Annotated in this window: 55 protein-coding genes, 1 pseudogene and 1 riboswitch (2 of these 57 cut by a window edge); of the genes and pseudogenes, 32 read left to right on the forward strand and 24 right to left on the reverse strand. The window is 72.2% G+C overall.

Annotated features, from left to right (window positions below; genetic code table 11):
* From macS to ACIP5K_RS08470, 4 genes are all read left to right on the forward strand, one after another.
* Positions 1-1,220: the 3' portion of a MacS family sensor histidine kinase gene (gene macS / locus ACIP5K_RS08455; protein WP_401406734.1), read on the forward strand. Its footprint begins 94 nt before the window's first position; the window shows 1,220 of its 1,314 coding nt (coding positions 95-1,314); its start codon lies off the left edge, out of view; the stop codon is at positions 1,218-1,220.
* Positions 1,221-1,263: 43 nt separating this feature from the next.
* Positions 1,264-1,965, forward strand: coding sequence for a response regulator (locus ACIP5K_RS08460; RefSeq protein WP_401406737.1), 702 nt, complete (start codon positions 1,264-1,266; stop codon positions 1,963-1,965).
* A gap of 52 nt (positions 1,966-2,017) precedes the next feature.
* A complete protein-coding gene (locus ACIP5K_RS08465) occupies positions 2,018-3,046 on the forward strand; it encodes a 6-phosphofructokinase (RefSeq protein WP_401406740.1) in 1,029 nt (342 codons plus the stop codon).
* Positions 3,047-3,119: 73 nt separating this feature from the next.
* A complete protein-coding gene (locus tag ACIP5K_RS08470; protein WP_401406743.1) occupies positions 3,120-4,118 on the forward strand; it encodes a 2-hydroxyacid dehydrogenase in 999 nt (332 codons plus the stop codon).
* Here the strand turns inward: ACIP5K_RS08470 and ACIP5K_RS08475 are convergent.
* Together ACIP5K_RS08475 and ACIP5K_RS08480 are read right to left on the reverse strand one after the other, a co-directional pair.
* Entirely contained in the window at positions 4,067-5,962 is a 1,896-nt protein-coding gene (locus ACIP5K_RS08475) for an anthranilate synthase family protein (RefSeq protein ID WP_401406746.1), read from the reverse strand. The genes ACIP5K_RS08470 and ACIP5K_RS08475 overlap by 52 nt on opposite strands.
* 120 nt (positions 5,963-6,082) lie before the next feature.
* On the reverse strand, positions 6,083-6,142 hold the full coding sequence (locus ACIP5K_RS08480) for a trp operon leader peptide (protein ID WP_353947020.1): 60 nt from the start codon (positions 6,140-6,142) through the stop codon (positions 6,083-6,085).
* Positions 6,143-6,242: 100 nt separating this feature from the next.
* Here ACIP5K_RS08480 and ACIP5K_RS08485 point away from each other — a divergent pair, with 100 nt between their 5' ends.
* Together ACIP5K_RS08485 and ACIP5K_RS08490 are read left to right on the forward strand one after the other, a co-directional pair.
* A complete protein-coding gene (locus ACIP5K_RS08485) occupies positions 6,243-7,595 on the forward strand; it encodes a class II 3-deoxy-7-phosphoheptulonate synthase (RefSeq protein WP_401406749.1) in 1,353 nt (450 codons plus the stop codon).
* Between the two features lie 184 nt (positions 7,596-7,779).
* The gene (locus tag ACIP5K_RS08490) at positions 7,780-8,019 is read left to right on the forward strand and encodes a bacterioferritin-associated ferredoxin (RefSeq protein ID WP_401406752.1); all 240 of its coding nucleotides are present in this window, start codon (positions 7,780-7,782) and stop codon (positions 8,017-8,019) included.
* A 23-nt stretch (positions 8,020-8,042) separates the two neighbouring features.
* Here ACIP5K_RS08490 and bfr read toward each other — a convergent pair whose 3' ends face one another.
* The gene (gene bfr / locus ACIP5K_RS08495) at positions 8,043-8,522 is read right to left on the reverse strand and encodes a bacterioferritin (RefSeq protein ID WP_401406755.1); all 480 of its coding nucleotides are present in this window, start codon (positions 8,520-8,522) and stop codon (positions 8,043-8,045) included.
* Positions 8,523-8,698: 176 nt separating this feature from the next.
* Here bfr and ACIP5K_RS08500 point away from each other — a divergent pair, with 176 nt between their 5' ends.
* Positions 8,699-9,331 (forward strand): sulfite oxidase-like oxidoreductase, encoded by a 633-nt coding sequence (locus ACIP5K_RS08500; RefSeq protein WP_401406758.1) that lies wholly within the window; start codon positions 8,699-8,701, stop codon positions 9,329-9,331.
* Positions 9,332-9,378: 47 nt separating this feature from the next.
* Here the strand turns inward: ACIP5K_RS08500 and ACIP5K_RS08505 are convergent, their stop codons facing one another.
* From ACIP5K_RS08505 to thiO, 6 genes are all read right to left on the reverse strand, one after another.
* On the reverse strand, positions 9,379-9,921 hold the full coding sequence (locus ACIP5K_RS08505; protein WP_401406761.1) for a DUF4396 domain-containing protein: 543 nt from the start codon (positions 9,919-9,921) through the stop codon (positions 9,379-9,381).
* A 71-nt stretch (positions 9,922-9,992) separates the two neighbouring features.
* Positions 9,993-10,883 (reverse strand): deoxyribonuclease IV, encoded by an 891-nt coding sequence (locus ACIP5K_RS08510; protein WP_401406764.1) that lies wholly within the window; start codon positions 10,881-10,883, stop codon positions 9,993-9,995.
* A gap of 65 nt (positions 10,884-10,948) precedes the next feature.
* The gene (gene pknB, locus ACIP5K_RS08515) at positions 10,949-12,889 is read right to left on the reverse strand and encodes a Stk1 family PASTA domain-containing Ser/Thr kinase (RefSeq protein WP_401406766.1); all 1,941 of its coding nucleotides are present in this window, start codon (positions 12,887-12,889) and stop codon (positions 10,949-10,951) included.
* A gap of 89 nt (positions 12,890-12,978) precedes the next feature.
* Positions 12,979-13,773 carry a thiazole synthase gene (locus ACIP5K_RS08520; protein WP_401406768.1) on the reverse strand — a complete coding sequence of 265 codons (795 nt, stop codon included), beginning with the start codon at positions 13,771-13,773 and terminating at the stop codon, positions 12,979-12,981.
* A 7-nt stretch (positions 13,774-13,780) separates the two neighbouring features.
* The gene (gene thiS / locus ACIP5K_RS08525) at positions 13,781-13,981 is read right to left on the reverse strand and encodes a sulfur carrier protein ThiS (RefSeq protein ID WP_401406770.1); all 201 of its coding nucleotides are present in this window, start codon (positions 13,979-13,981) and stop codon (positions 13,781-13,783) included.
* Complete coding sequence (thiO, locus tag ACIP5K_RS08530) at positions 13,978-15,165, reverse strand: glycine oxidase ThiO (protein WP_401406772.1); 1,188 nt, start codon at positions 15,163-15,165, stop codon at positions 13,978-13,980. The genes thiS and thiO overlap by 4 nt, the downstream gene beginning before the upstream one ends.
* A riboswitch (TPP riboswitch) is annotated at positions 15,163-15,276 on the reverse strand. It overlaps the preceding gene by 3 nt.
* Positions 15,277-15,329: 53 nt before the next feature.
* Here thiO and ACIP5K_RS08535 point away from each other — a divergent pair.
* The 6 genes and pseudogenes from ACIP5K_RS08535 to ACIP5K_RS08560 form a co-directional block, all read left to right on the forward strand.
* Positions 15,330-15,665 (forward strand): annotated as a pseudogene (locus ACIP5K_RS08535) (hypothetical protein); the annotation flags it as partial.
* 103 nt (positions 15,666-15,768) lie between these two features.
* On the forward strand, positions 15,769-16,998 hold the full coding sequence (locus ACIP5K_RS08540) for an NAD(P)/FAD-dependent oxidoreductase (protein ID WP_401406774.1): 1,230 nt from the start codon (positions 15,769-15,771) through the stop codon (positions 16,996-16,998).
* 83 nt (positions 16,999-17,081) lie between these two features.
* A complete protein-coding gene (locus tag ACIP5K_RS08545; protein WP_401406776.1) occupies positions 17,082-17,447 on the forward strand; it encodes an Rv2175c family DNA-binding protein in 366 nt (121 codons plus the stop codon).
* 83 nt (positions 17,448-17,530) lie between these two features.
* The gene (gene thiE, locus ACIP5K_RS08550; RefSeq protein WP_401406779.1) at positions 17,531-18,178 is read left to right on the forward strand and encodes a thiamine phosphate synthase; all 648 of its coding nucleotides are present in this window, start codon (positions 17,531-17,533) and stop codon (positions 18,176-18,178) included.
* Positions 18,179-18,262: 84 nt separating this feature from the next.
* Positions 18,263-19,183, forward strand: coding sequence for a methylenetetrahydrofolate reductase [NAD(P)H] (gene metF, locus ACIP5K_RS08555; protein WP_401406782.1), 921 nt, complete (start codon positions 18,263-18,265; stop codon positions 19,181-19,183).
* Positions 19,184-19,228: 45 nt separating this feature from the next.
* On the forward strand, positions 19,229-20,128 hold the full coding sequence (locus ACIP5K_RS08560) for a hypothetical protein (RefSeq protein WP_401406785.1): 900 nt from the start codon (positions 19,229-19,231) through the stop codon (positions 20,126-20,128).
* Between the two features lie 31 nt (positions 20,129-20,159).
* On the opposite strand, the gene ACIP5K_RS08565 is transcribed toward ACIP5K_RS08560, so the two are convergent.
* The 10 genes from ACIP5K_RS08565 to ACIP5K_RS08610 form a co-directional block, all read right to left on the reverse strand.
* Positions 20,160-21,656 (reverse strand): phytoene desaturase family protein, encoded by a 1,497-nt coding sequence (locus ACIP5K_RS08565; protein WP_401406788.1) that lies wholly within the window; start codon positions 21,654-21,656, stop codon positions 20,160-20,162.
* A gap of 43 nt (positions 21,657-21,699) precedes the next feature.
* Positions 21,700-22,314, reverse strand: coding sequence for a DUF4126 domain-containing protein (locus tag ACIP5K_RS08570; protein ID WP_401406791.1), 615 nt, complete (start codon positions 22,312-22,314; stop codon positions 21,700-21,702).
* Positions 22,315-22,516: 202 nt separating this feature from the next.
* On the reverse strand, positions 22,517-22,987 hold the full coding sequence (locus ACIP5K_RS08575; protein WP_401406794.1) for a hypothetical protein: 471 nt from the start codon (positions 22,985-22,987) through the stop codon (positions 22,517-22,519).
* A gap of 91 nt (positions 22,988-23,078) precedes the next feature.
* The gene (locus ACIP5K_RS08580) at positions 23,079-23,303 is read right to left on the reverse strand and encodes a DUF397 domain-containing protein (protein WP_401406797.1); all 225 of its coding nucleotides are present in this window, start codon (positions 23,301-23,303) and stop codon (positions 23,079-23,081) included.
* Positions 23,304-23,607: 304 nt separating this feature from the next.
* Positions 23,608-24,480 carry a helix-turn-helix domain-containing protein gene (locus ACIP5K_RS08585; RefSeq protein WP_401406800.1) on the reverse strand — a complete coding sequence of 291 codons (873 nt, stop codon included), beginning with the start codon at positions 24,478-24,480 and terminating at the stop codon, positions 23,608-23,610.
* Positions 24,449-24,961 (reverse strand): DUF6879 family protein, encoded by a 513-nt coding sequence (locus ACIP5K_RS08590; RefSeq protein ID WP_401406803.1) that lies wholly within the window; start codon positions 24,959-24,961, stop codon positions 24,449-24,451. Before ACIP5K_RS08590 ends, ACIP5K_RS08585 begins: the two co-directional genes overlap by 32 nt.
* Before the next feature lie 4 nt (positions 24,962-24,965).
* Positions 24,966-25,184, reverse strand: coding sequence for a hypothetical protein (locus ACIP5K_RS08595; protein WP_401406806.1), 219 nt, complete (start codon positions 25,182-25,184; stop codon positions 24,966-24,968).
* Between the two features lie 631 nt (positions 25,185-25,815).
* Positions 25,816-26,442, reverse strand: coding sequence for a TetR/AcrR family transcriptional regulator (locus tag ACIP5K_RS08600; RefSeq protein ID WP_401406808.1), 627 nt, complete (start codon positions 26,440-26,442; stop codon positions 25,816-25,818).
* Positions 26,443-26,477: 35 nt separating this feature from the next.
* Entirely contained in the window at positions 26,478-28,562 is a 2,085-nt protein-coding gene (locus ACIP5K_RS08605; protein ID WP_401406811.1) for a YhgE/Pip family protein, read from the reverse strand.
* Positions 28,534-29,301, reverse strand: a complete 768-nt coding sequence (locus ACIP5K_RS08610) for an ATP-binding cassette domain-containing protein (RefSeq protein ID WP_401406814.1) — start codon at positions 29,299-29,301, stop codon at positions 28,534-28,536. The genes ACIP5K_RS08605 and ACIP5K_RS08610 overlap by 29 nt, the downstream gene beginning before the upstream one ends.
* A gap of 155 nt (positions 29,302-29,456) precedes the next feature.
* Here ACIP5K_RS08610 and ACIP5K_RS08615 point away from each other — a divergent pair, with 155 nt between their 5' ends.
* From ACIP5K_RS08615 to ACIP5K_RS08625, 3 genes are all read left to right on the forward strand, one after another.
* Entirely contained in the window at positions 29,457-30,008 is a 552-nt protein-coding gene (locus ACIP5K_RS08615) for an SAV_6107 family HEPN domain-containing protein (RefSeq protein WP_401406817.1), read from the forward strand.
* A 100-nt stretch (positions 30,009-30,108) separates the two neighbouring features.
* On the forward strand, positions 30,109-30,936 hold the full coding sequence (locus tag ACIP5K_RS08620; protein WP_401406820.1) for a class I SAM-dependent methyltransferase: 828 nt from the start codon (positions 30,109-30,111) through the stop codon (positions 30,934-30,936).
* A 275-nt stretch (positions 30,937-31,211) separates the two neighbouring features.
* Complete coding sequence (locus ACIP5K_RS08625; RefSeq protein ID WP_401406823.1) at positions 31,212-31,619, forward strand: DUF3040 domain-containing protein; 408 nt, start codon at positions 31,212-31,214, stop codon at positions 31,617-31,619.
* A 193-nt stretch (positions 31,620-31,812) separates the two neighbouring features.
* Here the strand turns inward: ACIP5K_RS08625 and ACIP5K_RS08630 are convergent, their stop codons facing one another.
* From ACIP5K_RS08630 to ACIP5K_RS08645, 4 genes are all read right to left on the reverse strand, one after another.
* A complete protein-coding gene (locus tag ACIP5K_RS08630) occupies positions 31,813-34,218 on the reverse strand; it encodes a DUF3488 and DUF4129 domain-containing transglutaminase family protein (protein ID WP_401406826.1) in 2,406 nt (801 codons plus the stop codon).
* A complete protein-coding gene (locus tag ACIP5K_RS08635; RefSeq protein ID WP_401406829.1) occupies positions 34,215-35,609 on the reverse strand; it encodes a DUF58 domain-containing protein in 1,395 nt (464 codons plus the stop codon). The genes ACIP5K_RS08630 and ACIP5K_RS08635 overlap by 4 nt, the downstream gene beginning before the upstream one ends.
* Entirely contained in the window at positions 35,609-36,655 is a 1,047-nt protein-coding gene (locus tag ACIP5K_RS08640; protein ID WP_401407550.1) for an AAA family ATPase, read from the reverse strand. The genes ACIP5K_RS08635 and ACIP5K_RS08640 overlap by 1 nt, the downstream gene beginning before the upstream one ends.
* A 232-nt stretch (positions 36,656-36,887) precedes the next feature.
* Positions 36,888-37,493, reverse strand: a complete 606-nt coding sequence (locus ACIP5K_RS08645) for a beta-class carbonic anhydrase (RefSeq protein ID WP_401406832.1) — start codon at positions 37,491-37,493, stop codon at positions 36,888-36,890.
* Positions 37,494-37,851: 358 nt separating this feature from the next.
* Here ACIP5K_RS08645 and rsmH point away from each other — a divergent pair, with 358 nt between their 5' ends.
* The 16 genes from rsmH (at position 37,852) to ACIP5K_RS08725 (ending at position 55,767) form a co-directional block, all read left to right on the forward strand.
* Positions 37,852-38,808, forward strand: a complete 957-nt coding sequence (gene rsmH, locus ACIP5K_RS08650) for a 16S rRNA (cytosine(1402)-N(4))-methyltransferase RsmH (protein ID WP_401406835.1) — start codon at positions 37,852-37,854, stop codon at positions 38,806-38,808.
* Between the two features lie 36 nt (positions 38,809-38,844).
* Positions 38,845-39,462 (forward strand): septum formation initiator family protein, encoded by a 618-nt coding sequence (locus ACIP5K_RS08655; protein ID WP_401406837.1) that lies wholly within the window; start codon positions 38,845-38,847, stop codon positions 39,460-39,462.
* Between the two features lie 4 nt (positions 39,463-39,466).
* Positions 39,467-41,431, forward strand: a complete 1,965-nt coding sequence (locus ACIP5K_RS08660) for a peptidoglycan D,D-transpeptidase FtsI family protein (RefSeq protein WP_401406840.1) — start codon at positions 39,467-39,469, stop codon at positions 41,429-41,431.
* Positions 41,432-41,500: 69 nt separating this feature from the next.
* A complete protein-coding gene (locus tag ACIP5K_RS08665) occupies positions 41,501-43,156 on the forward strand; it encodes a UDP-N-acetylmuramoyl-L-alanyl-D-glutamate--2,6-diaminopimelate ligase (RefSeq protein WP_401406843.1) in 1,656 nt (551 codons plus the stop codon).
* 4 nt (positions 43,157-43,160) lie between these two features.
* The gene (gene murF, locus ACIP5K_RS08670; RefSeq protein WP_401406846.1) at positions 43,161-44,564 is read left to right on the forward strand and encodes a UDP-N-acetylmuramoyl-tripeptide--D-alanyl-D-alanine ligase; all 1,404 of its coding nucleotides are present in this window, start codon (positions 43,161-43,163) and stop codon (positions 44,562-44,564) included.
* Positions 44,561-45,634, forward strand: coding sequence for a phospho-N-acetylmuramoyl-pentapeptide-transferase (gene mraY / locus ACIP5K_RS08675; protein ID WP_401406849.1), 1,074 nt, complete (start codon positions 44,561-44,563; stop codon positions 45,632-45,634). The genes murF and mraY overlap by 4 nt, the downstream gene beginning before the upstream one ends.
* Positions 45,616-47,058 carry a UDP-N-acetylmuramoyl-L-alanine--D-glutamate ligase gene (murD, locus tag ACIP5K_RS08680; RefSeq protein ID WP_401406852.1) on the forward strand — a complete coding sequence of 481 codons (1,443 nt, stop codon included), beginning with the start codon at positions 45,616-45,618 and terminating at the stop codon, positions 47,056-47,058. The genes mraY and murD overlap by 19 nt, the downstream gene beginning before the upstream one ends.
* 85 nt (positions 47,059-47,143) lie before the next feature.
* A complete protein-coding gene (gene ftsW, locus ACIP5K_RS08685) occupies positions 47,144-48,460 on the forward strand; it encodes a putative lipid II flippase FtsW (protein WP_401407552.1) in 1,317 nt (438 codons plus the stop codon).
* A 6-nt stretch (positions 48,461-48,466) separates the two neighbouring features.
* Positions 48,467-49,558, forward strand: a complete 1,092-nt coding sequence (gene murG / locus ACIP5K_RS08690) for an undecaprenyldiphospho-muramoylpentapeptide beta-N-acetylglucosaminyltransferase (protein WP_401406855.1) — start codon at positions 48,467-48,469, stop codon at positions 49,556-49,558.
* A gap of 16 nt (positions 49,559-49,574) precedes the next feature.
* A complete protein-coding gene (locus ACIP5K_RS08695) occupies positions 49,575-50,372 on the forward strand; it encodes a cell division protein FtsQ/DivIB (protein ID WP_401406858.1) in 798 nt (265 codons plus the stop codon).
* 297 nt (positions 50,373-50,669) lie between these two features.
* Positions 50,670-51,896 carry a cell division protein FtsZ gene (gene ftsZ, locus ACIP5K_RS08700; RefSeq protein ID WP_401406861.1) on the forward strand — a complete coding sequence of 409 codons (1,227 nt, stop codon included), beginning with the start codon at positions 50,670-50,672 and terminating at the stop codon, positions 51,894-51,896.
* A gap of 24 nt (positions 51,897-51,920) precedes the next feature.
* On the forward strand, positions 51,921-52,670 hold the full coding sequence (gene pgeF / locus ACIP5K_RS08705; protein WP_401406864.1) for a peptidoglycan editing factor PgeF: 750 nt from the start codon (positions 51,921-51,923) through the stop codon (positions 52,668-52,670).
* A gap of 6 nt (positions 52,671-52,676) precedes the next feature.
* Complete coding sequence (locus ACIP5K_RS08710; RefSeq protein WP_401406867.1) at positions 52,677-53,414, forward strand: YggS family pyridoxal phosphate-dependent enzyme; 738 nt, start codon at positions 52,677-52,679, stop codon at positions 53,412-53,414.
* Positions 53,415-53,540: 126 nt separating this feature from the next.
* Positions 53,541-54,185, forward strand: a complete 645-nt coding sequence (locus ACIP5K_RS08715; protein ID WP_401406870.1) for a cell division protein SepF — start codon at positions 53,541-53,543, stop codon at positions 54,183-54,185.
* A gap of 75 nt (positions 54,186-54,260) precedes the next feature.
* Complete coding sequence (locus tag ACIP5K_RS08720) at positions 54,261-54,545, forward strand: YggT family protein (protein ID WP_353942048.1); 285 nt, start codon at positions 54,261-54,263, stop codon at positions 54,543-54,545.
* A 55-nt stretch (positions 54,546-54,600) separates the two neighbouring features.
* Positions 54,601-55,767, forward strand: a complete 1,167-nt coding sequence (locus tag ACIP5K_RS08725; protein ID WP_401406873.1) for a DivIVA domain-containing protein — start codon at positions 54,601-54,603, stop codon at positions 55,765-55,767.
* 189 nt (positions 55,768-55,956) lie between these two features.
* Here the strand turns inward: ACIP5K_RS08725 and ileS are convergent, their stop codons facing one another.
* Positions 55,957-56,494: the 3' end of an isoleucine--tRNA ligase gene (gene ileS, locus ACIP5K_RS08730; RefSeq protein WP_401406875.1), read on the reverse strand. It continues 2,600 nt past the right edge of the window; only the last 538 of its 3,138 coding nucleotides appear in the window; its start codon lies off the right edge, out of view; it ends in the stop codon at positions 55,957-55,959.

Raw genomic sequence — 56,494 nt, forward strand, 5'->3', positions numbered from 1 at the left:
TGTACGCGATCGGGCTCTTCGCCTCCGCGTACGAGGTGTACGAGCGTCCGTGGGTCGGCATCGCCTACTTCGTGGTGCTCGCGGTGTGGACGCTGTCGACGCTGCCGCAGGTGTCCGGCGCCCGCCGCTGCACCAAGCGGTTCCTCACCCTCGACCTGGCCGTCGCCGTCGGCGGCATCCTGCTCTCCCCGGTCGCGGGGCACGACCGGGCGGTCACCGGCGGTTCGACGCTGCCGTCGATCTGGACGGCGGGCGCGGTCCTCGCCTGGGCGCTCAAGGGCGGCTGGCGCTGGGCGGCCTTCGCGTCGGTGCTGATCGGGGTGGTCAACGTGGTGCAGCGCGGCGACATCAGTCGCAGCATCATCCACAACGTCCTGCTGGTCTGCATCGCCGGCACGGCGATCGGCTACGTGGTCGAGGTGGCCCGCGCCTCCGAGCGGACCCTCGCCCGCGCCCTGGAGATCGAGGCCACCACCCGGGAGCGGGAGCGGCTGGCCCGGGACATCCACGACAGCGTGCTCCAGGTCCTCGCCATGGTGCAGCGGCGCGGCACCGCCCTGGGCGGCGAGGCCGCCGAGCTGGGCCGGATGGCGGGCGAGCAGGAGATCGCGCTGCGCACGCTGGTCACCGAGGGACTGCGCAGGCCGTCGCACACCTCCGAGGATCTGTCCCGGGGCGCCGTCGTGCGCGCCGTCACCACCTACGCCGAGGCCGACCCGCCGCAGGGGCCGCGCGACCTGCGCCCCCTGCTCGCCCCGCACGCCGACGCCCGGACCACCTTCTCCGCCCCCGGCACCGCCGTCCTGATGCCGGCCGCCGCCGCGCGGGAGCTGGCCGCCGCCGTCGCCGCCGCCCTGGACAACGTGCGGCGGCACGCGGGCGGGGACGCGCGGGCCTGGATCCTGGTCGAGGACGAGCCGGACGCGGTGATCGTGACCGTGCGGGACGACGGACCCGGCATCCCGGAGGGCCGCCTGGCACAGGCCGAGGGCGAGGGGCGGCTCGGGGTGGCCCAGTCCATCCGGGGCAGGCTGCGCGACATCGGCGGCACCGCCGAACTGATCTCCGTACCGGGCCAGGGCACCGAGGTCGAACTGCACGTGCCGAAGAACAACGCGCCGAAGAACAACGCGCCGACGACGAGCGCACCGACGACGAACACGCCGACGAAGAACGCGCCGACGAAGAACGCTTCGATCAAGAACGCACCGAAGAAGTGAGCCGGTCCGCGAGGGCCGCACGGGGGAAGGCGGGACACCGACGATGAGCGAGCAGCGGACCGAGCGGGAGCCGGACGGGCAGCGGGCGATCCGGGTGATGGTGGTCGACGACCACCCGATGTGGCGCGACGCCGTCGCCCGCGACCTGGCCGCCGCCGGATTCGACGTCGTCGCCACCGCGGGCGACGGCGAGCAGGCGGTGCGCCGGGCGCGGGCCGCCGCCCCCGGCGTCCTCGTCCTGGACCTGAACCTGCCGGCCAAGCCCGGCGTCCAGGTCTGCAAGGAACTCGTCGCCGCCTTCCCCGCGCTGCGCGTCCTGGTGCTGTCCGCCAGCGGCGAGCACGCGGACGTCCTGGAGGCGGTGAAGTCCGGCGCGACCGGCTACCTCCTCAAGTCGGCCTCGACGGACGAGCTGATCGACGCGGTGCGCCGCACCGCCGACGGCGACCCGGTGTTCACCCCCGGCCTCGCGGGCCTCGTGCTCGGCGAGTACCGCCGCCTCGCCTCCGAGCCCGCCTCCGCCGCCGGCACCGACGAGCCGAAGGCGCCCGAGCTGACCGAGCGCGAGACCGAGGTGCTGCGCCTGGTCGCCAAGGGGCTGAGCTACAAGCAGATCGCCGAGCGCCTGGTCATCTCCCACCGCACGGTGCAGAACCACGTGCAGAACACCCTCGGCAAGCTCCAGCTGCACAATCGCGTCGAGCTCGTCCGGTACGCGATCGAGCGGGGTCTGGACGACGAGTGACCCCGCGCGGGACAGTTTCCTGAACTGCTCACCGTGACAAGGGAGTTACGCGATGAGAGTCGGAGTACTGACCGGCGGCGGCGACTGCCCCGGGCTCAACGCCGTGATCCGGGGCATCGTCCGCAAGGGCGTCCAGGAGTACGGCTATGACTTCGTCGGCTACCGGGACGGCTGGCGCGGTCCCCTGGAGAACGACACCGTCCGTCTCGACATCCCCGCGGTCCGCGGCATCCTGCCCCGCGGCGGCACCATCCTCGGCTCCTCGCGCACCAACCCCTTCCAGGCGGAGGACGGGGTCCGCCGGGTCAAGGAGAACCTGGCCGCGCAGGAGGTCGACGCGCTCATCGTGATCGGCGGCGAGGACACCCTGGGCGTCGCCGCGCGCCTCACCGACGACCACGGCATCCGCGCCGTCGGCGTCCCGAAGACCATCGACAACGACCTGTCCGCCACCGACTACACCTTCGGCTTCGACACGGCCGTGGGGATCGCGACCGAGGCGATCGACCGGCTGCACACCACGGCCGAATCACACATGCGCGTCCTCGTCTGCGAGGTCATGGGCCGGCACGCCGGCTGGATAGCCCTGCACTCCGGCCTGGCCGGCGGCGCCAACGTCATCCTCATCCCCGAGCAGCGCTTCGACGTCGACCAGGTCTGCGCCTGGGTGACCTCCCGCTTCCGGGCCTCGTACGCCCCTATCGTGGTCGTCGCCGAGGGCGCGATGCCGCGCGACGGCGACATGGTCCTCAAGGACGAGTCGCTGGACTCCTTCGGGCACGTCCGGCTGTCCGGCGTCGGCGAATGGCTGGCCAAGCAGATCGAGAAGCGCACCGGCAAGGAGGCCCGCACCACCGTCCTCGGCCATGTGCAGCGCGGCGGGACCCCGTCGGCCTTCGACCGGTGGCTGGCCACCCGGTTCGGGCTGCACGCCATCGACGCCGTGCGCGACGGCGACTGGGGGGCGATGGTCGCGCTGCGGGGGACCGACATCGTGCGGGTGCCCATCGCCGAGGCCACGGCCCGGCTGAAGACCGTCGATCCGGCTCTCTACGAGGAAGTGGGGGTCTTCTTCGGCTGAGGCGGCTCCGGGGCTCGGCCCCGGACCCCGCTCCTCGATCGCCGCGGGGGCGCGATCGCCCTAGACTCGCCCCATGGAGATCCTCGCATTTGGTGTGCAATCCGATGAAAAGCCCCTGATCGAGCAGGCCTTCGCGGGGCACCACGACGTCCGCTGCCTCGACGTGTTCCTCACCGAGGACACCGCCCCCATCGCGGCGGGCTACGAGGTCATCTCCACCAGCGTCAACGCCACCCTGAACCACCGCGTCCTCCAGACCCTCGCGGCCGGCGGCACCCAGATGATCGCCCAGCGCTCCACCGGCTTCAACAACATCGACCTGGAGGTCGCCGAGCGCCTGGGCCTGACCGTGTCCCGGGTGTCGTACTACTCGCCGTACTCGGTGGCGGAGTTCGCCTGGGCCCTCACGATGGCCGTCAACCGGCGCATCGTGCGGGCGAGCACCCGCACCCGCGACTTCGACTTCCGCCTCGACGGGCTCATGGGCCGCGACATGCGCGGGCGCACCGTCGGCGTGCTCGGCACCGGCAAGATCGGCGAGGCGTTCACCCGGATCGCGCACGGCTTCGGCATGAATCTGCTCGGCTGGGACGTCGCCGAGAACCCGCACTGCACCGCCCTCGGCATGAAGTACGTCGACAAGGAGCAGCTCTTCGCCGAGGCCGACGTGATCAGCCTGCACGTGCCGCTGCTCCCCGCCACCGAGCACATCGTCGACGCCGCCGCCCTGCGCGCCATGAAGGACGACGCGATCCTGGTGAACTCCAGCCGCGGCGGCCTCATCGACACCAAGGCGCTGGTCGCCGAATTGCGCGAGGGCCGCTTCACGGGCGTCGGCCTCGACGTCTACGAGGCCGAGGCGGGCCTGTTCTTCCTCGACAAGTCCCTCGACATCGTCGAGGACGACACCCTGGCCCGCCTCGTCACCTTCCCGAACGTGCTGGTCACCTCCCACCAGGCGTACTACACCGTGGACGCGGTCGGACAGATCATCGAGGCCACGGTGAAGAACGTCCTCGACTACCGCGCGGGCCGCCGCTCCGAGAACGTCCTGGTGCCCGCCGCCAGCTGACCCAGCAGCTCCCGCACGATCCCGGCGCCGCGCAGCGACAGCACCGACTCGGGGTGGAACTGGACCGACGCGAACCCGGGGCCCCGCAGCGCGTGCACCTCACCGGTGGCCGACCGGGCGACCTCCACCCGGTGCGCGGCCAGCTCGCGCGCCGCCTCGTCGTCGCAGGCCGCCACGAAGCTGTTGTAGAACCCGACGGTCTCGGTGCGGCCGAACAGGTCGACGGCGGTCTGCGCCCCCTGGTACGGCACCTCCTTGCGGACGATGTCCAGGCCCAGCTCGGCCGCGATCAGCTCGTGCCCCAGGCAGACACCGAGCACCCCGTGGGCGTGCGTGCGCAGCACCTCGGTGGTCAGGGAGCGCAGGAAGCGCATCTTGGGATCGGCCGGGTCGCACGGGTCGCCGGGGCCCGGCCCCAGCACCACCGGCCCCTCGTGCGCGAGCACCCGCTCCCGCAGCCCCTCCTCGTCGAAGCGCCGCACGCACACGTCGAACCCCGAGGAGCGCAGCACGTGCGCGAGCATCGCGGTGAACGTGTCCTCGCCGTCCACGACCAGCGCGTGCCCGGCCGGCTCGGCGGCGCGCTCCTGCATCCGCAGCCAGAACGGCGCGAGGGCGGCCCGGCGCCCGTCGAGCGCCTCGCGCACCCGCGGGTCGTCGGCCAGCGCCGGGCGGGCGTCGTGCGCGCGCGGCCGGGCCGGCCGCACCCCCAGGGCGGCGAGCACCCCGGCGGCCTTCGCGTGCGTCTCGGCGACCTCGCCGCGCGGGTCCGAGCCGCGCACGAGGGTGGCGCCCACCGGGACCCGCAGCCGCCCGGTCGCCGTGTCGATGTCGGCGGTCCTGATCAGGATCGGCGAGTCCAGCGTCTGGGAGCCGCCCGCGTCCCGGCCGACCAGCGCCAGCGCGCCCGCGTAGTAGCCGCGTCCGACGCCGTCCCGCCCGACGGGCTCGTGCCGCTCGATCACCCGGCACGCGTTCTGCACCGGCGAGCCGGTGACGGTCGCCGCGAACATCGTCTCCTTCAGCACCTCGCGCACGTCGAGGGTGGACCGGCCGCGCAGCTCGTACTCGGTGTGCGCCAGGTGCGCCATCTCCTTCAGGCGCGGACCGATCACCACCCCGCCCCGGTCGCCGACGGTGCACATCATCTTCAGCTCCTCGTCGACGACCATCGACAGCTCCTCGATCTCCTTGCCGTCGGCGAGGAAGTCCAGCAGGTCGTCGGGGGTGGGGCCGGCGGCCGGATAGCGGTAGGTGCCGCTGATGGGGTTCATGACGACGGTGCCGCCGGACATCCGCACGTGCACCTCGGGGCTCGCGCCCACCAGCGTGCGCTCCCCGGTGTGCACGACGAACGTCCAGTACGCGCCGCGCTCGCCGTCGAGCAGCCGCCGGAACAGGGCGAGGGCGTCGGCCCGGGAGAACCCGGGGATCTCCCCCTCGTACGTCCGGCGGATCACGAAGTTCGCGCCCTCGCCCCGCCCGATCTCCTCCTCCAGCACCCGGCCGACGATGCCGGCGTAGGTGTCGTCGTCGACGTCGAAGCCGCCGTCCCGGACCGCCACGGCGTGCCCGGGCAGCCGGCGCAGCGCCTCGGCGAGCGGGATCTCGTACGTCTCCTCGGGGCGCAGGACGGCCAGCGGGGTCCCGTCGTCCCGGACGTCGAAGCCGCGCTCGCGGATCTGCCGGAAGGGGATCAGCGCCAGGCCCTCCGGGATGTCCGCGAGCCGGTCGTAGGTGGCGACCGGGCCGATCAGGACCTCGACCGTGTCGTGGTCGCGCCCGGGGGTGCGGCGGCGCAGCAGGGCGAACGGGCGGTCGTCGGCGAGCAACTGGTCGAGCATGGCGGGTGTTCCTTCCAGGGACTGTCGCAGGAGAGTCGATCGGGAGGAACGGCCGCCACCGGTGCCGGAAACACGGAAGGCCGCCCCTCGGGCGGCCTTCGCGGATTCGGATACGCGCAGTCAGTGGGCCGCCGGATGTGCGGTCCACCACCAGGTGCGGGTCGAAAACTGCGCGAACATGAGCGGAACCCTACCCGAGGAGGGGCTCAGGCGTGTCCGACGCGTCTCAAAAGATGAGCGCCGGGATGGACACCCGACCTGACCCCGTAATGTTGGCGAGGTGACCGTGAACGCTAAGACCAGCGCGAGCGCTGGCAACACCTGGCGAGACCTGCCCGCGGCGCAGCAGCCCGAGTACCCCGATGCCGAGGCTCTGCGCGATGTGATCGCGGACCTCGAGTCGTATCCGCCGCTCGTCTTCGCAGGCGAGTGCGACCAGCTGCGTACCCGCCTGGCGGCCGTCGCCAAGGGAGAGGCGTTCCTCCTCCAGGGCGGCGACTGTGCCGAGGCCTTCGACGCCGTCTCCGCAGATCACATCCGCAACAAGCTGAAGACCCTGCTCCAGATGGGCGCCGTGCTGACGTACGCCGCCTCGGTGCCGGTCGTGAAGATCGGCCGGATCGCCGGCCAGTACTCCAAGCCGCGCTCCAAGCCGACCGAGACCCGGGACGGCCTGACGCTGCCGACCTACCGCGGCGACTCGGTCAACGGCTTCGACTTCACCGAGGCCGCCCGCATCCCGGACCCCGAGCGCCTGAAGCGGATGTACCACGCGTCCGCCTCGACGCTGAACCTGGTGCGCGCCTTCACCACCGGCGGCTACGCGGACCTGCGCCAGGTGCACGCCTGGAACCAGGACTTCGTGAAGTCGTCCCCGTCGGGCCAGCGCTACGAGCAGCTGGCCCGCGAGATCGACAGCGCGCTGAACTTCATGCGGGCCTGCGGCACCGACCCGGCCGAGTTCCAGACGGTCGAGTTCTACGCCTCCCACGAGGCGCTGCTGCTCGACTACGAGTCGGCGCTGACCCGCGTCGACTCGCGCACGGGCGACCTGTACGACGTCTCGGGCCACATGGTCTGGATCGGTGAGCGCACCCGTCAGCTGGACGGCGCCCACATCGAGTTCGCCTCGCAGATCCGCAACCCCATCGGGATCAAGCTCGGCCCGACGACGACGGCCGAGGAGGCGCTCCAGTACATCGAGCGCCTCGACCCCGACCGCGAGCCCGGCCGGCTGACCTTCATCGTCCGCATGGGCGCCGACAAGGTCCGCGACAAGCTGCCCGAGCTGGTCGAGAAGGTCACCGCCTCCGGCGCGACCGTCGCCTGGATCACCGACCCGATGCACGGCAACACCTACGAGGCGGCCTCCGGCCACAAGACCCGCCGCTTCGACGACGTGCTCGACGAGGTCAAGGGCTTCTTCGAGGTGCACAAGGAGCTGGGCACCCACCCGGGCGGCATCCACGTCGAGCTGACCGGTGACGACGTCACCGAGTGCGTGGGCGGCGGCGACGAGATCTTCGTCGACGACCTGCACCAGCGCTACGAGACGGCCTGCGACCCGCGCCTGAACCGCAGCCAGTCGCTCGACCTCGCGTTCCTGGTGGCGGAGATGTACCGCGACCAGTAGTGGCTCGCTCACCTCGCGTGAGCGGCAGTGTGCGAACGCCGTGGGGCACGGATCACAAGGATCCGTGCCCCACGGCGCTTTCGTGCTCCCGGAAGGCCGGGTAAGGTTAGGTTAGCCTCACCGACATTCGGGGCGGCATCCACTGATGAGTCTCGACCCCGTCCCGTCCGGGAGGTGAACCCGCGTGTACGTCTGCAACTGCTTCGGCGTCACCGAGGCGCAGGTCAGGAAGCACGCGGACGACGGTGCGTCCACCCCGCGCCAGATAGCCTCCGCCTGCAAGGCCGGCACCGACTGCGGTTCGTGCGTGCGCCGGATCCAGGCGCTGCTCGGCCGGGGCGCCTGCCCCCGCCGCGAACTGGTCGAGCAGGGCGAGGCGGCCGTGGCCCTGGCGCCGCGGGTCGAGCTGCCGGACGCGGCCTAGGGCCGGTCCGCCGGACCCGGGTCTCAGCCCTCCGGCTGCTCGATGAGCTGCGCGATGTACAGCGGCTCGCCGAGCTTCTCCACCAGCTCCAGCTGCGTGTCGAGATAGTCGATGTGGTGTTCCTCGTCCTCGAGGATCGACTCGAAGATGTTTGCGGACGTGATGTCGCCCTTGGCGCGCATCACCTCGATGCCCCGCTTCAGCCGGTCGATCGCCGCGACCTCGATCTGCCGGTCGGCCTGGAACATCTCGGTGACCGTCTGGCCGACCTGGACGTGGAAGAGCCGCTGGTAGTTGGGCAGGCCGTCCAGGAAGAGGATCCGGTCGGTCAGCACCTCCGCGTGCTTCATCTCGTCGAACGACTCGGCCCGCGTGTACTTCGCGAGCTTCGTCCAGCCGAAGTTCTCCTGCATCTTGGCGTGCAGGAAGTACTGGTTGATCGCGGTGAGTTCGGCGGTCAGCTGCTCGTTGAGGAATTCGATGACCTCGGGGTCGCCCTGCATCGCAGAGGCTCCTTCCAAGCGGGTGGACTGGGCAGGTTTCGCGCATCCTCGCATCGGCGCAGAAACCCGTCCAGTAAGTGCACGCTTAGTAGGAGTTGCCCGAATCGATGATCGACTGTCGCCGGCCGGCGGCCGCGTGGTCACGCCCACTGCCCGGGGTCTGTCAGGATGGAGGCATGGGTCATCCGGTGGAAGGCGAGTCTGGGGGAGCGGTGCAGCAGGAGCTTCCGCCGGGGCAGCGCCTCCAGCGCGGCTGGCCCGTCACGCACTACGGCCCGGTGCCCAAATTCCGCCCCGAGCGCTGGGAGTTCCGGGTCTTCGGAGCCACCGCGGACGGCGACAAGCACACCTGGAACCACGAGGAGTTCTCGGCGCTGCCCTACGCCACGGTCGTCGGTGACCTGCACTGCGTCACCAAGTTCAGCATGCTCGGCGCCGAGTGGGGCGGGGTGCGGGCCTCGACCCTGCTGGAGCTGGCCCCGCCGGCCCCCGACGTCACCCACGTCATGGTCTGGGCCGAGTACGGCTTCAGCTCCAACCTCCGGCTCGCGGACTTCGTCTCCGAGCGCACGATCTTCGCCACCCACAAGGGGGGCGAGCAGCTCACGGCCGAGCACGGCTTCCCGCTGCGTCTCGTGGTGCCGCACCTGTACGCGTGGAAGGGCCCCAAGTGGGTCCGCGGTGTCGAGTACATGACGGCGGACCGGCGGGGCTTCTGGGAGGAGCGCGGGTACCACAACGTGGGGGACCCGTGGCGCGAGCAGCGCTACTCGTACCAGGAGGGGCCCGGGGAAGGGCCCGAGCTGTAGCGCTCCGCCCGCCCCGGGAGGCCCGCCCCGTCCGGGGCGCCGACGGCTCAGTGGTGGTACCGGTGCACCACCGCGTGGCCCTTGCCGCGGCCGATCATCCAGCGGTTGACCGGCGTCGTCACCACGAAGGCGAGCGCGAGGGACACGGCGAGGGCGCCCCAGAACAGCGCGTCGTCGAGGTGCGCGTCCATGGCGCTCGGCCACAGGGCGATGACCCCGTTGTCGATCAGCTCCATCACGGCGATCGACAGGGTGTCCGCGGCGAGCGCGACCCGGAACGCCGTCCGGAAGCCGACGCCCGCCCGCAGCACCCCGCGCAGCGTGAGCGAGTAGCCGAGGACGAAGGCCAGCGCGACCGCCAGCGCCGTCGTCGCCACGTTGCCCCAGCCGAGCGCGGTGCCGATCACCATGCCGAGCACCTCGCCGGCGGCGCAGCCGGTGAGGCAGTGGGCGGTGGCCTGCGCGGCCGTCGACCAGCTGACCCCGGCGGCCCCGGTCCCGATCCCGGGACCGCGCCGAGGGCCGTGGTCGCTGCGGTCGTGGTCGTGGTCGTGGTCGTGGCCGTGGTGCGTGTGCGTCTCGTGCCGCATGAGTCCCCCAGGGGTCCGAGCGTGGTTCCTGTCACCGACCGGAACCGCATACCCCCCAGGGGTATTCCCGGTCAGGGGGTGGGAGGCACGGACCAGGAGGGCGGGCGCAGTTCCTTGAGGCGGGCCACGTCCGCCGCGTGCCCCTCCTTGCCGCCCGGCGTCTCGATGACCAGGGGGACGTTCGCGGTCGCCGGGTGGGCCATCAGCTCGCGGAACGGTTCGGCGCCGATGTGGCCCGAGCCGATGTTCTCGTGCCGGTCCTTGCGGGCGCCCGCGACGTCCTTGGAGTCGTTGGCGTGGATCAGCTTGAGGCGGCCCTCGCCGACCGTCTCCACCAGCAGGTCGAGGGTCTGCTTCATCCCGGCGGGCCCGGTCAGGTCGTGGCCCGCCGCGAAGATGTGGCAGGTGTCGAGGCAGACGCCCAGCCGGGGATGGCGGTCGAGCGCGTCGAAGTACGGCCCGAAGTCCCAGGTCCGCGAGCACAGCGACGCCCCCTGCCCGGCGGTCGACTCCAGCAGCAGGAACGGATCGTCGTCGTGCGTCAGCTCGTCGAGCAGCGGCAGCATGTGCTCCCGCACCTGCGCCAGCGCGACCTCGCGGGGCCGGCCGCCGGTCGCCGAACCGGTGTGCACGACCACGCCCAGGGCGCCGATCGCGCGGGCGCGCCGCAGCGAATGGCGCAGCGACACCACGGACTTCTCGACGGTGGCCTCGGTGTGCGACCCGAAGTTGATCAGATACGGCGCGTGCACGTACGCGGGAATGTTCCCGGCGGCGCACGCGGCGCGGAACTCCTCGTCCTGCCGGGGGTTGCCCACGGGGGTGGCCCAGCCGCGCGGATTGGCGACGAAGACCTGGACGGTTTCGGCCTGGAGGTCACGCGCGTAGGACAGCCCTACGGAGGCGAGGCCGCCGGCCACGGGGACGTGGCCGCCGATCGGGTTGCGGATGCTGCTGTTCACCCGGCCCAGGGTGTCATGGCGCGCGCGGGCGTCCCGGAGCCGGGCCGCGCGGACCACCCGGCGGACTACCTGATCGTGATCTTGATGGTCGAGCCCTTGGGTGCCTCGTCGCCGCCGTCCACGGACTGCTTGTCCACGTGGTCGCCGAAGAGGCCGAGCAGTCCCCGGTCCTCGTCGACCTGGAACCCGGCGGCCTCCAGCGCCGACGTCGCCTCGTCGACCTTCATGCCCGTGACGTCCGGCACCTCGACCATGACCGGGCCCTTGGAGATCGTCAGGGTCACCGTGTCGCCCTCGGCGAGCTGCTTGCCCTCGCCGGGCGACTGCTTGGCGACGTCGCCCTTGTCCTCGTCGGACGTGACCCGCGCCGGGGCGGTCCTCGCCTTCAGGCCCGCGTCCGCCAGGTCGGCGACCGCGTCCTCCTGGGACTCCCCGGTGACGTCCGGCACGTCGACCGGCGCCCCCTTGGAGACGACGAGGGCGACCGCCGAGCCGGACCGCCGGGTCGTGCCCGCCTTCGGGTCCGAACTGATCACCGCCCCCTTGGCGATGTCCTCGCTGAACGCCCTGGTGACCATGCCCGGTTCGAGGCCCGCGTCCTTGAGCCCGCTCCTGGCCCTGGCCAGCGTGGTGCCCTTGAGGCCGGGGACCTTCACGGTCTCGGGGCCCTTGGACACCGTCAGGTCCACCGTGCCGTTGTCCCGGATGCGGCTGCCGGGCGCCGGGTCGCTGCCCATGACCGTGTCCCGGTCGAACGCGTCGCTGTACTTCTCGGTGACCTTGCCGACGCTCAGGCCCGCCCCCTCCACGCGGCGCTCGGCCTCGGCCCGGCTCTGGCTCAGGATCGTGGGGACCTTGGTGAACTGGCCCGAGTTGATGTACCAGACGCCCGTGCCGACCCCCAGGGCCAGCAGCACCGCCGCGACGACCGCGACCAGCCCGCGGCGCGGGCCGCGGCCCGGACCGCGCGGCGGGGCCGGCGGCATGGGCGGCGGCGGGGACTCCAGCCGGCTCGTGTGCTGGTAGTGCGGCTCGTCCCGCACCGGCAGCGGCAGCTGCACCGGGCCGGAGCCCGCCGCGCGCGGGATCACGCTGGTCCGGTCGTCGGCCCCCGCGTGCTCCGCCGCGTGGGCTTGCGGCGGTACCGCGTCCAGCTGGACGTCGGACAGCGTGGCCCGCGCCGCGAGGACCTGCGCGAGGAACGCCACCGCGTCGTAGGGGCGGACTCCGGGGGTGCGGGCCGTCGCCGAGGCGACCAGCTCGTCCAGCTCGTAGGGCAGGCCCGGGACGGCGGCCGACGGCGGCGGCACGTCCTCGTTGAGGTGCTTGTACAGGATCTGCGCGGGGGAGTCCCCCAGGTGCGGCTTGCCGCCGGTGAGCATCTCGTACAGGACGACCCCGCACGCGTAGACGTCCACCGAGGGCGTCGCCGTGCCGTGCTCGATCTGCTCGGGCGCCAGATAGGACACCGTGCCGAGGACCGAACCCGTGGTGTTGGTGACCGTGTCCACCGCGCGGACCAGGCCGAAGTCGGCGACCTTCACCCGGCCGTCGTCCCCTATCAGCACGTTCTCCGGCTTCATGTCGCGGTGCACGAACCCCGCCCGGTGCGCCGCGCCCAGCGCGGCGAGCACCGGCTCCAGGATGTCGAGGGCCGCCCGGGGCCGCAGCGCCCCGCGGTCGCGCAGGACGTCGCGCAGCGTGCAGCCCGCGATGTACTCCATCGCCAGGAAGACGTACGGGCCGTCGGTGCCCTGGTCGAAGACGCCCACCACATTGGGGTGCGAGAGACGGGCGACCGACTTGGCCTCGCGGATGAACCGGTCGACGAAGGAGGCGTCGGCCGCCAGCGACGGATGCATCACCTTGAGCGCGAGCACGCGGTCGAGGCGGGTGTCCACGGCCCGGTAGACCGTGGCCATCCCGCCGACCGCGATGCGTGCGTCGATGCGGTACCGGGCGTCGAGCACATGCCCGAGCAACGGGTCCTGAAGGGTCGTGTCCACGCAGGGAGTCTACGAGGAGCCACCGACAGGGCGGTCCGGTGCGGCAGGACCGGATCCGTACTGCAGCACAGCTGTGACCGGCGCGGGCGTCAGAAGGCGGGGCGCTCGGGATCGAGGTCCGCACGCCCTTCCCGGGGCGAGGACGCCTCGGCGAAATGGCGCCGGGGGATGCGCCCCGCGCGGTACGCGAGCCGTCCCGCCTCCACCGCGTGCCGCATGCCGGCGGCCATCAGGACCGGCTCCTGGGCCCGGGTCACCGCCGAGGCGAGCATCACACCCGCACAGCCCAGCTCCATGGCGAACGCCACATCGGAGGCCGTGCCCGCGCCCGCGTCCAGGATCACCGGCACGCGAGCGTGCTCGACGATCAGCTGGAAGTTGTGCGGGTTGCGGATGCCGAGCCCGGAGCCGATGGGGGAGCCGAGCGGCATGACCGCCGCACAGCCCACGTCCTCCAGCCTGCGCGCCAGGACCGGGTCGTCGTTGGTGTACGGCAGCACCGTGAACCCGTCGTCGACCAGCGTCTCGGCGGCGTCGAGCAGCTCGATCGGGTCGGGCAGCAGGGTGCGCTCGTCCGCGATGACCTCCAGCTTGACCAGGTCCGTGCCCAGCGCCTCGCGCGCGAGGCGGGCCGTGAGCACCGCCTCCCCGGCGGTGAAGCAGCCCGCCGTGTTCGGCAGCACCCGGATGCCGAGCCGCTCCAGGACCGACAGGACCGAGCCGTGCGCGTCGGCGCTGACCCGCCGCATCGCCACCGTGGTCAGCTCGGTGCCGGAGGCCACCAGGGAGCGTTCGAGGACGTCCAGGCTCGGCGCCCCGCCCGTGCCCATGATCAGGCGCGAGGAGTACAGGGCGCCGCCCAGGAGGAAAGCGTCGTCAGCCATGGTCGGGTCAGCCTCCTTGGACGGCGGTGAGGACTTCGACGCGGTCTCCCTCGGAGAGCGCGGTGCGCGGCCAGCTGGTGCGCGGCACGACCGTGTCGTTGAGCGCGGCGGCGACGCCGGAGTGCGCGGTGGTCAGCGTGGCGACCAGGGCGCCGAGCGTGACCCCGGCGGCCACGGCGCGCGGCTCGCCGTTGACGGTGACGTTCATGCGGGCTGCTCCAGGGTGACGGCGTCGAACCGCCTCGGGGTGAACGGGCGCGCCTCTTCGGGCAGTTCACCGGTGACCAGGACGTGCGCCAGGGCGTCGCCGGTGACCGGCGTGAGCAGCACTCCGTTGCGGTGGTGACCGGTGGCGAGATGCAGGCCCGGCAGCGCGGTCGGACCCAGCAGCGGGGCGTTGTCGGGGGAGCCGGGGCGCAGGCCCGCACGCGTCTCCGTCAGCGGCAGCTCGGTGATGCCGGGCACCAGCTCGTGGGCGTCGCGCAGCAGCTCGTACACCCCGCCCGCCGTGACCGTGGTGTCCCAGCCCAGCTCCTCGGTGGTCGCGCCGACCACCAGTTCGCCGTCGACCCGCGGCACCAGATAGACGTGGCTGCCGCGGACCACGGCGCGCACGGTGCGGCTCAGGAACGGCGCGTACCGCCGCGGCACGGTCAGCCGCAGCACCTGCCCCTTGACCGGGCGCACCGGCGGCAGCACCTCGTCGGGGACGCCCGCGAGCTGCCCGCTGCGGCTGCCGGCCGCCAGCACCACCTGGGCGGCGTCGAGCTCCGTGCCGTCGGCGAGGGTGACCCCGCGGGCCCGGTCCCGGGCGACCCGCAGCCGCTCGGCCCACGTCCGGTGCAGGACCACACCGGCCCGCCCGCAGGCCGTCAGCAGGGCGCTCGCGAGCCTCCTCGGGTCGATCTGGTGGTCACCGTCGACCCGCAGGCCCCCGCGCACGCCCGGCGCGAGCATCGGCTCCAGGCGGCGGCACTCACGGCCCGACAGCCACGCGGACTCCAGCCCCGACTTCGTCTGGAGCGCGTGCAGTTCGCGCAGGTGCGCCCGGTCGTCGGCGTCGAGCGCGACGGCGAGCGTGCCGCACGCGCGGTAGCCGAGGTCCTGGCCGCTCGCCTCGGACAGCTCGGCGACGAACCGCGGATAGCGGCGCGCCGAGGCGACGTTCAGGCCCAGCAACGTCTGCTCGCCGTAGTGCAGTTCCGTGACGGCGGCCAGCATCCCGGCCGCCACCTGGGCGGCCCCGCCGCCCGGCTCGGGGTCGACGACCGCGACGGACAGCCCGCGCTGGGCGGCCCGCCACGCGGTGACCAGACCGATGATGCCGCCCCCGACGACGAGGACGTCGGTGGCGGGAGGCTTCTTCGAAACCCCCGATGAGGTACGCGACATGGGCGTCCAGCCCCTCCCTTCGCCGGCATGACCCGGATCAGGTTCGTACGGTCGGAGGCCGTCCCAGCCTCCCTCTCAGCCCGCTGCGTACGGGCTCCCGCGAGTGCTCTACGGTGGCCACCCTAGCCCTTCGGTCCCCGCGCAAGTAAAGGGAGCCCTCGCCCGTGGCCCGCTCGCTCGACGGTCTCGTCCTCGCCCCGGTCGCCGACCAGGCGCCGGGCCAGGTGGGGACCGGCACCCGCTTCGCCTACCACGAGGACGACGGCCGGATCTGGGCCGACTACCGGGGCGGCGACATCGTCCGCGGGCACCTCGTGGGCACCCGCTCCGGCGACCGCCTGGACTTCCGCTACGTCCAGCTGAGGACCGACGGGACCACGTCCTCGGGCCACTGCCGCTCCGTCGTGTCCGACCTGCCCGACGGGCGGGTACGGCTCGACGAGACCTGGCGGTGGGAGTCCCAGGAGGGCCGCGGGACCAGCGTCGTCGAGGAGATCGCACCGGTCGCCGGTTTCAAACCCGGTGACACGTGTGCAGGACGTCACGGCGCCCGTGTGGCCCGCTCCGCTGACTGACGCAAGATCAGGTGCCTAAGGTGATCCCGTGAGCGAGCAGCAGAGCGGGACCACGGCTTCGGCGCGACGGCGCGTCGTCATCGTCGGCGCGGGCATGGCCGGAGTGCAGACGGCGGTGGCCCTGCGCGAACAGGGCTTCCCCGGCACGGTCACGCTGATCGGCGCCGAGCCCCACCAGCCCTACGACCGGCCGCCGCTGTCCAAGGCGGTGCTGCTCGGCAAGGCCGAGGGCTCCGCCTTCGACGTCGACTTCGAGGCGCTCGGCGTCGGCCTGGAGCTGGGCCGCGAGGTCACCGGCCTGCGCCCCGGCGACCACGCGCTGGACACCGACCGGGGCCCCGTCCCGTACGACGTCCTGGTCGTCGCCACCGGCGCCGAACCGGTCCGCCTGCCGCACACCGAGGGCGTGCCCGGCGTGCACCTGCTGCGCACCCTCGACGACGCCGCGCGGCTGCGGCCCGTCCTCGCCGAGCAGCACGACGTGGTCGTCGTCGGAGCGGGCTGGATCGGCGCCGAGTTCGCCACCGCCGCGCGCGAGGCCGGCTGCCGGGTCACCGTCGTCGAGGCGGCCGAGCGCCCGCTGGCCGGCGCGCTGCCCGCCGAGATGGCCGCCCCCATGGCGGCCTGGTACGCGGACTCGGGCGCGGAACTGCGCACCCACGCGCGCGTGGAGCGCATCGAACCCGGCACCGTCGTCCTGGACGACGGCACGCGGCTGCCCGCGGGCGCGGTCGTCATCGGCATCGGCGCCCGCCCCGCCACCCGCTGGCTGGCCGGCTCCGGCATCGCCCTGGGCGCCCACCGCGAGGTCCTGGCCGACGACGGACTGCGCACCTCCGTGCCGGACGTGTACGCGGTCGGGGACTGCTCGTCGTTCCCCTCGGCGCGCTACGGACAGCGGCTGCTGGTCCACCACTGGGACAACGCCCTCCAGGGCCCGCGCACCGTGGCGGCCAACATCATCGGGGAGACGCCCGCCGTCTACGACCCGGTGCCCTACTTCTGGTCCGAGCAGTTCGGCCGCTTCGTGCAGTACGCCGGCCACCACGAGAGCGCCGACACGGCCGTGTGGCGCGGCGACCCGGCGGGCGCCGCCTGGTCCGTGTGCTGGCTGCGGGCCGGCGCCCTCGTCGCCGTCCTCGCGGTCGGCAAGCCCCGCGACCTGGCCCAGGGCCGCAAGCTCATCGAGGCCGGCACCGTCCTCGACCCCGCCCGGCTGGCCGATCCCGCCCGCCCGCTGAAGGCCGCCGCGGCCTGATCCCGGCGCCCGCGACGGCCCGGGAACACCTGGTCAGACGGTCCCGGCTTCCGACTGTCGGTGCGGGATGGCAGGCTTGTCCCGTGACCGAGATTGACGCAAAGATCGATGCTCTCGTCCCCGAGTGGCTGACCCTCCCCGACATCGCCGAGCAGTTGGACATCGAGGTGACGCGGGTGCGCCAGCTGGTGAAGGAAGGCCAGCTGATCGCCGTCCGCCGCGGGGAGAACCGCGCGCTGCACGTGCCCGCCGCCTTCATCGACGGCGACAAGATCGTCAAGGGGCTCGTCGGCCTCCTGACGGTCCTGCGGGACGACGGCTTCTCCGACGAAGAGATCCTGGAGTGGCTCTTCACCTCCGACCCGACCCTGCCGGGCACGCCCGCGCAGGCGCTGAGCGAGAATCGCGGCACGGAGGTGAAGCGCCGCGCCCAGGCGCTCGCCGTCTGACCTGACGACCGTCCGGCGTGCGCGCCCCGCGTCCCGCGGCGCGCGCACGCCACCGACACCGCATCACCTACGGGGGGATCTCCATGGCCGACGCCCAGCGTGCCCGGCTCGCCGACGCACGCGTCTACCTGTGCACCGACGCGCGCAAGCGCCAGGGAGACCTCCCGGAGTTCCTCGACGCCGTGCTGGCGAACGGGGTGGACATCGTCCAGCTGCGCGACAAGGGCATGGAGGCCGGCGAGGAGCTGGAGCACCTGGCCGTGTTCGCCGACGCGGCCCGCCGCCACGGCCGGCTCCTCGCGGTCAATGACCGGGCGGACGTCGCCCACGCGGCCCGCGCGGACGTGCTCCACCTCGGCCAGGGCGACCTGCCCGTGCCCGCCGCCCGCGCCGTCCTCGGCGCCGACGTGCTCATCGGCCGCTCCACGCACGCCGAGGCGGAGGCCGAGGCCGCCGCCGTCCAGGACGGCGTCGACTACTTCTGCACCGGCCCCTGCTGGCCGACCCCCACCAAGCCGGGCCGCCACGCCCCGGGCCTCGACCTGGTGCGCCACACCGCGGGCCTGCGCACCGACCGTCCCTGGTTCGCCATCGGCGGCATCGACCTGGCCCGCCTCGACGAGGTCCTGGAGGCCGGCGCCCGCCGCGTCGTGGTCGTCCGGGCCATCACCGAGGCCGACGATCCGGGCGCCGCGGCGGCCGAGTTCGCCAAGCGCCTGCGCTCCGTCTGAGCGCGCGCGCCGGGCTCCCCGGCCCGCTGTCCGCTGGGTGGACGGGGATTAGTGTCCGTCGGAATCCGTCAGTAACCTGCCCGTATGGCCCTAGGTACCCCCTCCACCAGGACTGATCGTGCCCGCACCGTGCGCGACATGCTCGCGCCGGGCAAGACGACGTACTCCTTCGAGTTCTCCGCCCCGAAGACCGCCAAGGGCGAGCGCAACCTGTGGAACGCGCTGCGCAGGGTCGAGGCCGTCGCCCCCGACTTCGTCTCCGTGACGTACGGCGCCGGCGGCTCCACCCGCGCGGGCACCGTCCGGGAGACCGAGCAGATCGTCGCCGACACGACCCTCACGCCGGTCGCCCACATCACCGCCGTCGAGCACTCCGTCGCCGAGCTGCGCAACATCATCGGGCAGTACGCGGATGCCGGGATCAGGAACATGCTGGCGGTGCGCGGCGATCCGCCCGGCGACCCGATGGGCGACTGGGTCTCGCACCCCGAGGGCCTGACGTACGCGGCCGAGCTGGTCGAGCTGATCAAGGAGTCCGGCGACTTCTGCGTGGGCGTCGCCGCCTTCCCCGCGATGCACCCGCGCTCGGACGACTGGGACTCCGACGTGCGGCACTTCGTCGACAAGTGCCGGGCGGGCGCCGACTACGCGATCACCCAGATGTTCTTCTACCCGGAGGAGTACCTGCGGCTGCGCGACAAGGTCGCCGCCGCGGGCTGCGACACCCCGATCATCCCCGAGTGCATGCCCGTGACGAGCGTGCGGATGCTCGAACGCCTGCCCGGGCTCAGCAACGCCGACTTCCCCCCGGCGCTGAAAGAGCGGATCCTCACAGCCAAAGACGATCCGGCCGCTGTACGCTCCATTGGCATCGAGTTCGCCACCGAGTTCTGCTCCCGGCTGCTTGACGAGGGAGTGCCGGGTGTGCACTTCATTACGCTCAACAACTCGACTGCGACGCTGGAAATCTACGAGAACCTGGGCCTGCACGATCAGCGGGCCTGATGGGCCGTTCCCACCTGGGGCTGCGGCCGTACGAGAGGGGCGTACATGGGCTGGGCGGTCCTCTACATCGCGTTCGGACTGGTGGCACTGTGGCTCCTCGGTGAGGTGCTGCTTCAGTACAAGGCACGGCTGCGCTGGCGGCTGCTGGCCTTCGGCGGCTTCCTCGGGGTGGTCCTCGGCGTCCTGATGCCCTCGGTGTACGTCATCGGGCTCGGCGCCATCGCCTTCGCGATCGGGCAGACCTACGTCACGCTGTCGTTCCGCCGCGGCTTCGCCTCCGGCTGGGCCCTCAAGAGCGCCCCGGCCGCCGAGGCGCCCACGGGCGGCCGGCGCGGCAGGAGGGAAACGGTCCGGCAGGACCCCGCCCCCGAGGTCTCCGACCTGGACTACGAGCAGGACGAGCACGCGTCGGAGGCGGACGACTTCCCGCCGATGCCGCAGAGCGCGGCCGGGCCGGCCGCCGTGTACGCCCCGGAGCCGATCCCGGACGACACCGGCCAGTACGGCGTCTACAGCGAGGCCGCCTACGACGAGGCGCGCCAGGCCCACCACGAGTACCAGGCGGCCCAGGGCACGCAGCAGAACTACGGCTACGACACCGGGTCCTACGGCTACGACCAGAACGGCTACGGGTACGACACCGGGCAGCAGCAGCCCTACGCGGCCCCGTACTCGGACCCCTACATCGGGGCGCAGAGCTACCCCGAGCAGCCCCAGTACGGCGATCCGTACGCCACCGGCCAGCAGCAGTACGGCGACCCGTACGCGACGGGCGCGGGCTACGGCGGGGAGACCCCGCCCGGCGGTGTCTGGGTGCCGCAGCAGCGCGGCGGCGACGAGTACGGCGGCGAACTCCCGCCCGAGCAGCCCTATCCGACGTACCCGCCGCACGACCCGAACAACGGGTACGACAACGGCTACCAGCAGGAGCAGTACCGGTACTGACCGGCCGGGGCCCCCGGCCCCGGCCCGCGGCTCACTGCGAGCCGCGGAACTGCGGCCCCTCCACGACCAGCCCGGCCACCAGGGCGCCGGACATGCCCGCGTGCGGCAGCCCGCCGCCCGGATGCGACCAGCCGCCGACGGCCAGCAGCCCCGGCAGCGGTGTGCCGTTCGCCGGGTGGAGCAGCGTGCCCCCGGCCGCCGCCAGCGCGGGCGCGGGCACGGCGCCGCCGGCCGCGCCGGTCGCCTCCGCGATGTCGCGCGGGGTGCGGATCTCGTGCCAGAGCAGCCGCTCGCGCAGCCCGGGCACGGCGCGCCCGGCCGCCGCGAGGACCGACTCGACGTCGGCGTCGGACACCTGGGCGCCGGACGGCACCGTCGCCGTGACGGTCACCGCCTCGTGCTCCGCGTCCGGCACCTGCGCGGCGTCGCCGGGGCGCAGCACCGTGACCGTCGGCCGGCCCGGCCACGCGCCGCCGTCGAACAGCCACGCCGTCTCGGCGGTCCGGTCCGATCCGTGCACCACCGTGCGGTGCGGGGTGCCTTCGGGGCGGGCGCCGCGCAGGGCGAGATGCGCCGTCAGACGGCTGGGGACGGCCCGCTCGGCGCGGGCCGGGACCGTGCCCCGCACGGAACGGTCCGGCACGAGGGCGTCCAGCACGCCGGGCGGGACACCGGCCACCACGAGATCGGCGGCCTCCACCGTCCCGTCCGCCAGCTCGACGCCCGCCGCGCGCCCGTCCTCCACCACGACCCGGGTGACGGCCGTGCCGAACCGGAACTCGACGCGGCGCTTCAGGCAGCGCGCGTACACCGCGTCGGCGAGGGCCCGCAGGCCGCCGGTCACCGCCCAGGTGCCGAACGTCTGCTCCATGTACGGCAGCACGGCGGCGCTCGCCGGTGCCGTACGGGGATCGAGGCCGTGTCCGAGGGCGTAGCTCTCCAGGAGCGCCACGAGCCGCGGGTCGCCGCCCAGCTCCAGGACGCCGATGTCGGCGAGCGTGACCGCGGTCCGCGCCTTGCGCAGCAGTCGCTTGTGCGGCACGGACGGGTACGGCTCGCGCTCCGCCAGCACCTCCCAGTTCGGCCACAGGGGCTCTTCGAGCAGGGGGCGGCGCGAGCGGTCCCACGCCTCCCGCGCACGGTCCATGAACGCCGACCAGCGGGCGCCCGAGCCCGCGCCGATCGTCGCGTCCAGCGCCTCGGCGACCCCCGCACGCCGGGCGTTCGGCAGATCGGCCGTCGTGCCGTCCGCGAAGACGTGCCGCGCCGCGGGCTCCACCTGGGTGAGAGCGACCAGGTCCGCCAAGGGCTCCTTGCCGGTCTTGACGAACAGGTCGCGGTAGACCGCCGGGAGCGGGAGCAGCCCCGGGCCCGTGTCGAACGCGAAGCCGTCGCGCTCCAGGCGGCCCACCGCCCCGCCGTGGGTCGACGCGCGCTCGAAGACCACCGGCCGGTGGCCCGCCACGGCCAGCCGGGCGGCCGCCGCCATGGCGCCCATCCCCGCGCCGATCACCGCAATTCGTGCCATGCCAGGGACTGTAGCGGCCGCCACCGACAACGCCGTCGCCAGGTCAGGGCGGGGGTGGTGGCTCTTCGCGGGCGATCCGCCGCTCCTCGCGCCGCTGGGCCCGCCTGCGCAGGAACCTGCGGATCCGGCTGATCAGGAAGAGGAGCACCACCAGCCCGGCCACGAGCAGCACCGCCGCGATCACCGCGGCCGCCACCGGATGGAACATCGCGAACGTCACGATGCCGGCCACCCCGAGGTCCTCGGCGGTGCTCAGCAGGAAGTTCGACGCCGGTTCGGGGGAGGTGTTGACCGCCATCCGGGTGCCGGCCTTCACGGCATGGCTCGCGAGCGCCGTCGAACCGCCGACCGCGCCCGCCGCCAGATCGGACAGCGAACCGCTCTGCCCGGCGAGCAGAGCGCCCACGACCGCGCCCGCCACCGGCCGGATCACGGTGTGCACCGAGTCCCACACCGAGTCCACGTACGGGATCTTGTCCGCGACGGCCTCGCACAGGAAGAGCACCCCGGCGACGATCAGCACGTCGGGCCGTTGCAGCGACGCGGGCACCTCGTCGGTCAGCCCGGTCGCGCCGAAGACACCGAGCAGCAGGACCACCGCGTACGCGTTGATGCCGCTCGCCCAGCCACTGGTGAAGACCAGGGGGAGAACACTCACAAGGTCACCGACCTGCGGAGACGTTGGTCAGAGGGGTGCGGGGGTCAGCACAAGTCGACACCATGCCTCTGATCATGCCGCAGGCAGCACACCATCGAGCACCGATACGGCTGTATCCAGAGCATCCGGGGTCGGATGGCCGTACGTGCCGGCCGTCTCCATGACGCGCGCGAAACGGGCCGGGGCTTCCGTGCTGAGAGTGCTACCGACCGAGCGGGCAGCCCAGGTCCGGCATGGCGCGATTGGGAGAGCAACTCACCAGGGCCAGGGACAGGAACGAGGGCCGTTCGAGGTAGAAACCGTGAGACAGGTCCCCGCCCCACCCGAGCCGTTCGGCGGCGGAGTCGATGAGTATTGCCAGCCGCCCGCTGTCGCGGTCGGCCTCGGAGTCGAACCGGGCCGCGTAAACAGTCAGCCGTTCTCCAAGCCATTCTGCCGCCTCCTTCGGTTCCTCCCATGTGCCCCGGACGAGCTTCCTCGGCTTGACAAGCCAGTACGCCGTTTCCAACGGCGGCAGATCTACTACGGGGAACTCCGCCTTCGCTTCCCTGTGCCGCTGGGCCGGCTCCGGCCTACCGTCGGCCGGGGGAGGGTCCGGATGGGGAGGCCGCCGTAGAGCCTCCTCGTCGAACCGCATCTTGTAGCCGGTCCATAGATACCCGTGGTGGTGCAACTGTCGTTCCCCTTCGGGGGAGTACGGGCGAATGGAGTCCGGCCGGCCCCCGCCCGTTGGAGGGGGACGGGAACCGGTCGAAGGCAGAAGATCAGGCAGAGAGCCCGAACCGGGCCGGGTCGACACCGGCCGCGTCCAGTTCGGCCGTGGTGAAGCGAAGCGGCTCCTTGTCAGGCCGCTTGCTGTCACCCAGCGCCCATCCGTCCGGGCCGATCTTCGCGAGGGTCGCGCACGACTCACCGTCGGGGTGGGTGTTGCCGCCGCATGCCTTCACGAACCGGGCGCCCTTGATGTCGAGCGAGTACAGGTCGGTCATGATCGGTGCCTCCTGATCGTCTGCACGGCCGCAGGCGCGGCCGTCCGCCACCCGAAGCGGGTGGAAGTCGCGTGTCCGCGAAAGAGTTATTGCGTGATCGAGCGGGAACCGCCTACCGCGTCGGTAAGCCGCTCACTCAAAAGCTCCGCCTCAAAGGGCAACTGAGTCATTTCCATGTCGGCTGCGTGCTCCCCATCCCGGTACGCCTTTCGGCTCGGGATCGGATCACGTCGCCAACCATGCGGTGCTTTCGCTTCGCTCGTCATGAATCCATCATCAGGTGTCAATGGAACCGTAGGAAGCGCTAGTCACGTTGACGCATAAATGCCTCTGAGGCTTCATGAAGAAACGCAGAAGCGGCATCACCTGTGAGGGCGTGCGACCAGAACAAGTCGAACAGGTCGAGGTGTTGAGTGATATCCCGAGGGTCGCGCAGCACGACTTCACCGGAGAACAGTTCCACTGTCACCAGGCGGTCGTCATAGACGACGAAGATGTTCATGGGAGTGCCGGGAACCTGTATTCCTTGCGGAACTACCCCGATCTCGACGTTGGACTTTCTGTTGACCTCTGCCATGTGCGCGCACTGCGCCGCCATGGCTTCGGGGCTCGCCCGCTGCCACTTCACGGCCTGCTCGGTCATCAGGAACCAGAAGGAGCGGGACGCGTCATCCAGGATGGCTTGACGGTCTGTGCGAGCCTGTACGGCTCTCGCGACGTCCCTGGCCGGCTCGCTGTCCACCATAGGTGTCAACGTCTCAACGGCGTACTCGCGGACGTGCAGCAGGCCGGTCGGGACGGCTGGGAGGAAGTGCCTCATCACACGCGAGGAGGACTCAAGTGCCTTCAACTCGGCTTGTTTGTGATAGAGGCCCACACGGGCGTATGCGCGCCAAGATGCGTAATCCACATTCGCTCGACGTGCCAACCGTAGAAGTTCGTCCGCCACCTCGTCGGGGACTGCGAGAGCTTTAAGGATTCGCTCCACGTCAATCACGGTGGGCAGTGCTCGGCCGGTTTCAATCCGACTGATTTTGGTCTGACTCATGTTGCAGCGGAGCGCCAAGCGCTCTCCGCTGAGGCCGGACGCGCGGCGGAGACCCCGAAGGGCCTCCGCCAGATCCTTCCGCTCCCGTGCTTGTGTCTCAGGTTCGATAGGCACTGAACGGCACGGCACTTTCTAGGGCGAGATCCCGCCAGGCGAGATACTTCCCGATGTCCGGGTCCTGGATCAGTTCCCGATTGATCTGGGTTCCATCGGGGCGGTAGTTGAGGTGGACGACCGTCGATTCGTCGAACAGCCAGAAGTCTTGTTCTGGGAGTCCAGGGTTCGGGCGATCGGTCAGATCGACTATTTGGTAGTCCTCTCCGGCGGAGACGTTTCCGGGGATGCACCACTCGAACAGGTATCGGCTGTACGAGGTGAGCGGTCGACGCACGATCTTGGCGCGCGTCATGGACCGTCCGGCCGCCGCATGTTCCTGGATCGTCTGGTGCCATGAGGTGTTGAAGCCCTCCGGCCTATCGGCTCCCGCGAGGAAGTCGCGGACCGTGTCAGCCTCGGCGGGCATGGCGTACGTCTGGTGCACTTCGAGCCGGAAGGCGGAGCGCTTGAAGTCGCGGAAGTACGCCTGCCACGCGTCGCCGTCGAGCTGCACGGGGCTAGAGCCATCCACGGGCACGGGCCGCCTCCTTCAGGATCTCTTCGGGGACCAGTACGACCGATTCGCCACCGGGCGTCGGGTGGGTCACGTCGTAGCCCTGGATGGCCAACATCCCGGGCTCCGGCGTCTCGTACACGGTCGGGCAGTCACCGTTGCCGCACTTGTCGTCGTCATCGCTCCTGCACGAACCGCCCGCGATCATGCGTAGTTCGGCCACTGAGACCCCTCCGGTCTGGTGTGGTCAGCAAGTTACGGAGCGTCTTACCCGCCCCACAAGAGCGGTGAGCCTCTAGTCACGTACTCGCATGGAAGCGCATGCGTGAGTCACGGGCAGACGTGCTCCGACCAGCGCTCGCAGCGGGTGGATCACCGGGCATGCGCATGACCGCACAGGGGGAGGTCGGGCAGCATCTCAGAGGTCGGCGCCAAGTCAGCGCGGTGCCCCGCAGGCACAGAAATGGCCCCGAACGCAGACGCCCCCGCTGTTCCGACGGGTCAGCACACCCGGCAGACCGGCGCGCCGGTCTGAGTATCCGTACCTAGGCGACGAGATGAGTAGGTGCGCGGATGGGGTTCTACCTGCGTAGACGGAAGAGTGGAGGCCACGGGAAGGGACGCGGTGACCGGCACCGCCGACACGGGGCGGCGGAACGGGAAGCGGCGTCCTGGGCCGCTCCTCTCGCTCTTCGGGGCGGGAGCGAGGCACGGGGGACCGAGGGAGAACCGACGGGGGAACGACGGGGATCCCACGGGGGAACGACGGGGGACGCGCCGGTCCGGTGAGGCCTGAGACCATCACAGGCCCTGCCGGACCGGCGCTCCGGCGTGGTTCCGCGCCGGGCGCGGGCCTACGCCCTCCCGGTCAGCGGCTGGCCGCCGCCCACCCGCCCCTGGAGCAGCAGCGACAGCGCGGCGTGCACGTCGTCCAGCGAGCGCTCCGGCTGGAACGCCTGCCAGTCCAGGGCCGCCACCAGGACCATGCCCACCAGGGCGGCCGCCGTGAGCGGCACGTCGATCTCCCCGCTCAGCTCGCCGCTGTCCACGGCGGCGCGCAGCACGCCCTCCACGACGGCCACCGCCTCCTGGCGGACCACGGCGAGCGTGGACTGCCAGGCACGGTTGGTGCGCCACAGTTCGGCGACGTACAGCTGGGTGAAGGCCGGGTACTCGTCGATGAAGACCAGGCCCGCGCGGATCATGGCGTCCAGGGCGTCGACGTTGCTGCCGCCCCGGTCGGCCGTCCTCCGCGCCGCGTCCCGCAAGGAGGCGGTCAGAAGTCCGACGCCGTGTCGCAGCAGCTCTTCGAACAGGACCGACTTGCTGGCGAAGTTGTAGTAGACGGTGCCCTTCGCCACCCCGGCGCGCTCGGCGATCTCGTCGACCGTCGTCGCGGAGAAACCCTGCTCCGCGATGAGGGTGACAGCGGCCTCGTAGAGCTTCTGCCGGGTGGCCTGGCGCCGTGAGCTGCTTTCCATGCCCCTGATTCTCACAGGCGGTCCGACGGGCGCGCTCACAGGCTCAGCTCCGGGTGCAGCCGGTCCAGCGTCCACACCTGCCTGCGCCGGGCGGTCAGCGCGGTGAGCGCGAGGGCGGCCGCCGTGAAGGCCGCCAGCACCGCGCACGCCTGCCACACGGGCCCGAGCCCGCCGCCGGAGATCAGCCTGCGCAGCGCCTCCACGACGTAGCTCATCGGCAGGTACGGGTGGATGGCGTTGAAGAAGCCGGGGCTGGTCTGCACCGGATAGGTGCCGCCCGCCGACGTCAGCTGGAGCATCAGCAGGGCCAGGACGAGGATGCGGCCCGCCGCGCCGAAGCGGGCGTTCAGCCACTGCACGATGGCCGCGAAACAGGCCGTGACCAGGCACAGGAAGCCGATGGTGCCCGCGGCGTGCAGCATCTGGAGCCCGAGCGCCCAGTGCAGGACGGACATCAGGGCCGCCACCTGGAGCAGGCCGAGCGCGGCCACGGGCAGCCAGCCCGCGAGCGTCACCCGCCAGGACGAGGCGCCCACGGCGAGCGCCCGCCGGTTCAGCGGCGCGATCAGCATGTAGGCGACCATCGCGCCGACCCACAGGGACAGCGGGATGAAGTACGGGGCGAAACCCGTCCCGTAATTGGGCGCCTCGTGCAGCGACCGGGAGGCGAGCCGCACCGGGTCGGCCATCACTCCGGTGCGCTGGTCGCGGGCCTTCGTGCCGTAGTCGGGGATCTTCGCGACGCCGTCGTGCAGCCCGCCCGCCAGCCTCCCCGAACCGTCGGCCAGCCGGTACAGGCCGCTCCGCAGCTCCTGGGCGCCGCTCTCCAGCCTGCCGACCCCGGAGTCGAGGCGGCCGGCGCCGGCGGCGGCCGTGCCGAGTCCGGCGTGCAGCGTCCGGGCGCCGTCGGCGAGCCGCCCGGCGCCCTCGTCGAGCCGGTCGATCTGCGCGACCGCCCTCTCGACGTCCCGGTCGAGCGTGGGGGCGTGCCGGGCGAGGGCGGCGGACTGCGCCTGGAGCGTCGCCAGCTGCCGGTCCATGGCCGCCAGGTCGCCGTTCCCGCCCTCGACGAGGGTGTCGAGGTCGTCGGAGACGGTGGCGACGTCCGCGGCGGCCGTCATCGCCTTCTTCAGGTCCGGGCAGGCCGGGTCGTCGAGCGGCGCCCGCGCGCAGCGGCGGTCGTAGACCGCGGCGAGGAGGTCCGACCCCGCGTGCGCGCCCTTGCGGGCGGTGGGGGCGAGCCGTACCAGGTCGTCCAGGTGGCGCCGGACGCCCGCCGCCGAGTCGGAGACGAGCCGCGCGGTGTCGCCGATCGCCTTCTTGTTGTCCCTCAGGAAGGGCAGCACCTGATCGGCCGCGCCGTCGACCCGGTCCGCCAGCCGGCGGGTGCCGTCGGCGACCTGCCGGGACCCGGACTCCAGGTCACCGGCGCCCCGGTCGAGCCGGGCCAGGCCGCGCGTCAGGTCGCCGCTGCCCTTCCTGGCCTCCGCGAGGCCGTCCGCCAGGTCCGCGGAGCCCTTCTCGGCCTTCCCGATGCCGTCCCGGAGGTCGTCCGCGCCGTCGGCCGCCTTCCTGGTGGCGTCGTGGATGTCCGAGAAGGAGATGAAGATCTTGTCGAGGAAGGAGCGCGAGGCGTGCGTGGACGCGGCCGAGCGCACCTCGGAGAACACCGTCCGCGAGATCTGCCCGACGATGTAGTTGTTCGCGTCGTTCGTCCGCACCTGGAGCGCGCCCGTCTCGGGAGCGTCCCCGGAGCTGGACGCGATGCGCCGGCTGAAGTCCTTCGGCATGGTCAGCGACAGGTAGTACCTGCCGTCCTCCACGCCCTGCTCGGCCTGCGCGGAGTCGACCTCGTGCCACTGGAAGGTGTCGCTGTCGTACAGCCCCTTCGTGATGTCGTCGCCCGCGGCGATCCTCTTGCCGGCCGCCTTCGCCCCCTCGTCGTCGTTGACGAGCGCCACGGGGATCTTGTCGAGCCGTCCGTAGGGGTCCCAGAAGGACCACAGGTACAGCGCGCCGTAGAGCAGGGGCAGCAGCAGAAGCGCGACGAGCGCGGCACGCGGCAGTCTCCCCCTGCCGAAGCGCCTCAGCTCAAGCGCGGCCAGCTTCGGCGAGCGCATCGGCCGTCTCCTTGTCGGTCGTGGACGGATCGCCGGTGCCCGCGGGGGCGGTCGACACGGTGAGTACGTCCTCGGGGGCCTCGGCGCACACCGCGAGCACCGTGGTGCCGGCGGCGGCGACGGACCGCAGCTGGTCCCACACCCCGGCCCGTGCCTGGTCCGAGAGCTTCAGGTCGGTGTCGTCGACACCGAGCAGGCGCGGCCGGCCGATGAGGGCGAGGGCCAGGGACAGCCGCAGCGCCTCCACGCGCTCCAGGTCGCGCACGGCGGTACGGGCCTTCTTGGGCAGCGCGTCGAGGTCGAGCCCGGCGCCGGCCAGCGCGTCGTCGATCCGCCGCCGGGCCGCCGCCGCGCGCTCCCGGCGCGGGCGCGGCAGCGCGCGCCACGGACCGTCGAAGCGGCGTTGCAGCAGCGCCCGCTCCCGCAGGTGCTCGGCGACGGTCAGCGCGGGGTCGAGATCGGTCACCCCGGGCACGTGCGCGAGCGCGCTCAGCCGCCGCACGGCCGCCATGTGCCGGGGCAGCGCGAGACCGGCGATCCGGGCGTCACCCTCGGCCGGGCGCATACGACCGGTCAACGCGAGCAGTAGACAGGTGCGACCGCTGCCGGACGGCCCCTCGACCGCGACGAGCGACCCCGGCGCCGCGTCGAGCCCGACGTCCCGGAAGGCCCAGCCGCGCGGCCCCTTCACCCCGAACCCCGCGGCGGTGACGGCGGCCCCGCCCAGCGGCCCGTCCATGACCCTCCCCCAATTGAACTGACTGGTCAGTGCAAAAAGCTAACCCGAACCTCCGATCAAGGCAAAGGTGCAGGTCAGGACGGATTGTCAGTGGGTCCCTCCACTATGGACACATACGGCCACTGCGCCGTCACACAGATGACAGGAGGTTCGTCATGGCTGGACATCGCGCATCGACCGCGTCCGCGGCCGCACGACACCGCGCCGCCACCGGCCCTGCCTCACCGACCGGCCCGGCGAGCGACGTCCACCCGGTGCTGCGCCGGGCCGGCGCGCCGCCGGCCGCCCTCGACCTGCTCGCCCAGGCCCGCGCGGGGCTCGACGAGGCGGAGACCCTCGACGCACCGAACGAGCGGTACGCGACGGCCCACCTCGCCGCCCTGCGCACCGCCGCCGCCGTCCTCGCCGCCCGCGGCCGCCCCGAGGACACCCCCCGGCGCCGCGCCCGGATCCGCAGCGCCTGGGAGGTGCTCCCCGAGATAGCTCCCGAGCTGGCCGAGTGGAGCGCCCTCTTCGCCTCCGGGGCCACCCGCCGCGCCCGCGCCGAGGCGGGCATCCGCGGCGCGGCCGGCGCCCGCGACGCCGACGACCTGCTGCGCGACGTGGCGATGTTCCTGCGCCTCGTCGAGCGGATGCTCGTCCTCCAGCCGGTCCTGCCGGGACCCCGCCGGGAGGGCGAGGAGCGGACCGTGTCCGACGCCGGGTGAGCACTGGCGAGCTCCCGTGGCCGGGGCCATTAGGGTGGAGGCGCCCGCACCAGTTCACGCTCCGCCCGTCGGCCGGAGCCGCGCCGAGGAGTCACCTGCAGTGTCGGACCCGACTCACCCGCCCGCCTCCCGTCCGCAGCCGCAGTCGACGTCGCAGCGCTCCGACCCCTTCGGCCCCCGCGCCTCGCTGCGCACCTCCGTGGTCTGGGAGGTCCTCAAGGCGGCCCTCGACCGGCGCGCCAAGGCCGCGGGGAGCCAGGCGCTCGACGTCCTCGACACCGGCGGCGGCAGCGGCAACTTCGCGGTGCCGGTCGCCCGCCTCGGCCACCGCGTCACCGTCGTCGACCCCAGTCCGAACGCACTGTTCGCACTGGAGCGCCGCGCCGCCGAGGCGGACGTCGCCGACCGCGTGCGCGGCGTCCAGGGCGACGTCTCCGGACTCTTCGACGTCGTCGAGCGGGGCGGCTACGACGCGGTGCTGTGCCACGGCGTCCTGGAGTACGTGGAGGAGCCCGAGGAGGGCGTGCGCAACGCCGTGGGCGCGCTGCGTCCCGGCGGTGTGCTCAGCCTGCTCGCCGCGGGCCTCGGCGGCGCCGTGCTCGCCCGCGCCCTCGCCGGTCACTTCAAGGAGGCCCGGCAGGCGCTCGACGACCCGGCGGGCCGCTGGGGCGACGCCGACCCGGTGCCCCGCCGCTTCACCGCCGAGCAGCTCACCCGGTTGGTCGCCGGCACGGGCGTGGATGTCGCCGCCGTGCACGGCGTCCGGGTCTTCGCCGACCAGGTCCCCGGAGCCCTGGTGGACACCGAGCCGGGAGCCCTTCAGGAACTGCTCAAGCTGGAGGCGGCCGCCGCCGAGCTGCCCGCCTTCCACGCCGTGGCGACCCAGTTGCACGTGCTGGGTGAGAAGCACGCGCAGGACGGGGCCTGAGCGACCGGCACGTCGCACCGCTGATCAGCGGCGCAGCGGCAGACGGAGTACGCCACAGGCCCCCCGCTCCGGCGCCCGGCGCCGTATGATCGGGGGAGACCGCCCGGCATGACGGGACGGCCACCGGGGAATGACGCCTCAGGAGGCCGGAGCGGCGTGATGCGGTCCGGAATGGTGAAGTTGGCGTAGAGGGGCGGGTTTCACGGGGGCGATTCCCTGCCTATCCTGAAGGGGACCCCCGGTCGCCCCGGCGACTGCACGATGAGGAGGACTCCGTGCCGCTCTCGGAGCACGAGCAGCGCATGCTCGAGCAGATGGAGCGAGCGCTGTACGCCGAAGATCCCAAGTTCGCGACAGCGCTTGAGGGAAGCGGGCTGCGTACGTATACCCGACGTCGGGTCTACCAGGCGGTGGCCGGCTTCCTTGTGGGTATCGCGCTCCTCATGGCTGGAATGGTCGCGAACCGGATCTGGATCAGCGTGGTGGGATTCCTCGTCATGCTGGGATGCGCGGTGCTCGCTGTCACCGGCTGGCGCAAAGCGCCCAAGCCGGGAGAACAGCCGGCGGGAGCCGTGCCGGGAGGCACAGCGGCCCGGCGCCAGGGCAAACCGAAGCGGTCGATGATGCACCGCATCGAGGAGCGCTGGCAGCGCCGCCGGGACGAACAGGGCGGCGCCCGCTGACCACCTCCGGGTGCGACGCGGACCGTTCCAGGGACGTACGTGTGTGAAGGGTGACCGCGAGCCGCGGTCACCCTTTGTGCGTCCCGGCCCACGCCCGCGCCCCCTGCACCACGCCCCCGCACCACGCCCCCGTACGACGAGCGAAGGCGCCGGCCCCCGCGGGGGCCGGCGCCTTCGCGGCACGCTCCGTGCGTCAGCTCTCCTGACCGGTCGGCCGGGAACGGCCCGCGCCCCAGCGCGCCCGCAGCCCCGCCGTGAACCGTGACCGGCGCTCGCCGAGGGCCCACACCACCCGGACGGCCGAGCGCGGCACGAGCGTCGCCCGCAGCCGCGCCGACCGGCTCACCGCGGCGTGCAGCGCGGCGTGCGCCCGCCGCACGTCGTCGCCGAGACCCGACGCGGGCTGCGGCCGGGGCGCGTACAGCACCTGCTCCACCGCCGCCGCCACCCGCCCCACCGCATCCGCGGCCGGCGCGTCCAGCCGCCCGAGCAGCACGATCCGGGCCGCCGCCCCGCGCGGGGTCAGCGAGTCGTCCGGCGCGATGCCGTGGTCCCACGCCGTGTCCGTGAGCTCCTGCCACGCCGCCAGGGTGCGCCCCGCGACACCGGCGTCGGTGCGGCCCCCCGACCCCAGGCGCAGCGCCCGGACCCGCAGCCGCCACAGCAGCGGGAGCAGCGGCACCAGCAGCACCAGGAGCGCCGCGAGCGCCACCAGCAGGATCGTGCCGAGCGGCGGCCCGTCGTCCGACCCGCCGGTCACCAGCGCGGGGGCCGTGCTCGCGCACCCGTCCTCCTTGCGCTGCTGCGCCGAGCAGCTCTCCGACGCCGACGGCTGCGCCGAGGACGTCGCCGCCGAGGCGGACTCGGTGGGCGCCGTCGAGACGGACGAACCGTCGGCCGGCGTGTCGTCCTGCGTGTACTCCGGGGTGTAGCCACGCGTCGGCGTCGGCTCGAAGCGGGTCCAGCCGACCCCTTCGAAGTACAGCTCGGGCCAGGCGTGCGCGTCCCGCAGCCCCACCGTGTACGTCCCGTCGCCCCCGGCCGAGCCCGGCGTGAAGCCGACCGCGACCCGGGCCGGGATGCCCAGCGTCCGCGCCATCGCCGCCATCGAGAAGGCGAAGTGGACGCAGAAGCCCTCCTTCTGCTTCAGGAACCGGACGATGGCCGCCGAACCGCTGCCCGCCTGCACCTCGGTGTTGTACGTGAACCCGCCGTCGACCGCGAAGTAGTTCTGGAGCTTCACCGCGCGCTCGTAGTTGTTCGTCGCGCCCTGCGTGATCCGCAGCGCCGTCCGGTTCACCACGTCGGGCAGCGACGCGGGCACCTTCGTGAACTCCCGCGCGAGTCTCTCCGGCGGCCGGCCCGCGTTGGCCAGCTGCTGGGCCGTCGGCTGCACGACCAGGCTCTTCACGCTGTACTGCTCGTCGCGCGTGGTCTGCCCGCGGTCGCCCACCAGGGTCCGGCCGACCTCCTCGAACCGCCAGTGCCCGTCGATCCGCACCTGCGAGGCGGGGTACGGCATCGGCAGCCAGTTCTGGGTGTACCAGTCGGCGGCCTTGATGTTCGTCTGGACCTCGGTCCTGCGGATGTCCGGTCCGAGGCCCGGCGGGTTCGGCAGCGTCGAGGGGACGTCGGTGATGCTGCGCACCGACGGGCGCCAGGTGGTGCCGTCGAACTCGTCGAGGGAGACGATCCGCAGATACATCTCCGAGGACTGCTCGGCGTTGGTCCGGTACGTCAGGACCGTGCGGTCCTCCGGCTGGTTCAGGCTGTTCTGGAGCGAGACCAGCGGATTGACCGCGGAGATCATGCCCCCGCCGCCCGAGCCCGACCCCGCCCCCGACCCCGCCGGGCCGAGCACGCCGCCGTCCAGTGCGGGCAGCGCCAGCGGCACCACCAGCGCGATGCCCAGGGCCACCACGCCGATCCGCCGCCCGGTGCGCACCGGGGCGGTCGCGGCGCCCGGGCCGTCGGCCACCGGCGTGCTGCCGACCCCGCGTCCGGTGCCGCCGAAGACCCGCCCCCACTGCGAGAGCCGGTCGCGCCCCTCGGCGAGCAGCAGCACCAGATAGCCGCCGGCCGCGAGGACGAACCACAGCCAGTCGGCGCCGCCCTCGGAGAGCCCGGCGGCCACCGAGTACAGCGCGAGCAGCGGCAGCCCGGCCGGGGCCGCGCTGCGGAAGGTCACCGCCAGCGCGTCCACCGCCAGCCCGATCACCAGCGCGCCGCCCACCAGCATCAGCCGGATGCCGTCGGACACCGGCGCCGGGATGGCGTACCGGCCGACGTCGTCGCCGCCCGACTCCAGGAGCAGCCCGAAGTACCGGAAGGCGTCCGGGCCGGGGACGATCGCGGCGACCGCCTGCTCGCGCGCGAACGTCAGGGTGAGCAGCAGCAGCGACACCAGCGCCTGCACCGCGATCGTCAGCGGCCGGGCCAGCGGCACCCTGCGGGCCGCGGCGCCCACCGCCGCCTGGATCGTCAGCAGGACCGCCGCCTCCAGCAGCCAGGCCGACCGGTCGACCAGGGGCAGCAGCGAGCAGGAGGCCAGGAACGTCGCCAGGGTCGCGCAGATCGACAGTCGGGCTCCACCGCTCATGACCAGCCCCCCGCGCCGCTCATACCTGCCGTGCTCGTGCCGAAACGGTCGTGGTCCGCCTGCCGCCACGCCTCCACCAGGGGCGCGCCTGCCGGTACGGCGACCGCCGTCCAGCCCGCGTCCTGGAGCATGCGCTGCCGCTCGGCGCAGCGCCCGGCCGGGGCCGCGCCGCCGTGCGACCAGGTCTCGCTGTCCAGCAGGAAGGCGATCGCGCCGCCGCTGCGCTGCCGCATCTTGGCGGCCACGGCGGCCTGCTCCTCGTCGAGGTCGCCGAAGAAGGCGATGAGCAGGCCCTCGTTACCGCCGCGCAGCCCGTCGTACGCGGCCGACAGCGACACCGAGTCCGAGTGGTCCACGACGGAGAGGGTGTCCATCATCAGGCCCGCGGCGTCCGCCGACTCCTGGCTGGCGCCCGCGAACCCGTCGCTGCCCTCGCCCGGCACCGAGTTGCCGGTGTCGGTCAGCAGCCGGACCGAGAAGCCCCGTTCGAGCATGTGGACCAGGACGGAGGCCGCGCCGGACACCGCCCATTCGAAGGCCGCGTCGGGGCCCGCGCCCTGGAAGGCGCCGTCGCGCGTGTCGAGCAGCACCGTGCAGCGGGCCCGCTGCGGCTGCTCCTCGCGGCGCACCATCAGCTCGCCGTAGCGCGCGGTCGAGCGCCAGTGGACGCGGCGCAGGTCGTCGCCGTAGCGGTAGCCGCGGGGGATCACGTCGTCCTCGCCGGCCAGCGCGAGCGAGCGCTGCCGCCCGTCCCCGTACCCCTTGGCCTCCCCGGCCAGCCGCACCGGCGGCAGCGGCTCCACGCGCGGGATCACCGTCAGAGTGTCGTACGCCGAGAAGGACCGGGTCAGCTCGCACATGCCGAACGGGTCGGTCAGGCGCAGCTGGAGCGGGCCCAGCGGATAGCGGCCGCGCAGATCGGAGCGGACCCGGTAGGACACCTCGCGGCGGCCGCTCGCCTCGACCCGGTCGAGCACGAAGCGGGGCCGCGGACCGAGCACGTAGGGCACCCGGTCCTGGAGCATCAGCAGGCCGGTGGGCAGCCGGGAGATGTTGTCGATGCGCAGGTGCACCCGCGCCTCGGAACCCGCGGGCACGCGCGCGGGGGACAGGCGGCGGCGGCCGGCGACCCGGTAGCGGGTGCGGTACAGCACGCCCGCACAGACCAGGGGGAGCGCCGCGAGCAGCAGTCCGACCCGGAGCAGATCGCTCTGCCCCAGGACGTACGCGCAGATGGCCGCGGCGATACCGGCGGCGAGGAACGAACGGCCGCGGGTGGTCAGACCGGACAGCGCCGTGCGCAGGCCGCTCTTGTCCCCCTTGTCGTTCGTCGCGTCGCCGTCCGCGAACCCGCCCCCGGGGTCGGCCGTGTGGTACCCCCCGGCCGTCATCAGGGCCTCCGGGTGCCGGGCGACTGCTCGCCGTACAGCGGGGGCGCCGGGTGGGCGTACCCCTGCTGGGGGGTGCGGGTGTCGGCGGCCGGGACCGGGGTGCGCTGGAGGATGTCCAGGACGACCTGCTCGGCCGTGCGCCGGTTCAACTGCGCCTGCGCGGTGGGCAGCAGGCGGTGTGCCAGGACCGCCACGGCCAGCGCCTGCACATCGTCCGGGAGCGCGTACTCGCGTCCGCTGAGGGCCGCCGACGCCTTGGCGGCGCGCAGCAGGTGCAGCGTCGCGCGCGGCGAGGCGCCGAGTCTGAGGTCGGGGTGGGTGCGGGTGGCGGCGACCAGGTCCACCGCGTAGCGCCGTACGGCGTCGGCGACGTGCACCGTGCGCACCGCGTCCACCAGCTTCACGATGTCGTGCGCGTGCGCCACCGGCTGGAGGTCGTCGAGCGGCGACACCCCGCCGTGCACGTCCAGCATCTGCAATTCGGCCTCCGGGCTCGGATAGCCGATGGAGACCCGTGCCATGAAGCGGTCGCGCTGGGCCTCGGGCAGCGGATACGTGCCCTCCATCTCGACCGGGTTCTGCGTCGCCACCACCATGAAGGGGCTGGGCAGTTCGTAGGTCTTGCCGTCGATGGTGACCTGGCGCTCCTCCATGGACTCCAGGAGCGCGGACTGGGTCTTCGGCGACGCGCGGTTGATCTCGTCGCCGATCACGATCTGGGCGAAGATCGCGCCCGGCTTGAACTCGAAGTCCCGCCGCTGCTGGTCCCAGATGGACACGCCGGTGATGTCCGACGGCAGCAGGTCGGGGGTGAACTGGATGCGGCGCACCGAGCAGTCGATGGACCGGGCCAGCGCCTTCGCGAGCATCGTCTTGCCGACGCCCGGCACATCCTCGATGAGCAGGTGCCCCTCCGCGAGGAGCACCGTCAGCGAAAGCCGTACGACCTCCGGCTTGCCCTCGATCACACCCTCCACCGACCTGCGGACCCGCTCCGCGGTGGTGGTCAGATCAGTGAGGCTCGCTCGATCGTCATAGGTCGTCACCCGGCCCTCCTCGGCCCCGTACTCTCCGGGCCGACGCTCTGTGACGCGGACCGGCCCACCCCGAACACGGACACCACGCGCGAGCAGTTCGGACGCTCGCGCCGGTGTCACAACCGCATTCTTGTTGGCGTTACCGGTTCGTGTCACTCGCCTGTGGACAACTGGCCGCGATATGTCGGGGCTTACGACCTTTTGAGCGGACGGCCCGGCGGCCGTCCGCTCCCGCGCCGGGTCAGGCCGGGGTGATTTCCCGCAGCCGCCCGGTCTTCACGTCGAAGACGAAGCCGCGGATGTCGTCGGTGTGCAGGAGGAAGGGCGAGGTGCGCACCTTCTCTATCGACTGCCGCACGTCCTGGTCGACATCGCGGAAGCCCTCGACGGCCCAGCTCGGGCGCTGTCCCACCTCCAGCTCCAGCTCGTGCCGGAACTCCTCCGTGAGCGACTCGAGGCCGCACGTCGTGTGGTGGATGAGGACCACACTGCGGGTGCCGAGGGCGCGCTGGCTGATGGTGAGCGAACGGATCACGTCGTCGGTCACCACGCCGCCCGCGTTGCGGATCGTGTGGCAGTCGCCGAGCTGGAGTCCGAGCGCCTTGTGCAGGTCCAGGCGCGCGTCCATGCACGCCACCACGGCGACCCGCAACACGGGGCGGGCGTCCATGCCGGGATCGGTGAACGCCTCGGCGTACTCGCCGTTCGCCTCGACCAGGCGGTCCGTCACGGTGCCGTCGGCCGGTATGGCGCCTTCGGAGGGGAGGGATGCGGAAGTCGTCATGGTGTCGACGTTACTGGTCACCGGCGTGCGTGGCCTGCTGTGAGAGGGGACAAAGAACGCCATCGCAGCTTGTTGTGAGCTAACCCACAGCGGGCGCGGACCTCCTCCGAACAGGTGAATTCGGGTGATGTCGGGGGGAGGGACCGGTTCCCCGGGAAGCGGTCCGCGACGCGCAGGCCGGTTGATTGACCGGGGGACACGGTGGACTAAAGTGACGCCGAACCCCATGAACGAAGCAACACGGAGATCCCGGCGCCGCCGGACGCTCCCCGCGTGCGCGGCGCGTACGTACGGCTCGGCCTCCTCCCGCTCCGGTCGGCCGGCGTCACTTCCCCGGCGCCGACGGACCACCATCCCCTTCACGAGCGGGCGGGGACCCAGTGGTGCGTCCGCGCCGGCCCGCCGGACCTGAGAGGGCCTCTTGAGTCAGCGACACGTCCCGGTCATGCTCCAGCGCTGCTTGGACATGTTGGCCCCCGCGCTGGCGCAGCCGGGCGCGGTCGTCGTCGACTGCACGCTCGGCCTCGGCGGCCACAGCGAGGCCCTGCTCAGCACCTTCCCCGCCTGCCGGCTCGTCGCGCTGGACCGCGACAAGGAGGCGCTGCGCCTGTCGGGCGAGCGCCTGGCCCCCTTCGGCGACCGCGCCACGCTGGTGCACGCCGTCTACGACGAACTGCCCGAGGTCCTGGAGCGGTTGGACATCCCGCGCGTCCAGGGCGTCCTGTTCGACCTCGGCGTCTCCTCCATGCAGCTCGACGAGGCCGACCGCGGCTTCGCGTACGCCCAGGACGCGCCGCTCGACATGCGCATGGACCAGACGACGGGGATGAGCGCCGCCGAGGTCCTCAACACCTACCCGCCGGGCGAACTGGTGCGCATCCTGCGCCAGTACGGCGAGGAGAAGCAGGCCAAGCGGATCGTCTCGGCCGTCGTGCGCGAGCGCGAGAAGGAGCCGTTCGACAACAGCGCGCGGCTCGTCGAGCTGATCAGGGACGCGCTGCCGCAGGCCGCCAAGCGCACCGGCGGCAACCCGGCCAAGCGCACCTTCCAGGCCCTGCGCATTGAGGTCAACGGCGAGCTGAGCGTCCTGGAGCGGGCCGTGCCGGCCGCGGTGAAGGCGCTCGCGGTCGGCGGCCGGATCGCCGTGCTGTCCTACCACTCGCTGGAGGACCGCCTGGTCAAGCAGGTCTTCTCGGCGGGCGCGGCCACCACCGCACCGCCCGGACTGCCGGTCGTCCCCGAGCAGTACCAGCCCCGCCTGCAACTCCTCACGCGCGGCGCCGAACTCCCCACGGAGGAAGAGGTCGCCGAGAACCGCCGGGCCGCCCCGGCGCGGCTGCGGGGTGCGCAGCGGATCCGCGAGGACGTGAACGGATGACGGTCGAGTGAGACACGCGCGCGTGAAGGGGTGGGCATGAGCACCAAGAGTGACGCGCAGGGAACCAGGAAGCCCGAGGGAGCCAGGGGCTCCCGCAGTTCCAGCGGCCCGCCCGGCGGAGCACGCGGCCGGGCGGCGCGGCTGGCGCGCTTCCTGCCCGGCACGCCCTCCGGTGGCTCCCAGGCCGCCCGCACGCCGTTCGTCCTCCTCGTCGTCCTGCTGCTGGGCGGCGGTCTCATCACGCTGCTGATGCTGAACTCCTCGCTCAACGAAGGATCGTTCAAGCTCACCAAGCTCAGGAAGCAGACCACCGAGCTGACCGACGACGAGCAGGAGCTCCAGCGCGAGGTCGACTCCTACTCCGCGCCCGACGCCCTCCAGCGCCGCGCCCGGGAACTCGGCATGGTCGCCGGCGGCGACCCCGCGTTCCTCGGCCCCGACGGCGGCGTCCGCGGCCTGCCCAGCCCGGCCTCGCTGCCCGTGCCGCCCCGGCAGCCCGCGCCCCGCCCGCCGGAGGCCGAGCCGACGGCCCCGAGCACCACCCCGAGCACCACCCCGACCGGTGGCCCGGCGGCGCCCGCCACGGCCTCCGCCGACGCGTCCGGCCGGCCCCCCACGCCCACCGCCCCCGCCCCTTCCAGCTCCGGCAGGTGACGTCATGAGCGACAGGCAGCCTCCGCGCCGTCGCGTCCCGGGACCCGCGCGCCCCGACCGAACCGCCAGGCCCGGAGCCCCGCGGCGCCCCGGCCCCGGCGCGCGCCCCGCCGCGGGGCGCGCGCGCCCCGCCCGTCCCAAGACCTCCACCCCACTGCGCCTGGGCAGCCCGCGGCCCCGGCTGCGGATGGTGAGCCTGGGCCTCACGCTCGTCCTCATGGTCTTCACCGTGCGGCTCCTCCAGGTGCAGGGCGTCGACGCGAGCACGTACGCGGCCAAGGCGCAGCTCAATCGCTACGTCAGCCACACGATCGCCGCCGAGCGCGGGCAGATCACCGACCGCAGCGGCGTCGCGCTGGCGACGAGCGTGGACGCGTACGACATCACCGCCGACCCGACGATGTTCACCCCGAAGGCCACCAAGGTCCCGGACGCCCCCGAGCAGGCGGCGGCGCTCCTCTCGCCGATCGTCGGGGTCGACGCCGCCACCCTCACCGAGCGGCTCAAGACCAGGAACACCCGGTACGTGCGGCTGGCCGCGCGGCAGACGCCGCAGGTCTGGAACCAGATCAAGGACCTCAGGTCCACCCTGAACGAGAAGGCCAACGCCGAGGGCCGGGAGGCGAGCGTGCTCTCCGGCGTCCTCGCCGACCCCAGCAGCAAGCGCGTGTACCCCAACGGCGACCTCGCCGCCGGGATACTGGGCTGGGTCAACGCCGACGGCAAGGGCGGCGGCGGGGTCGAGCAGCAGCTCAACAAGCAGCTCACCGGCAAGGACGGCAAGATCCGGTACGCGCAGTCCGGCGGCCGGCAGGTGCCGACGGCCGGCAGCACCGAGCAGCCCGCGGTGTCCGGCTCCGACGTCGAACTGACCATCGACCGGGACATCCAGTGGGCCGCGCAGGACGCGATCACCGAGCAGGTCAAGAAGTCCGGGGCCGACCGCGGGTACGTGATGGTGCAGGACACCCGCACCGGCGAGGTGCTGGCCATGGCCAACGCGCCCGGCTTCGACCCGAACGACCTCTCCCGCGCCAGGCCGGCGGCGCTCGGCAACGCGGCGCTCCAGGACGCCTACGAGCCCGGCTCGACCGCCAAGGTGATGTCGATGGCGGCGGTCCTCCAGGAGAACGCGGCGACCCCGCTGACCCACGTCACCGTGCCCAACCGGCTGCACCGCGGCGACCGTCTCTTCCAGGACGACATCGATCACGAGACCTGGCACCTCACGCTCAACGGCGTGCTCGCCAAGTCCAGCAACATCGGCACCATCCTGGCCACCGGCCAGCTCGGCAGGACGCAGCCCGAGGCCAACCGGACCCTCTCCTCGTACCTGCGCAGGTTCGGCATCGGCTCGCCGAGCGGCCTCGGCTTCCCCGGTGAGACGCCCGGCATCCTCGCCCCCGCGGACAAGTGGTCGACGTCGCAGCAGTTCACGATCCCCTTCGGCCAGGGCTTCTCGATCAACGCGATGCAGGCCGCCTCCGTGTACTCGACCATCGCCAACGGCGGCGTCCGGGTCGAGCCCACCCTGGTGCGCGGCTCCACCGGCGCCGACGGCAAGTTCGTCCCGGCGCCCAAGCCCAAGCAGACCCGGGTCGTCAGCACGAAGACGGCGCGGACGGTCGCCCAGATGCTGGAGTCGGTCGTCGACGACGTGGAGGGCACCGGCACCGCCGCCCGGATCCCCGGCTACCGCGTCGCCGGCAAGACGGGCACCGCCAACCGGGTGGACCCGGCCACCGGCCGCTACAAGGGCTACACGTCGTCGTTCGCCGGGTTCGCGCCCGCCGACAAGCCGCGCCTGACCGTCTACTGCGCGATCCAGAACGCCACGAAGGGGAGCTACTTCGGCGGCCAGATCTGCGGGCCGATCTACAAGAAGGTCATGGAGTTCGCCCTCAAGACCCTCCAAGTGCCGCCCACGGGCGCCAAGTCCGCGAAGCTGCCCGTCTCTTTCCAGCCATGACGGGCGGGAACCGGCCCGACCGGCCGTGACCATGATCACTCCACACCGTGAAGACAGCCTGAAGACCCCGTGACAACCATCACCCCCGATCCAGGGAACCGGCCCGCGCCACGCCCCTCGCTTCGCCCAGGGCGGGCCCGGCCCGGTACGCTCACCGCCGTGCCACACGCTGATCAGTCCCAAACCACCCAGAAGGGCGCACCCGTGACATATCCCGGGCCGCCGCGACCGGCCGAGATCACCGCCGCACCCCTCGCGGAACTGGCTGGTCAGCTGGGCGTCGCCGCACCCCAGGCCACGGTCGAGGTCACCGGCATCACCCATGACTCCCGTGCGGTTCGCCCCGGCGACCTGTACGCGGCCCTGCCCGGAGCCCGCGCCCACGGCGCCGACTTCGCCGCGCAGGCCGCGAGCCTCGGCGCCGTCGCCGCGCTCACCGACCCGGCCGGCGCCGACCGCGTCGCCGCCGCCGGGCTCGCCGCGCTCGTCGTCGACGACCCGCGCGGACACATGGGCGAGCTGGCCGCCACCCTCTACGGCCACCCCGGCCGCGACCTGCTCCAGATCGGCATCACCGGCACGTCCGGGAAGACCACGACCGCGTACCTGGTCGAGGGCGGTCTGCGGACCGTGCGCTCCACCGGGCTCATCGGCACGGTCGAGATGCGCATCGGCGACGAGCGGATCAAGTCCGAGCGGACCACCCCCGAGGCCACCGACCTCCAGGCGCTGTTCGCGGTCATGCGCGAGCGCGGCGTCGAGGCCGTCGCCATGGAGGTCTCCAGCCACGCCCTCGTGCTCGGCCGGGTCGACGGCTGCGTCTTCGACGTCGCCGTCTTCAACAACCTCAGCCCGGAGCACATGGAGTTCCACCGGGACATGGAGGACTACTTCCAGGCGAAGGCGCAGCTGTTCACGCGCGCACGCAGCAAGCAGGGCGTCGTGAACTACGACGACGAGTACGGCCGCCGGCTCATCGACGAGTCCGAGGTCCCCGTCGTCACCTTCTCCGCCGAGGGCCACCCCGACGCCGACTGGCGCGCCGAGGACGTCGAGGTCGGCCAGCTCGGCTCGACGCTCACCGTCGTCGGCCCCAAGGGCGAGCGGATCACCGCCGAGGCGCCGCTGCCGGGCCCCTTCAACGTCGCGAACACCCTCGCCGCGATCGTGACCCTCGCCGTCGCCGGGATCGACCCGCAGACCGCGGCCGACGGCGTCGCCGCCGTGCCGGGCGTCCCGGGCCGCCTGGAGCGGGTGGACGCCGGCCAGGACTACCTCGCCGTCGTCGACTACGCCCACAAGACCGACGCCGTCGAGTCCGTCCTCAAGGCGCTGCGCAAGGTCACCGAGAACAAGCTGCACATCGTGCTCGGCTGCGGCGGCGACCGGGACACCACCAAGCGGATGCCGATGGGCGCCGCCGCCGCGCGGTTCGCCGACACGGCCATCCTCACCTCCGACAACCCCCGCTCCGAGGACCCCCTCGCGATCCTCGCGACGATGCTCGCCGGCGCCGCCGACGTGCCCGCCCACGAGCGCGCCGACGTCGCCGTCTTCGAGGACCGGGCCGCCGCCATCGCCGCCGCCGTCGCGCGCGCCGAGCCCGGCGACACCGTGCTCGTCGCCGGCAAGGGCCACGAGCAGGGACAGGACATCGCCGGGGTGGTGCGTCCCTTCGACGACCGCCTGGTGCTTCGCGAAGCCATCGAGCAGACCCAGGGATGAAGTTGTGATCGCCCTCTCCCTCGCCGAGATCGCCACAGTCGTCGGCGGGCAGACGTACGACATACCGGATCCGCGGGTCCGGGTCACCGGACCGGTGGTCAGGGACTCCCGCGAGGTGGAGCCCGGCAGCCTGTTCGCGGCCTTCGCCGGTGAGCGCGTGGACGGCCACGACTACGCCGCCGACGTGGTCGCCCGGGGCGCCGTCGCGGTCCTGGCCACCCGGCCCGTGGGCGCGCCGGCCATCGTCGTCGACGACGTCACGGCGGCGCTCGGCGCACTCGCCCGGCACGTCGTGGCCCGGCTCGGCGCCACCCTCGTCGCGCTGACCGGCTCGGCCGGCAAGACCAGCACCAAGGACCTCATCGCCCAGGTGCTGCGGAGCAAGGCCCCCACGGTCTTCACCCCCGGCTCGCTCAACAACGAGATCGGGCTGCCGCTCACCGCCCTCTCCGCCACCGACGAGACCCAGTTCCTCGTCCTGGAGATGGGCGCCCGCGGCATCGGCCACATCCGCTACCTGACGGACCTGACGCCCCCGAAGGTCGGCCTCGTCCTCAACGTCGGGACCGCGCACATCGGCGAGTTCGGCGGCCGCGAGCAGATCGCGCAGGCCAAGGGCGAGCTGGTCGAGGCGCTCCCCGCCGACGGCACGGCGATCCTCAACGCCGACGATCCGCTGGTGAAGGCGATGGCCTCGCGCACGAAGGCGAGGGTGCTGCTCTTCGGAGAAGCCGCCGAAGCCGACATTCGTGCCGAGAACGTCCGTCTCACGGAGAACGGCCGCCCCTCCTTCAGCCTTCGCACACCCTCCGGGTGCAGCGAAGTGACCTTGCGCCTGTACGGTGAGCACCACGTGTCGAACGCGCTCGCTGCGGCCGCCGTCGCCCACGACCTTGGCATGTCCGTGGAGGAGATCGCCCTCGCGCTCTCCGAGGCGGGCACCCTGTCCCGCTGGCGGATGGAGGTCACCGAGCGCCCGGACGGCGTCACGATCGTCAACGACGCCTACAACGCGAACCCCGAGTCCATGCGCGCGGCTCTCCGCGCCCTGGTGGCCATGGGCAAGGGGCGTCGTACGTGGGCGGTGCTCGGCCAGATGGCCGAGCTCGGCGACGACGCGCTGTCCGAGCACGACGCGGTCGGACGGCTCGCCGTCCGGCTCAACGTCAGCAAGCTCGTGGCAGTCGGGGGCAGGGAAGCGTCCTGGCTGCGACTGGGCGCCTATAACGAGGGTTCGTGGGGTGAGGAGTCGGTGCACGTGTCCGACGCACAGGCGGCGGTCCACCTGTTGCGCAGCGAGCTGCGCCCGGGAGACGTCGTGCTCGTGAAGGCGTCCAGGTCGGTGGGCCTGGAGAGCGTTGCGCAGGCTCTCCTCGACGACGTACAGGGCGGGGCTGATGCCCGATGATGAAGCAGATCCTCTTCTCGGGTGTCATCGGTCTCTTCCTGACCCTGGTCGGCACCCCGCTGCTCATCAAGCTGCTGGCCCGCAAGGGCTACGGCCAGTACATCCGTGACGACGGCCCGCGCGAGCACCACAGCAAGCGCGGTACGCCCACCATGGGTGGCATCGCCTTCATCCTGGCGACGCTCATCGCGTACTTCCTCAGCAAGCTGATCACCGGCGCCGCCCCGACCCTGTCGGGCCTGCTCGTCCTCGGCCTGATGGCGGGCATGGGCCTGGTCGGCTTCCTCGACGACTACATCAAGATCGTCAAGCGCCGCTCGCTGGGCCTGCGGGCCAAGGCGAAGATGGCCGGACAGCTGATCGTCGGCATCGCCTTCGCGCTGCTCGCCATCAACTTCGCGGACGTCCGGGGCAACACCCCGGCCTCCACCAAGCTCTCGTTCGTCGAGGACTTCGGCTGGACGATCGGCCCGGTGCTCTTCGTGGTCTGGGCGCTGTTCATGATCCTCGCGATGTCGAACGGCGTGAACCTGACCGACGGCCTCGACGGCCTCGCCACCGGCGCCTCCGTGATGGTCTTCGGCGCCTACACCTTCATCGGCGTCTGGCAGTTCCAGGAGTCCTGCGCCAACGCGCAGAGCCTCACCAACCCCGGCGCCTGTTTCGAGGTCAGAGACCCACTCGACCTGGCGGTCGTGGCATCGGCGCTCATGGGCTCCTGCTTCGGCTTCCTGTGGTGGAACACCTCACCGGCCAAGATCTTCATGGGCGACACCGGCTCGCTCGCCCTCGGCGGCGCCCTCGCGGGCCTCGCGATCTGCTCGCGCACCGAGCTGCTGATCGCCCTCCTGGGCGGCCTGTTCGTGATGATCACGATGTCCGTGGTCATCCAGGTCGGCTCGTTCAAGATGACCGGCAAGCGGGTCTTCCGGATGGCACCGCTCCAGCACCACTTCGAACTCAAGGGGTGGTCCGAAGTCCTTGTCGTGGTCCGGTTCTGGATCATCCAGGGCATGTGCGTGATCGTCGGACTCGGCCTCTTCTACGCAGGATGGGCAGCCAAGAAGTGACCACGCCCCAGCACCCGTGGGACGGCAGGAACATCACCGTCGCCGGTCTCGGCGTGAGCGGCCTCAGCGCCGCCCGCGCCCTGGCCGGCCTCGGCGCGTCCGTCACCGTCGTCGACGGCGGTGACGGCCCCGCCCACCGCGAGAAGGCCGCCCTGCTGGAGGAGGCGGGCGTCCGCGTCCGCCTCGGCGACGCGACCACGCTGCCCGAGGGCACCGAACTGGTCGTCACCTCGCCCGGCTGGAAGCCCGGCAGCCCGCTGTTCGACGCGGCCCGCGCCCGCGGCGTCGACGTCGTCGGCGACGTGGAGATCGCCTGGCGGCTGCGCGGCCCCGACGCCGCCCCCTGGCTCGCCGTCACCGGCACCAACGGCAAGACGACGACCACGCAGATGCTCGCCTCGATCCTGGAGGCCGCGGGGCTGCGCACGGCCGCCGTCGGCAACATCGGCACACCGATCATCGACGTCGTCCTCCAGGGCGACGACGCCTACGACGTGTTCGCCGTGGAGCTGTCCTCGTACCAGCTGCACTGGGCCCCGTCGCTGCGCGCCCTCTCCGGCGCCGTGCTGAACCTCGCGCCCGACCACCTCGACTGGCACGGCACCATGGAGGCGTACGCCGCCGACAAGGGCCGCATCTACGAGGGCAACCGCATCGCCTGCGTCTACAACGTCGCGGACAAGGCCACGGAGGACCTGGTCCGCGCGGCCGACGTCGAGGAGGGCTGCCGGGCCATCGGCTTCACCCTCGGCACGCCCGGCCCCTCCGAACTCGGCGTCGTGGACGGCATCCTGGTCGACCGCGCCTTCGTCGCGGACCGGCAGCAGAACGCGCAGGAACTGGCCGAGGTCACCGACGTGCGACCGTCGGTCCCGCACAACATCGCCAACGCCCTGGCCGCGGCCGCCCTCGCCCGCTCCTTCGGCGTCGAGCCCGCCGCCGTACGCGACGGACTGCGCGCCTTCACGCCGGACGCGCACCGCATCGCGCACGTCGCCGACGTGGCCGGGGTCGCGTACGTGGACGACTCCAAGGCGACCAACACCCATGCCGCACAGGCGTCGTTGGCCTCGTACGAGTCCCTCGTGTGGATCGCGGGCGGGCTCGCCAAGGGAGCCACCTTCGACGAGCTGGTCGCGGGCTCCGCACGGCGGCTGCGGGGCGTCGTCCTGATCGGCGCCGACCGTGGCCTGATCCGAGAAGCCCTGGAGCGACACGCGCCGGAAGTACCCGTCGTCGACGTCGACCGGACCGACACTGGGGCGATGTCGGCGGCGGTCCGGGAGGCAGCACGGCTCGCCCGCCCGGGGGACACCGTACTGATGGCTCCGGCCTGTGCGTCGATGGACATGTTCACCAATTACAACCAGCGTGGCGAGGCGTTCGCGGAAGCAGTCCGCGGACTCGACGCCACCAGCGTCTGAGGGGACCCCCGGGTGCCCGGTGACGCCGGGCACCCTTCGGGAGGGGACGTGGCAGCGCAGACCGCTTGCGGAACGGGGGTCCGTGATGGCCGGTAGCGCCACCAAGCGCCCCGCCGCACCACCGCGCAGGACCAGCAAGGTCTACCGGGCCCGGGCCAATCCGCTGAGCCGCCTGTACACCCGGGCACGCCGCGCCTGGGACCGGCCGCTCACCGCCTACTACCTGATCCTCGGCTCCGCGCTGCTCATCACCGGCCTCGGCCTGGTGATGGTGTACTCCGCGTCGATGATCACGGCCCTCCAGATGGGCCTGACCGGCTCCTACTTCTTCCGCAAGCAGTTCCTCGCCGCCGTCATCGGCTCGGTGCTCCTGGTGCTCGCCATGCGGATGCCGGTGAAACTGCACCGCGCCCTCGCCTATCCCATCCTCGCCGTCAGCGTGTTCCTGATGGCCCTCGTGCAGATCCCGGGGATAGGGGTGTCGATCAACGGCAACCAGAACTGGATCTCGCTCGGCGGCCCCTTCATGCTCCAGCCCAGCGAGTTCGGCAAGCTCGCCCTGATCCTGTGGGGCGCCGACCTGCTGGCCCGCAAGCACGACAAGCGGCTGCTGACCCAGTGGAAGCACATGCTGGTGCCCCTGGTCCCGGTCGCCTTCCTGCTGCTCGGCCTGATCATGCTCGGCGGCGACATGGGCACCGCGATCCTCCTCACAGCCATCCTTTTCGGCCTTCTCTGGATGGCCGGAGCGCCCACCCGGCTCTTCGTCGGCGTGCTCTGCGTCGCGGGCGCCATCGGCATCATGCTCATCAAGACCAGCCCCAACCGGATGGCCCGGCTGGCCTGCCTGGGCCGGGCCGACGCGGGCCCCGACGACATGTGCTGGCAGGGACTGCACGGGATCTACGCCCTGGCCTCGGGCGGATTCTTCGGTTCCGGCCTCGGCGCGAGTGTGGAAAAATGGGGTCAACTTCCCGAAGCGCACACGGACTTCATCTTCGCCATCACCGGTGAGGAACTGGGCCTGGCCGGGACACTGTCGGTGCTCGCCCTGTTCGCGGCTCTAGGCTATGCGGGTATCCGCGTGGCCGGACGCACGGAGGACCCCTTCGTTCGATACGCCGCGGGAGGCGTGACGACCTGGATCACGGCGCAGGCCGTGGTCAACATCGGTGCGGTGCTCGGCCTGCTGCCGATCGCCGGCGTCCCGCTCCCGCTGTTCTCGTACGGAGGTTCCGCACTGCTGCCGACCATGTTCGCCGTGGGGCTCCTGATCGCGTTCGCGCGGGACGAGCCGGCGGCGCGGGCGGCCCTCGCCATGCGGCGAACCTCGGGGGAGCGTGGGATGAGATGGAACACGATGCGACGGCGCGCCACGGCGCGTACGTCCGGAGAGCGGTGAATTTCGGTGCATGTCGTACTCGCCGGTGGGGGGACCGCCGGCCACATCGAGCCGGCGCTCGCCCTCGCGGACGCCCTGCGCAGGCAGGACCCGACCGTGGGCATCACGGCCCTCGGCACGGAGAGGGGGCTCGAGACGCGGCTCGTACCCGAGCGTGGCTACGAGCTGGCGCTGATCCCCGCCGTCCCGCTGCCCCGCAAGCCCACCCCTGAACTGATCACCGTGCCCGGACGGCTGCGCGGCACCATCAAGGCCGCCGAGCAGATCATGGAGCGCACCAAGGCGGACGCCGTGGTCGGCTTCGGCGGCTATGTGGCGCTGCCCGGCTATCTGGCCGCGAAGCGGCTCGGGGTGCCGATCATCGTGCACGAGGCCAACGCCCGGCCCGGCCTCGCCAACAAGATCGGCTCCCGGTACGCGGCCCAGGTCGCCGTCTCCAGCCCGGACAGCAAGCTGCGTAACTCCCGCTACATCGGCATCCCGCTGCGCCGCACCATCGCCATGCTGGACCGCGCCGCGGTACGCCCCGAGGCCCGCGCCGCCTTCGGCCTCGACCCGAACCTGCCGACGCTGCTGGTCTCCGGCGGCTCCCAGGGCGCGCGCCGGCTCAACGAGGTCGTCCAGCGGGTCGCCCCGCTGCTCCAGCAGTCCGGCATCCAGATCCTGCACGTGGTCGGACCCAAGAACGAACTGCCGCAGGTGCAGCAGATGCCGGGGATGCCCCCCTACATCCCGGTACCGTACGTGGACCGGATGGACCTCGCGTACGCCGCGGCCGACATGATGCTCTGCCGCGCGGGCGCGATGACCGTCGCCGAACTCTCCGCCGTCGGGCTCCCGGCCGCCTACGTCCCGCTGCCGATCGGCAACGGCGAACAGCGGCTCAACGCCCAGCCGGTGGTCAAGGCCGGCGGTGGTCTGCTGGTCGACGACGCGGAGCTGACCCCGGAGTGGATCCTGGGCAACGTCCTTCCCGTGCTCGCCGATCCGCACCGGCTGTTCGAGATGTCCCGCGCCGCGTCCGAGTTCGGCCGCCGGGACGCCGACGACCTGCTCGTCGGCATGGTGTATGAGGCGATCAACTCGCGTCACCAGTGACGTAGAAGGAGCGAGCGTGGCCGGATCGGCTGTGACGGACCGAGAGGACGCCCGGGCCCACGAGGCCGGTCCGCCCCCGCCCCGCTTCCGCCGGCCGCGGATGCGCACCCTCGTCGTGACCGGAGTGCTGCTCGTCCTGATCGGGGCGGGCGGCACCTGGTCGCTCTACGGCTCGCAATGGCTGCGTGTGGAACGGGTCACGGTCACCGGGACCGCGGTCCTGACGCCCGCCCAGGTGCGCGACGCGGCCGCGGTCCCGGTCGGATCCCCGCTGATTTCCGTCGACACGGATGCCATCGCGGACCGAATGCGGCAGAAACTGCCCCGGATCGACGTGGTCGACGTGGTCCGTTCCTGGCCGCACGGAATCGCGCTGAAAGTGACGGAACGCAAGCCCGTTCTGATGGCCGCGGACGAGCGGAATACGGGCAGATTCGTCGAAGTCGACCGCGAAGGCGTACGTTTCGCGACGGTCGACAAGGCGCCGGACGGCGTTCCGCGACTGGAACTGACCCCCGACCGGCGGGGCGCCGCGGCCAGTCTGCGCCGTTTCGGCCCCGAGCGGCTGACCAGGGAAGCGGTCCGGGTGGCGGGCCGGCTGCCCGCCGCGGTGGCCCGCGACACCCGGACCGTCAAGGTCCGTTCCTACGACGACATCTCGCTGGAACTCACCGGCGGCCGGACCGTCGTCTGGGGAAGCGGGGAGAACGGCGCGCAGAAGGTACACGCTCTCGCCGCCCTCATGAAAGCCGCTCCGAAGGCACGGCACTTCGATGTCAGCGTTCCCACCGCCCCTGCGTCAGCGGCGAGTTGACGCACATCCGCGCAGGCCAGCACCCTGGTTGGGCAGCGCTACGGCTGATCACATAGGGTGAAAAGAAAAACGGGAGGTTCGGCGTGTTCGTTGAACGGGCGCCACTTGTCGACTTAGTGTCAGGTTCGGAAGAGTCCAGGGAACAGACACACTGGTAACCCTAAACTTCAGCGTTAGGGTTCGGGTCGGCAGCCGACTAGGAGTCAACTAGTCGTCCGGACCGCCCCAATTCGGCATCAGTCGTCGCAGCGCAGAAGGCGAGCGACGACACGTAACTCGAGGCGAGAGGCCTTCGACGTGGCAGCACCGCAGAACTACCTCGCAGTCATCAAAGTCATCGGTGTCGGCGGCGGTGGTGTCAATGCCATCAACCGGATGATCGAGGTCGGTCTCAAGGGCGTCGAGTTCATCGCCATCAACACCGACGCGCAAGCCCTGTTGATGAGCGACGCGGACGTCAAGCTCGACGTCGGCCGTGAACTCACCCGCGGACTCGGCGCCGGAGCCAATCCGGCCGTCGGCCGCAAGGCGGCAGAGGACCACCGCGAGGAGATCGAGGAGGTCCTCAAGGGGGCCGACATGGTCTTCGTCACCGCCGGTGAAGGCGGCGGCACCGGCACCGGCGGCGCGCCCGTCGTGGCCAACATCGCGCGCTCGCTCGGCGCCCTCACGATCGGCGTGGTCACCCGCCCGTTCACTTTCGAGGGACGGCGCCGGGCGAACCAGGCGGAGGACGGCATCGCCGAGCTCCGCGAAGAGGTCGACACCCTCATCGTCATTCCGAACGACCGGCTCCTGTCCATCTCGGACCGGCAGGTCTCCGTCCTCGACGCGTTCAAGTCGGCGGACCAGGTCCTGCTCTCCGGTGTCCAGGGCATCACCGATCTGATCACCACCCCGGGTCTGATCAACCTCGACTTCGCCGACGTCAAGTCGGTGATGTCCGAAGCCGGGTCCGCCCTCATGGGCATCGGCTCGGCCCGCGGCGACGACCGCGCGGTGGCGGCGGCCGAGATGGCGATCTCCTCGCCGCTCCTGGAGGCGTCCATCGACGGCGCCCGCGGGGTGCTGCTCTCCATCTCCGGCGGCTCGGACCTCGGTCTCTTCGAGATCAACGAGGCCGCGCAGCTGGTCAGCGAGGCGGCGCACCCGGAGGCGAACATCATCTTCGGTGCCGTCATCGACGACGCCCTCGGCGACGAGGTGCGGGTCACGGTGATCGCCGCCGGGTTCGACGGCGGACAGCCGCCGGCCAAGCGGGAGAACGTGATCAGCTCGTCGTCGGTCAAGCGTGAGGACCCGGCCGCGGCGGCCCGTGCCGCCTCGGCTCCCGAGCCCTCCCGCCCGACCTTCGGCAGCCTCGGCAGCGTCACGCCGCGCGAGGAGCTCAAGCCGGAGCCGGCCGAGGCGCCCGCCCCGGTCAGCGAGGCCCCCTCGGCCCCGGTCGCCCCGCCCCACGTGCCCCGGCCGTCCTACCCGGACAGCCAGGCCGAGGAGCTGGACGTCCCGGACTTCCTGAAGTGACCTCGGCAAGCTCGGACCACTGAAGTGATAGGACAGCTCGACGCCGCACCCGCGGCGTCCCCGGCCAGCGGCGCCCACTTCGCCTTCACCGACCGGTGGGGCGGGGTGAGCGCCGCTCCGTACGAGGAGCTCAATCTCGGCGGGGCGGTCGGGGACGACCGCGACGCGGTGCTCCGCAACCGGGAGCTGGCCGCCCGGGCCCTCGGCCTCGAACCGGCCCGGGTCGTCTGGATGAACCAGGTGCACGGGCCGGACGTCGTGGAGGTGGACGGGCCCTGGGCCACGGACGCCGACGTGCCGAGCGTGGACGCCCTGGTCACCGTGCGACCGCGGCTCGCCCTCGCCGTGCTCACGGCGGACTGCACCCCGGTGCTGCTCGCCGACCCGGTCGCCGGGGTCGTTGCCGCCGCACACGCGGGCCGGCCCGGGATGATCGCGGGGGTCGTGCCCGCCACGGTCGGGGCGATGGTGGAGCTCGGCGCGGAGCCGGACCGGATCGTCGCCCGCACCGGACCCGCCGTCTGCGGGCGGTGCTACGAGGTCCCCGCCGACATGCGGGCCGAGATCGCCGAGATCGAGCCGGCGGCGTACGCCGAGACCCGCTGGGGCACCCCGGCCGTCGACGTGACCGCCGGTGTGCACGCGCAACTCGAACGGCTCGGGGTGCGCGACCGGCGCTCGTCGCCGGTCTGCACGCTGGAGTCGCACGACCACTTCTCGTACCGCCGCGAGCGCACCACCGGGCGCCTCGCGAGCTATGTCTGGCTGGACTGAAACGACATGACGGACCTTCAGGGACGCAAGGACGAACTCGCCACCAACCTGGCCCGGGTGGAGGAACGTATCGCCGCCGCCTGCGCCGCCGCCGGGCGCAAGCGCGAGGACGTCACCCTCATCGTGGTCACCAAGACCTACCCCGCGAGTGACGTCCGGATCCTGTCCGGGCTCGGCGTGCGGCACGTGGCGGAGAACCGGGACCAGGACGCCGCGCCCAAGGCGGCCGCCTGCGCGGACCTCCCGCTCACCTGGCACTTCGTCGGTCAGTTGCAGACCAACAAGGTGCGTTCCGTGGTGGATTATGCCGATCTGGTGCAGTCCGTGGACCGGGCGAAGCTCGTCACGGCGCTGTCCCGGGAGGCGGTGCGCGCCGAGCGGGAACTGGGCTGCCTGATCCAGGTCGCGCTCGACGCGGACGTCGCGGCGGGCGACGGGCGGGGCGAGCGCGGCGGTGTGGCGCCCGGCGGGGTGGCGGAGTTGGCCGCGCGGGTGGCGCAGGCGCCGGGGCTGCGGCTCGACGGGCTGATGACCGTCGCACCGCTCACCGGCGCGTACGCGGGACGGCAACAGGCGGCGTTCGAGCACCTCATGGATTTGTCGACTGCCCTGCGCGCGGCCCATCCGGCTGCGAACATGGTCTCGGCAGGGATGAGTTCGGATCTCGAGCAGGCCGTGGCGGCCGGAGCGACACATGTGCGCGTCGGTACGGCGGTCCTCGGTGTCCGGCCGAGGCTCGGGTAACGTCGCCAAGAAGTCGGACCACAGCAGAAAATATGGTCATTCTCGCTGATGGGCGGGGAGATCACGTGGATCGCGGGCACTTTGGTTGACGTCAGCCGATCCACCACAGAGCGGAGGACTCAGAGCATGGCCGGCGCGATGCGCAAGATGGCGGTCTACCTCGGCCTCGTGGAGGACGATGGGTACGACGGCCGGGGGTTCGACCCCGACGACGACTTCGAACCCGAGCTCGACCCGGAACCCGAGCGTGACCGTCGGCGGCACGAGCCGTCGCACCCGTCACACAACGCCCGTTCAGTGATCGAAGAGGACGAACCGGTACGAGCGGTGCAGCCGCCCGCCCAGCGCGAGCCGGTCCGCCCCTCGGCTTCGCTCGGCGCTGAATCGGGACGTCCGGCACGAATCGCCCCCGTGGCATCCATCACACCTGAACGTCAGAGCCTGGAGAAGAACGCACCGGTGATCATGCCCAAGGTCGTGTCCGAGCGGGAGCCCTACCGCATCACCACATTGCACCCGCGGACCTACAACGAGGCCCGTACCATCGGGGAACACTTCCGCGAGGGCACCCCGGTGATCATGAATCTGACGGAGATGGACGACACCGACGCGAAGCGACTTGTCGACTTTGCCGCCGGTCTTGTCTTCGGTCTGCACGGCAGCATCGAGCGGGTGACTCAGAAGGTGTTCCTGTTGTCGCCTGCTAACGTCGATGTCACGGCGGAGGACAAGGCCCGCATCGCAGAGGGCGGGTTCTTCAACCAGAGCTGAGACGCAGCACTAGTTCAACGACTAGCTCAGTACTAGTCATGAGGCACGAGTCACAGGGGAGAGGGAACCACCGACATGGGCGTGGTTTTGGATGTGGTCTACATCGCGCTGATGTGTTTCCTCATCGTGCTGATCTTCCGGCTGGTCATGGACTATGTCTTCCAGTTCGCCCGCTCGTGGCAACCCGGCAAGGCGATGGTGGTCGTTCTGGAGGCCACCTACACTGTCACTGATCCACCGCTCAAGCTTCTGCGGCGGTTCATTCCGCCGCTGCGTCTCGGGGGCGTGGCGCTCGACCTGTCCTTCTTCGTACTGATGATCATCGTCTACATTCTGATCACTGTCGTGAGCGGCCTGTGAGCGCGATGTCAACTACGGTCTTGCCGAATGCCGACGACAACGTTGAGGTGAAGAGATGCCGCTGACCCCCGAGGACGTGCGGAACAAGCAGTTCACGACCGTCCGCCTCCGAGAAGGCTATGACGAGGACGAGGTCGATGCCTTCCTCGATGAGGTCGAAGCCGAACTGACCCGTCTCCTGCGTGAGAACGAGGATCTGCGCGCGAAGCTGGCCGCTGCCACGCGCGCCGCCGCGCAGAACCAGCAGCAGGGCGGGATGCGCAAGGGTCCGGGCGGCCCCGGTGGCCCCGACGGCCCCGGTGGTCCGCAGGACCAGCAGGGTCCCCCGCAGGGCATGCGCGGCCCGGGCGCTCCGGTGCCCGCCGGGATATCTGGCCCGCCGCAGCAGCAGATGGGCGGCCCCATGGGCGGTCCGCCGCAGCTGCCGAGCGGTGCCCCGCAGCTTCCGGCCGGCCCCGGTGGCCACGGTCCGCAGGGCGGCCCGCAGGGTCCCGGCCCGATGGGCCAGGGTCCGATGGGTCAGGGTCCGATGGGCCAGCAGCCGCAGCTCGGCGGTCCGATGGGCGGCCCCATGGGCGGCCACGGCGGTCCTCCGCAGATGCCCCAGCCCGGTCAGGGCCCCGGTGGCGACAGCGCCGCCCGTGTCCTCTCGCTGGCCCAGCAGACCGCCGACCAGGCGATCGCCGAGGCCCGCTCCGAGGCCAACAAGATCGTCGGTGAGGCCCGCAGCCGCGCCGAGGGTCTCGAGCGCGACGCCCGTGCCAAGGCCGACGCCCTGGAGCGGGACGCGCAGGAGAAGCACCGCGTCGCGATGGGCTCCCTGGAGTCCGCCCGCGCCACGCTGGAGCGCAAGGTCGAGGACCTGCGCGGCTTCGAGCGCGAGTACCGCACGCGTCTGAAGTCGTACCTGGAGTCCCAGCTGCGTCAGCTGGAGTCCCAGTCCGACGACTCGCTGGCTCCGCCGCGCACCCCGGCCGCCGCCTCGCTGCCGCCGTCCCCGGCGCCGTCGATGGCTCCCGCCGGTGCCGGTGCCCCGTCCTACGGCGGCAACCAGACGATGGGTGGCAACCCGTCCGCCGGTGGCCCGTCGTACGGCAGCCAGCAGCAGATGTCGCCCGCCATGACGCAGCCGATGGCTCCGGTGCGGCCGCAGGGCCCGCAGCCGATGGGTCAGGCTCCGTCGCCGATGCGCGGTTTCCTCATCGACGAGGACGACAACTGAGCCCGGCTGTAGCGCCCTAGAGGCGTCGGCGTTCATTCAGACCTCGGCCCGGATCGTTTCTGCGATCCGGGCCGAGGTCTTTTCGCGTGCACGGCGTGCACGGCGTGCACGGCGTGCACGGCGTGCACAAGGGCCGGCCCCCGCCAGAAGCGATCTGGCGGGGGCCGGCCCTTGCGGGGCGTGCCGGTGCTACGCCTTGCGGAGGCGGAACTCCAGGCTCAGGCCCTCGTCCGTGAACGGGGTGCCGTACGCGTCGTCCGCCTCGCCCTGGGCGAAGTCCGGCGCGAGGACCTCGTCCGCGATCAGACCGGCGTGCTCGGACAGGGCCGAGATCACCGCCGGGTCCGTGGACGTCCAGCGCAGGGCGATCCGGTCCGCCACGTCGAGGCCGCTGTTCTTGCGGGCCTCCTGGATCAGGCGGATCGCGTCCCGGGCCAGGCCGGCCCGGCGCAGCTCCTCGGTCAGCTCCAGGTCGAGGGCGACGGTGGCGCCCGAGTCGGAGGCGACCGACCAGCCCTCGCGCGGGGTCTCGGTGATGATGACCTCGTCGGGGGCCAGGTCGACCTTCTCGCCGTCGACCTCCACGGAGGCGGTGCCCTCGCGCAGGGCGAGGGAGAGCGCCGCCGCGTCCGCGTCCGCCACGGCCCTGGCGACGTCCTGGACGCGCTTGCCGAAGCGCTTGCCGAGCGCCCGGAAGTTCGCCTTCGCGGTCGTGTCGACCAGGCTG

The organism is Streptomyces sp. NPDC088785, from assembly GCF_044750685.1.
Lineage (GTDB): Bacteria > Actinomycetota > Actinomycetes > Streptomycetales > Streptomycetaceae > Streptomyces.

Coding starts and splice junctions, on each gene's coding strand:
- ACIP5K_RS08560 (WP_401406785.1), top strand. CDS start 19,229: ATGGGCTGGGCGGTCCTCTACATCGCGTTCGGACTGGTGGCACTGTGG.
- ftsW (WP_401407552.1), top strand. CDS start 47,144: ATGGCCGGTAGCGCCACCAAGCGCCCCGCCGCACCACCGCGCAGGACC.
- ACIP5K_RS08605 (WP_401406811.1), bottom strand. CDS start 28,562: ATGCGCTCGCCGAAGCTGGCCGCGCTTGAGCTGAGGCGCTTCGGCAGG.
- bfr (WP_401406755.1), bottom strand. CDS start 8,522: ATGCAGGGCGACCCCGAGGTCATCGAATTCCTCAACGAGCAGCTGACC.
- ACIP5K_RS08610 (WP_401406814.1), bottom strand. CDS start 29,301: ATGGACGGGCCGCTGGGCGGGGCCGCCGTCACCGCCGCGGGGTTCGGG.
- ACIP5K_RS08475 (WP_401406746.1), bottom strand. CDS start 5,962: ATGCTCGACCAGTTGCTCGCCGACGACCGCCCGTTCGCCCTGCTGCGC.
- ACIP5K_RS08715 (WP_401406870.1), top strand. CDS start 53,541: ATGGCCGGCGCGATGCGCAAGATGGCGGTCTACCTCGGCCTCGTGGAG.
- ACIP5K_RS08655 (WP_401406837.1), top strand. CDS start 38,845: ATGAGCACCAAGAGTGACGCGCAGGGAACCAGGAAGCCCGAGGGAGCC.
- ACIP5K_RS08720 (WP_353942048.1), top strand. CDS start 54,261: ATGGGCGTGGTTTTGGATGTGGTCTACATCGCGCTGATGTGTTTCCTC.
- ACIP5K_RS08710 (WP_401406867.1), top strand. CDS start 52,677: ATGACGGACCTTCAGGGACGCAAGGACGAACTCGCCACCAACCTGGCC.
- ACIP5K_RS08725 (WP_401406873.1), top strand. CDS start 54,601: ATGCCGCTGACCCCCGAGGACGTGCGGAACAAGCAGTTCACGACCGTC.
- thiO (WP_401406772.1), bottom strand. CDS start 15,165: ATGTCGCGTACCTCATCGGGGGTTTCGAAGAAGCCTCCCGCCACCGAC.
- ACIP5K_RS08465 (WP_401406740.1), top strand. CDS start 2,018: ATGAGAGTCGGAGTACTGACCGGCGGCGGCGACTGCCCCGGGCTCAAC.
- thiE (WP_401406779.1), top strand. CDS start 17,531: ATGGCCGACGCCCAGCGTGCCCGGCTCGCCGACGCACGCGTCTACCTG.
- ACIP5K_RS08635 (WP_401406829.1), bottom strand. CDS start 35,609: ATGACGGCCGGGGGGTACCACACGGCCGACCCCGGGGGCGGGTTCGCG.
- ACIP5K_RS08660 (WP_401406840.1), top strand. CDS start 39,467: ATGAGCGACAGGCAGCCTCCGCGCCGTCGCGTCCCGGGACCCGCGCGC.
- ACIP5K_RS08460 (WP_401406737.1), top strand. CDS start 1,264: ATGAGCGAGCAGCGGACCGAGCGGGAGCCGGACGGGCAGCGGGCGATC.
- ACIP5K_RS08615 (WP_401406817.1), top strand. CDS start 29,457: ATGGCTGGACATCGCGCATCGACCGCGTCCGCGGCCGCACGACACCGC.
- ACIP5K_RS08580 (WP_401406797.1), bottom strand. CDS start 23,303: ATGACCGACCTGTACTCGCTCGACATCAAGGGCGCCCGGTTCGTGAAG.
- ACIP5K_RS08630 (WP_401406826.1), bottom strand. CDS start 34,218: ATGAGCGGTGGAGCCCGACTGTCGATCTGCGCGACCCTGGCGACGTTC.
- ACIP5K_RS08470 (WP_401406743.1), top strand. CDS start 3,120: ATGGAGATCCTCGCATTTGGTGTGCAATCCGATGAAAAGCCCCTGATC.
- ACIP5K_RS08500 (WP_401406758.1), top strand. CDS start 8,699: ATGGGTCATCCGGTGGAAGGCGAGTCTGGGGGAGCGGTGCAGCAGGAG.
- ACIP5K_RS08600 (WP_401406808.1), bottom strand. CDS start 26,442: ATGGAAAGCAGCTCACGGCGCCAGGCCACCCGGCAGAAGCTCTACGAG.
- ACIP5K_RS08645 (WP_401406832.1), bottom strand. CDS start 37,493: ATGGCGTTCTTTGTCCCCTCTCACAGCAGGCCACGCACGCCGGTGACC.
- ACIP5K_RS08565 (WP_401406788.1), bottom strand. CDS start 21,656: ATGGCACGAATTGCGGTGATCGGCGCGGGGATGGGCGCCATGGCGGCG.
- metF (WP_401406782.1), top strand. CDS start 18,263: ATGGCCCTAGGTACCCCCTCCACCAGGACTGATCGTGCCCGCACCGTG.
- ACIP5K_RS08520 (WP_401406768.1), bottom strand. CDS start 13,773: ATGGCTGACGACGCTTTCCTCCTGGGCGGCGCCCTGTACTCCTCGCGC.
- thiS (WP_401406770.1), bottom strand. CDS start 13,981: ATGAACGTCACCGTCAACGGCGAGCCGCGCGCCGTGGCCGCCGGGGTC.
- mraY (WP_401406849.1), top strand. CDS start 44,561: ATGATGAAGCAGATCCTCTTCTCGGGTGTCATCGGTCTCTTCCTGACC.
- murD (WP_401406852.1), top strand. CDS start 45,616: ATGGGCAGCCAAGAAGTGACCACGCCCCAGCACCCGTGGGACGGCAGG.
- ACIP5K_RS08505 (WP_401406761.1), bottom strand. CDS start 9,921: ATGCGGCACGAGACGCACACGCACCACGGCCACGACCACGACCACGAC.